Below are 57671 nucleotides of genomic sequence, written 5' to 3' on the forward strand. Positions count from 1 at the left end.
CCCGCGCCCGCGCCCGCGCCCACCACCCCCGCCCGCCCCCCCTCCACCCCAGCCCCGCCGGCCCCCCCCGCCCCCCCCCCCCCCCGCCCCCCCCACCACTCGTCACCAGATGCGGACACCGGCCACCCCCCCCCGGATGCGCGCGTCATACGGGTGACTCGCACGGCGAAGAAACGCCGCAATGCCTCGCACCACAGGGCGACACGCGCCATCAACGGAGGATGACCATGTCCAGAGCCAGAGAGCTTTGCGGCCTGCGGGCCGTTCCCACAGCTCTGCTCGCCCTGCTGGTCGGCGGCGGCCCGGCCACCGGCGGGGTGGCGTACGCCGGGCCGGCACAGCGCCAGGCGGGCATCGCCGACCTGTATGTGGCCCCGGACGCGGCACCTGGCGGGAACGGCACCGCCGAGCAGCCGTTCGCCGGCATCGACCAGGCGCGGCAGCCCGCGCACCGGCTGTCGGCCGATTCGGACGTCGTGGTCCACCTGGCCGGCGGAACCTACCGGTTGTCCGAGCCGCTGACCTTCGGCTCCGGCGACGGAGGCCAGAACGGCCACACCATCACCTACCAGGGCGCGTCCGGTCAGCAGCCGGTCGTGACCGGTGCCCAGCAGATAACGGGTTGGGAGGTGCATGATCAGGCGGAGAGCATCTGGTCGGTCCATGCCGGTACCGGCGTGAACACGCGCCAGCTCTACGTCGACGGCAAGGAGGCACCGCGGGCGGCGATCCAGGTGCCCCGGTCCGCCTTCGCCTTCACCCAGACCGGTCTGACCGTCACCGACTCCTCCCTCGACTACCTGGCCGGCCTCTCGGACCAGAGCCACATGGAAGTCGAGAGCGTCAACTCCTTCACCGACCGCTACGCGCCGGTCCAGTCGATCAGCGGCAGGACCATCACCATGCGGCAGCCCGCGTGGAACAACAACTCCTGGGGCTACGACACCATCAACGCGCCGTTCGCCGGCGGGACGATGTACCTGGAGAACAACTACGCGTTCCTCCAGCAGCCCGGCCAGTGGTATCTCGACTCGTCCGCCGGCGAGCTGTACTACCGGGCCCAGCCGGGACAGAACCCGAACAGCCTCGACGTCGAACTGCCCAGGCTGCAGAACCTGCTCGGCATCAGCGGCAGCTACGGCTCACCGGTGGCGGGTCTGGACTTCACCGGCATCCGGTTCACGGGAACCTCCTGGCTCGGCCCGAGCGGACCCGACGGCTACGCGGACCAGCAGAGCGGCGCGCACATCACCGGTGACTACGCGATGCCCGCGAACTGGCTGAGCACCTGCACGTCGGGCTGCAAGCAGTTCGAGGCCACCCGTAACCACTGGGCGCAGATGCCCGCGGCCGTCCAGGTCTCCGCCGCCACCGGCATGACCTTCTCCGGCGACACGTTCTCCGAACTCGGGCAGGCCGGGTTGGGCGTGGGCAACGACGGCGTCGCCACGGCCTCCGGCACCGGACTCGGCGCCAGTGACATCACCGTCACCGGCAACACCTTCACCGACATCGCCGGCAGCGGCATCCAGGTCGGCGGGATCCAGCCGGACGCGCACCACCCCGGCAACCCGCAGATGACCAACCAGAACATCACCATCAGCAACAACAAGGTCAGCGGGGTGGGTACCGACTACAAGGAGACCGCCGCCATCCTGTCCACCTACGTCACCGACGCGACGATCACCCACAACCAGTGCGACCACCTGCCCTACGACGGCATCGACATCGGCTGGGGCTGGGGCGTCAACGATCCCGGCGGCAGCCAGGACTACGTCGACCGGGGCACGTACACCTACCAGCCCGTCTACAGCACACCGACGACGCTGAAGAACAACACCGTCTCGCACAACCTGATCTACGACACCAAGAACGCGATGTTCGACGGCGGCAGCATCTACAACCTGTCCGCGAGCCCCGGGTCGGTGATCTCCGACAACTACATGTACGACAACAACCACACCACCGCCCTGTACCTCGACGAGGGCTCCCGCTACCTGACGGTGTCGGACAACGTGGTGCAGGACGCCGGCAACTGGGCGCTGACCAACGCCGACGCGAACAACCACACCGACGACAGCACCTTCGCGGGTAACTGGTACAACGGCGGCAACACCTACGTGGCCACAGGGCCTCCGCACAACAACGTCCTCACCGGCAACGTCCAGGTCGGCGGCACCAACTGGCCGCAGGGCGCCCGGCAGGTCATCCAGGAGGCAGGAGTCCAGTCCTCCGGCGGCCCAGACGGATTCCCCGCCGGCTACCACCAGTTGGTGATCGGCAGCGACAGCCTGTGCCTGGACGTGCACGGCAACTCCGGCAGCGCCGGCGCGGCGATCGACCAGTGGACCTGCAACGGGCAGAGCAACCAGCAGTTCCAGTTCGTGCCGGCCACCGGTGGTTACGGGCAGCTGCAGGCGCAGAACTCCGGGCTGGTGGTCGCGGTCTCCGGTGGTTCGACGGCCGCCGGTACGCCCGACATCGTGCAGCAGGCCCCGGGCGGAGCGGCCGGCGGTCTGTGGTTGCCGGTGCGGCAGTCCGACGGCTCGTACTCGTTCCAGAACCAGAACAGCGGCCTGTGCCTGGACGTCTACGGCGGCGGCAGCAGCCCCGGCCAGCAGTTGGACCAATGGCCCTGCAAGAACACAGTCGGCACCAACCAGGACTTCACCCCCCGCTGACCGATCGATTCGTGTGCTCGTTCACCCCACCCACTGTCCCGCACCAGTGAGGAACGCTCATGAAGAAGTACCCGGTATCCCTGGCCGCTGCGCTGACGGCCGCGCTCGCCATCGGCGCCGCACCACCCGCGGTGTCCGCCACCGCCACCGGGGCGCCGCCCGCCGCCGAAGGTGCCGCCGCCGCGCCCGCCCCCCTGCGGCTGATGCCGTTGGGCGACTCGATCACCTGGGGCGTTGGCAGCACGTCCGGGAACAGCTACCGCGGTTTCCTGTCGAACCAGCTGTCGGCCGAGGGGCATGCTCTGGACTTCGTCGGCTCGGGCCGCAACGGCACCATGTCCGACCCGGACAACGAAGGTCACTCCGGCTGGCGGATCGACCAGATCGCCGGCATCGCCGACTCCGTGCTGGCCCGTTACCGCCCGAACGTGGTCACCCTGGAGATCGGCACCAATGACCTGAACGGCAATTACCAGGTTCCGACCGCCCCCGACCGGCTCCGCGCGCTCATCGACCAGATCACCCGCGACGCCCCCGACGCGACCGTCCTCGTGGGCACCGTGATCGTCTCCACCAGCGGCACCGAGGAGGCCGCCCGTCCCGCGTTCAACGCCGAGCTCCCTGGGATCGTCCAGGTCGAGCAGGCCGCCGGTAAACACGTACGGCTGGTGGACATGAGCGCTCTGACAAGTGCGGATCTATCCGATGCCCTGCACCCCAACGACAACGGCTTCCGCAAGATGGCGGACGCCTTCAATGCCGGCGTCCAGGCCGCGGACTCGGCCGACTGGATCAAGCCGCCGGCATCGGCGGGCGGTGAGGTGCGCTCCGGAATCGCGGGGAAGTGCCTCGACGTCAACGGCGGCAGCACCGCCAACGGGACCGCCGCGGACATCGCGACGTGTAACGGCTCCGACGCACAGCAGTGGTCCGTGCTCTCCGACGGCACCCTGCGGGCGCTCGGCAGGTGCCTCGACGCGACGGGCCGCGGTACCGCCAACGGCACGAGGATCGAGATCTGGGACTGCAACGGCGGCAGCAACCAGCAATGGCAGGCATACAACGGCGGTTACCGCAATCCTGCCTCCGGCCGCTGCCTCGACGACCCCGGCTCGTCCACCGCCGACGGAACGCAACTGGCCCTGTGGGACTGCAACGGCGGCGCCAACCAGCAATGGACCGCGCTGCCGGTCACCTCGGCCCAGTGACCCCACCCGACCGGGGCACCGACTCCCGGCCGGTACCCCGTCCCCCCACACAAGGAGACTGATCCTTCATGTCCTGGCTCAACGAAGAGCCCCGTCTGCGCAACGTCCTGACATTGGCCGTCGGACTGACAGCCGGCACGGCACTGGCTCTTGCCGGCCCGGCCAACCCCGCCGCGCACGCCGCCTCCGGCACGCTGGGCGCGGCAGCGGCCGAAAGCGGCCGCTACTTCGGCACGGCCGTGGCCGCCGGGAAGCTCGGTGACGCGACCTACTCCACCATTCTCGACCGGGAGTTCAACATGATTACCCCGGAGAACGAGATGAAGTGGGACACCACCGAACCCTCCCGCGGCTCGTTCAACTTCGGCCCCGCCGACCAGATCGTCAACCACGCCACCGCCCACGGACAGCACATGCGCGGCCACACCCTCGTCTGGCACTCCCAGCTGCCCGGCTGGGTCGGCTCTATCACGGACGCGAACACCCTGCGCACTGTGATGGACAACCACATCACCACCGAGATGACCCACTTCAAGGGCAAGATCCACGCCTGGGACGTGGTCAACGAGGCGTTCGCGGACGGCAGCAGCCAGCACCGCAGCTCGGTGTTCCAGAACGTGCTGGGCAACGGCTTCATCGAAGAGGCCTTCCGCACCGCACGGGCCGCCGACCCCTCGGCCAAGCTCTGCTACAACGACTACAACATCGAGAACTGGTCGGACGCCAAGACCCAGGGCGTCTACGCCATGGTGCGCGACTTCAAGTCCCGTGGCGTGCCCATCGACTGCGTCGGCTTCCAGTCCCACTTCGGCACCGGCGGCCCGCCGTCGAGCTTCCAGACCACCCTGTCCAACTTCGCCGCGCTCGGCGTCGACGTACAGATCACCGAACTGGACATCGCCCAGGCACCGACCACGGCGTACGCGAACACCGTCAAAGCCTGCATGAACGTGGCCCGCTGCACCGGTATCACCGTCTGGGGCATCCGGGACAGCGACTCCTGGCGGAGCGCGGACAACCCCCTGCTGTTCGACGGCGGAGGCAACAAGAAGCCCGCCTACGACTCAGTCCTGAGCGCGCTGGGCGGCAGCGGGGGGAACTCGGGCGGCATCGTCTCGGGCACGGTGTACTCCTTGACCGACGTCGCCGCGGGCCGGGCGCTGGACGTGCCGGGCGGGCAGACGGCGAACGGCACATCCCTGCAGGTCTGGGACGCCAACGGCGGTGCGAACCAGCAGTGGCGGGCGAGCCAGAACAGCGATGGTTCGTACACGCTGACGAATGTCGGCAGTGGGCGGGTTCTGGACGAGCCGGGTGGTCAGACGGGCAACGGCACGCGGATGGAGATCTGGGACGCCAACGGCGGTGCGAACCAGCACTGGAGGGCGAGCCGGAACGGCGACGGTTCGTACACCCTGACCAACGTCGCCTCCGGCAGGGCGCTGGAGGTGCCCGCAGAGCAGACCGCCAACGGGAGCCCCGTCCAGGTCTGGGACTCCAACGGTGGCGCCCATCAGCACTGGAATTTCGGCTGAGGTGATCGGCGCGAGGTAGGGGCCTGAAAGCGAACACCCGCGCCCGGTACGGCGGCGGTCGCCGGGCGCGGGTTTCGGCATGCCCTCAGGCGGTCTCATCATTAGCTAGACATGGGATGTATCAAGCGGCAGGTCGCCGAGAGTCGCCTATTGACAGGGCGTTGAGCCTGTGGGATCACTATGCGACATGGGATGTATGAGTGTTCCCTGTGAGTGCTCTCGGGCACGCTGACAGGAGCGGTCGACACCCCTTGCGAGCTCTCTCGGACAGGCACGGCACTCTCCGTCCCCTTCCCCCGCCCATGCGAGGACACAGAATGCAGCCTTCATCCGCTCCGCCCTGTCGCCCCACCGCTCGTGCCTCGCGCTTACCGGCGGCCGCCGCCGTATGCGTGATGGGGCTGCTGGCCATGCTGCTGGCGACCGGGCCGACATGGTCTGCGCCGGCGGCGTCGGCACCCCTGGTGGGTTCGGCGTCGGGCCGGTGCCTGGACGTCAAGGGAAACGTCGACACGCCGGGCACGACGCTGGACATCTGGGACTGCAACGGCCAGGCCAACCAGGCGTTCGAAGTGACCTCGGCAGGTGAACTGAGGACGATGGACGGCACCCGCTGCGTGGACGCCTACGACAGCCGGACCGCCCCCGGAACCCCCGCGGTCATCCGCTCGTGCGACGGGCGGGCGACCCAGGTGTGGCGACAGAACTCCGACGGGTCCCTCATCGGTGCCGCGTCCGGTTTCTGCCTGGACGTCAGCGGGGCGGGCACGGCCAACGGCACCGCGGTCATCCTGTGGACCTGCAACGGCCAGGGCAACCAGAAGTGGACCACGTCGACAGCCCCACCCGCGCCCGATGGGTCCGGCCCGTGCGACATCTACGCCGCGGGCGGTACCCCGTGCGTCGCCGCGCACAGCACGGTGCGCGCCCTCTACCGCTCGTACAACGGCCCCCTGTACCAGGTCAGGCGCGCCTCGGACAGCGCGACCCGGGACATCGGCGTGCTGGCGCCCGGCGGCTTCGCCGACGCCGCCGCCCAGGATGCCTTCTGCGCGGACACCAGTTGCGTGATCACGGTCGTCCGCGACCAGTCGGGACGCGGCAACGACCTGTGGTACCAGGGCTCGGCCCAGGTCCCGGGATCGAGTCAGAGCAGCCCCGCGAAGGCGACCTCCGAGTCGCTGACCGCCGGGGGCACCAAGGCGTACTCGCTGTACATCAACCCCGGCAACAGCTACTGGCGGGACGGCCACCTGACGGGCGTGCCGACCGGTGCGGCACCCGAAGGGGCGTACATGGTGACCAGCGGCACCCACGTCAACGGCGGCTGCTGCTTCGACTACGGCAACAGCGAGACGACCAGGAAGGCCGACGCGGCCGGGGCGATGGACGCGATCAACTTCGGTACCGAGTGCTGGTTCGGCGGCTGTTCGGGAGGCGGTCCCTGGGTGCAGGCCGACCTCGAATGGGGGCTGTACCCCGGCGGCAGCCAGTCCTGGAACCCCGACCAGCGGGCGTTCGCCGGCAGGTTCGTCACGGCGATGCTGAAGAACAACGGCACGTCCAGGTTCGCCCTCAAGGGCGGCAACGCCCAGTCGGGCGGCCTGGCCACCCTGTGGGACGGCGCGCTGCCCGGCGGCTACAGCCCCATGAAGAAACAAGGGGCCATCGTCCTGGGCAGCGGCGGCGACTGCTGCAAGCCCGGCGGCGGCGCCAACCTGAGCGCCGGCACCTTCTACGAGGGGGCCATCGTCGCAGGCTATCCCTCCGACGCGACCGACAACGCGGTGCAGGCCAACGTCACCGCCGCCGGCTATCGCTGAACAGCTGTCAGTTTCCCCAACTCAACTCGGTCCAGGAGTCGATGACTTATGCTCACGACCACGGTGAGGGCCGGACGCCTTCAGCCGCTGTTCCTACTGCTGTCCCTGCGCAGAACCCTGGCGCTCACCTTCTCGGCCGTGCTGCTCGCGGTGGCCGCACCCCTGCTCGCTCCCGGTACGGCACAACCCGCCGCCGCCCTCGGCAACGGACTCGCCCTGAGTCCGCAGATGGGCTTCAACGACTGGAACGCGTACGGCTGCGACGTCTCCGAGTCGCTGATCAAGTCCACCGCCCAGGCGATGCACACCAACGGCATGCAGGCGGCGGGCTATTCGTACGTCAACATCGACGACTGCTGGATGACCCACAACCGTGACTCCGGCGGCCACCTGGTGCCGGACCCGGCGAAGTTCCCCGACGGAATCAAGGGCACCGCGGACTACGTGCACTCGTTGGGCCTGAAGCTGGGGATCTACGAGGACGCCGGCACCGCCACCTGTGCGGGATACCCGGGCAGCCTCGGCCACGAGAGCACGGACGCGCAGTCGTTCGCGTCGTGGGGCGTGGACTACCTCAAGTACGACAACTGCAACAACACCGGCGTGCCGGCACGGACCCGGTACACCGCGATGCGGGACGCTCTGGCGGCCACCGGCCGGCCGATCCTGTTCAGCCTGTGCAACTGGGGCCAGGAGAACGTGTGGACCTGGGGCGCGGACGTGGGCAACAGCTGGCGCACCACCGGGGACATCAGCCCGAACTTCTCCAGCATGCTGTCGATCTTCCACAGCAACGTCGGACTGGTCTCCTACGCCGGACCCGGCCACTGGAACGACCCGGACATGCTGGAGGTCGGCAACGGCTCGATGACGGCCACCGAGAACCGCAGCGAGTTCAGCCTCTGGGCGGAGATGGCCGCACCGCTCATCGCCGGCACCAACATCCCCCAGGCCGGCGCCGCCACCTTGTCCACACTGACCAACTCCCGGGTCATCGCGGTCGACCAGGACGCCCTCGGCAAGCAGGGCACCATGGTGTCGTCCAACGGCGGCCTGGACGTGCTGGCCAAGCCGCTCGCAGGCGGGGACGTGTCGGTCGCGCTGTTCAACGAGACGGGCTCCACGGCGACCATCACCACCACCGCGGCCGCGATCGGGAAGACCGGGGCGTCCACTTACACCCTCACCGACCTGTGGTCGGGCGGGTCCTCGACCACCTCCGGCACCATCAGCGCCTCGGTACCGGCCCACGGCACGGTCATGTACCGGGTCGCGGGCGGCACCAGCGGCGGCTCAGGCACCAGCGTGACAGGGGAACTGCACGCCGTCGGCGCGGGCAAGTGCCTGGACGTACCCGACTCCACCACGACCGCCGGCACCCAGGTGGAGATCTGGAGCTGCAACGGCGGCGCCAACCAGACCTGGACGCACACCCCATCCGACCAGCTCACCGTCTACTCCGGCACCGCCCAGACGTGCCTGGACGCCTACGACAACCAGACCACGCCGGGCACGAAGGTGGAGATCTGGCCGTGCAACGGTCAGCGGAACCAGCAGTGGACGCTGAACTCCGACGGCACGATCACCGGCGTCCAGTCCGGCCTGTGCCTGGACGTCACCGGCGGGGCCACGGCTGGCGGAACCCTCGCCGAGCTGTGGACCTGCAACGGGAGCAGCGGCCAGCAGTGGACGCTGGGCTGACTCCCCCCTGCCCCTCGGCACCGGCAGCTTCGGTGCCGCCGTGCGGCGGCACCGCCACACAGGAGGACTCCTTGCCCGGATCAACAGCCGATCGCCGGCGAAGGCGCTTCCCGGCCGCGTTCCCGATCGCCCCGTTCCTGATCGCCCTGGCGATGGCCCTGGCCGCGTTGGGCACCCCGGCCTTCGCCACGTCCCCGCCAACCAGCACCAGCATCGCCGTCCACAGGGCGGCCCCCGGCCCCGCGGCCGACGCGTCGCTGCCGTGCGACATCTATGCCGCCGGCGGAACGCCGTGCGTGACGGCCCACTCCACCACCAGGGCGCTCTTCGCGGCGTACGACGGCCCGCTGTACCAGATCCAGCGGGCCTCCGACCACGGCTACCGCGACATCGGGGTGCTCGGCGCGGGAGGGTACGCCGACGCCGCCTCCCAGGTCTCGTTCTGCGCGGGCACCTCGTGCACGATCACGAAGATCTACGACCAGACCACCCGCCACAACGACCTGCCGATCTCCTGGGGCGGCTACTGGAAAGGGCCCGGCCCCAACGGATCGGACGTGGGAGCCGACGCCATGGCCCTGCCGGTGACCGCGGCCGGCCACCAGGTCTTCGGCGTCAAGGTCACCCCCGGTGTCGGCTACCGCATCGACCACGCCAGCGGTGTCCCCACCGGCTCCCAGCCCGAAGGCATCTACATGGTGACCTCGTCGAACCTCACCAACCAGTGGTGCTGCTTCGACTACGGAAGCGGCGAGAACTCCCACACCGACACCGGCAACGCCACCATGAACGCCATCTACTGGGGCAACGCCTGCTGGTTCGGCGGCTGCACCGGCAGCGGCCCGTGGGTCGAGGCCGACCTGGAGAACGGCATGTTCCACACCAACACCGGCTCCAACAAGGACCCGAACAACCAGGGCGTGCACCACCCGTTCGTCAGCGCGTGGCTGAAGAACAACGGCACCAGCAACTTCACCCTCAAGTACGGCGACGGTGCGAGCGGTGGACTGACCACCACCTTCTCCGGCCCACTGCCCAACGGCTACTCACCGATGAAGGTCGACAGCTCCGTCCTGCTCGGCACCGGTGGCGACAACAGCCCCTCAGGACAGGGCGAGTTCTTCGAAGGCGCGACGACGGCGGGCTATCCCGCCGACGCCACCGAGAACGCCGTCCAGGCCAGTATCACCGCCGCCGGCTACGGGACGCCGGGCGGCGGGGGCGGCACCACGGGTGCGCTGCACGCGGTGGGCGCCGGCAAGTGCCTGGAGGTACCGGGCGGCTCCACGACGCCGGGCGCGCAGACGCAGGTCCGGGACTGCTCCGGCGCGGCGAACCAGACCTGGTCGCAGAGCGCCTCCGGTGAGCTGACCGTCTCCCTGGGAGGCAGCCGCCTGTGCCTGGACGCCTCCGGACAGGGCACCAGTCCCGGCACGAAGGCCATCACCTGGACCTGCAACGGCCAGAACAACCAGCAATGGACGCTCAACACCAACGGCACCGTCACCAGCGCCCAGTCCGGGCTGTGCCTGGACGTGTCCGGCGCCGCCACCGCCAACGGAACCCTCGTACAGCTGTGGACCTGCAACGGCCAGTCCAACCAGAAATGGACGCTGAGCTGACCCGTTGAGCCACCACGCCCGACTCCGGGGCGGGGGCATCCCGCCGCCGCCCCGACCCAGGAGGATCGGATGAGGATGACAGCGAGACCCGGCCTTCCGGCCCTGGTGACCGGCATCGTCCTGACACTCGTGCTGGCGCTGCTGACGACGGCCCCGAGCCAGGCCGCCTCGGGCACGTCGCTGAGCGTCGACCTGGCCTCGGCCCGGGGACCGTCGACTGGCGTGGGGGAGGGGTTCCTCTACGGCATCAGCCAGGACGGCACCCAGCCCGCCGACCAGTTCCTCCAACCGCTGGGGATCAACGCGTTCCGCGGCGGCGGATGGTTCTCCGGCGGCTGGATCAGGGACGGCTACCAGTACGGGTCGGCGACCCGGGCCGATCTCGACTCGATCACCGCGCAGGCCCGGCGGCTCACCCGGCCGCCCTACCACGCGCAGTACCAGGTGCTGGTCAGCGACATCTACGGCGTCAACGGCGGCCAGCCCTCGAACACCAGGTATCCGTGTGACAACGGCGACTGCTCGAACTGGATCAGCTTCATCGACTCCACGGTGGGGGCCCTGCAGGCGTCGGGGCTCGGGTTCTCCTACGACATCTGGAACGAGCCGGACATCTCCGTGTTCTGGACCCGGGGTGTCAACAGCGCCCAGTACTTCCAGATGTGGGACACCGCCTACCGGGAGATTCGGCGCATCGCCCCCGGGGCGCAGATCGTTGGGCCGTCCCTCGCCTTCACCCCGCAGCGCATCCCGGGGGAGTGGCAGACCTGGCTCGCGCACGTGAAAGCGGCCGGGACCGTGCCGGACATGATCACCAACCACAACGAGGGCGACGTGGACGACCCCGTCACCGTCGCCCAGGCCCTGCGCAGCTCCCTCAGCGCGGCGGGCATCGGCCCGCTGCCGCTGTCCTCGAACGAGTACCAGCCCGCCGACCGGCAAACCGCGGGAGTGACTGCCTGGTACCTGGCCCGGTTCGCACAGTCCGGGTACACCAACGCCATGCGCGGCAACTGGGTGTGCTGCACCACCCCGAACCTGACGGGAGTGCTCACCCAGAGCGGAGGCACCTGGCAGCCGACCGGCAACTGGTGGGCGCTTCGGGACTACGCCGACATGACGGGCACCCTCGTCGGCACCTCCGGGCAGGTCGGCTCCGCGGCCATCGCCGCCTCCGAGGACTCCGCCGCCAGACGCGCGGTGGCGCTCATCGGCGACTCCAACGGGTACACCGGCGCCGCGTCCGTGACCTTCGACGGGCTGTCCTCCGTGCCCTGGCTGACGAACGCCGGCAGCGTCCACGTCACCGTGCACCGCATCCCCGACCAGACGCCGCTGGGCGCGCCGCAGACCGTGTACGACCAGAACGTGAGCGCCTCCGGCGGCTCGCTCACCGTGCCGCTCACCTTCCAGGCCACGCACGACGCGTTCGCCGTCTACCTGACCCCGGCCTCCTCCGGCGGCACGGACTTCCCGGACGGCTACCACCAACTCGTCGTCGCCAATGACAACCTGTGCCTGGACGTGTACGGCGACTCCACCGCCGCGGATGCCGTGGTCGACCAGTGGACCTGCAACGGCCAGGGCAACCAGCAGTTCCAGTTCCTGCCGGCCTCAGGCGGCTACGGCGAACTGCGCGCCCAGCACTCCGGCCAGGACGTCGCGGTCGCCGGCGCCTCCACGACGGCGGGCACCCCGGACATCGTCCAGCAAGCTCCCGGCACAGCCGCCAACGCCCTCTGGCTGCCCCTGCGCCAGTCCGACGGCTCCTACGCCTTCCAGAACCGCAACAGCGGCCTGTGCCTGGACGTCTACGGCGCCGGCAGCACCGCGGGACAGCAACTGGACCAGTGGCAGTGCAAGAACGCGCCGGGCACCAACCAGGACTTCGTCGTCCGCTGATACCGCACCCCACGCGGACCCCACCGACCTGCGAAAGGAACCCACCGTGTCAGCAATCGGACGGCTGCTGCGGCGCCTGCGCGCCTCGACCGCCGTGCTCACGGGCCTCCTCCTGGCCGCCGGCGGCCTCGTCGGCACCGTCGCCGCCCCGGCCCACGCCGCCACCTCGATCACCATCAACGGGGCGTCCGCAGGACGCGCCTTCGACGGCGTCGGCGCGATCAGCGGGGGCGGCGGCAACAGCAGACTCCTGATCGACTACCCCGAGCCCCAGCGCGGCCAGATCCTCGACTACCTCTTCAAGCCCGGCTACGGGGCCTCCCTGCAGATCCTCAAGGCCGAGATCGGCGGGGACACCAACTCCACCTCCGGCGCCGAGCCGAGCCACCAGCACACCCGCTCCGACCTGAACTGCGACCGGGGCTACGAATGGTGGCTCATGGAGCAGGGCAAGGCCCGCAACCCGGACATCAAGCTCTACGGGCTCGCCTGGGGCGCGCCGGGCTGGATCGGCGGCGGGAACTTCTGGTCCACCGACATGGTCAACTACCTGGTCTCATGGCTGGGCTGCGCCAAACAGCACGGCCTCGCCATCGACTACCTCGGCGGATGGAACGAGCGAGGCTACAACGTCTCCTGGTACGAGCAACTGCGCAGCGCGCTCAACTCCAACGGCTACGGCAGCGTCAAGATCGTCGCGGCCGACTCGGACTGGTCCGTGGCCAACGACGCCGACTCCAACCCGGCGTTCGCCGCCGCGGTGAGCGTCATCGGCACGCACTACCCCTGCGGTTACCGCTCCTCCCAGTCCGACTGCTCGGTGCCGTCGGCCGCCACGTCGTCCGTCAAGCCCCTGTGGGCCAGCGAGAACGGCTCGGACGACTACAACGGGGGAGCACCCGCCATGGCCCGCGGCATCAACCGCGGATACATCGACGGCCGGATGACCGCGTATCTCAACTGGCCGGTGGTCGCGGCGATCACACCGAACCTGCCGTACCCCACCATGGGCCTCGCCCTGGCCGCACAGCCGTGGTCCGGCCACTACGCGATCGGCAAGAACACCTGGGTCATGGCGCACACCAGCCAGTTCACCGCCCCGGGCTGGAAGTACCTCGACTCCTCCAGCGGCTACATCGGAGGCAGCCGGAACAACGGCAGCTACGTCTCGCTGAAGTCCCCCGACAACTCCGACTACTCCACCGTCATCGAGACGATGGACGCCGGCAGCGCCCAGACCCTGAACCTCACCGTCGCCGGAGGCCTGTCCAGCGGAACCGTCCACATCTGGTCTACCGACGTCAACTCCTCGAATCCCGCCGACTACTTCGTGCACACCGCCGACGTCACCCCCTCCGGCGGAGGCTTCAGCCTGACCGTGCAGCCCCATCGCGTCTACACCCTGACCACCACGACCGGGCAGGGCAAGGGCACCGCCACCGGCCCCGCCCAGGGCGCCATGAGCCTGCCGTACAGCGACACCTTCGACGGCTACGCCACCACCGGCACCGAGGCGAAGTACCTCATGGACTGGCAGGGCGCCTTCGAGGTGACGGCCTGCGGCGGCGGCCGCGGCGGCAAGTGCGTGCGTCAGATGAGCCCCCAGAAACCCATCACCTGGGACGCGCTGTCCGATCCGCACGCCCTGCTCGGCGACGTGGGCTGGAGCAACTACACCCTCTCCTCCGACGTGCTGCTCGAACAGCCCGGATACGCCGAGCTGATCGGCCGCGCGAACGGCCAGGACTACAGCAGCACCGGCGGGCTCAACGCCTACCACCTGCGGGTGAACGACACCGGTGCCTGGTCGATCCTGAACTCCAACACCAACGGCACCGTAACCACCCTCGCCCACGGCACGACCACGGCACTGGGCACCAACCGGTGGCACACCCTCGCGCTCACCTTCTCCGGGACCACCATCAGCGCCGTCATCGACGGTTCCACGGTCGGCTCCGCCAACGACCGCACCTGGGCCGGCGGACAGGTCGGCTACGCGACCGGCCAGGGCGAGACGGCACAGTTCGACAACCTGTCCCTCACCCCCGGCAGCGGCGGCGGAGGAGGCGGCACGACCGGCCCGCTCGTCGGGGCCGCCTCAGGCCGGTGCGTGGACGTGCCCAACCAGTCGCAGACCTCCGGAACCCAGGTGGAGCTGTGGGACTGCAACGGCGGCAGCAACCAGCAGTTGACCAGCACACCGGCCGGTGAACTGCGCGTCTACGGCAACGCCTGCCTGGACGCGGCGGGCAGCGGCACCAGCCCCGGAACCAAGGTCGACATCTCCGGCTGCACCGGCGGCGGCAACCAGAAGTGGACGCTCAACGCCGACGGCACGATCACCGGAGCCCAGTCCGGCCTGTGTCTGGACGCCACCGGCGCGGCAACGGCCAACGGCACCCTCCTGGAGCTGTGGACGTGCACCGGCGCCGGCAATCAGACGTGGGCGCGCGAGTGACCGGTGCCGGCCGAGACCGCCCACCCCCTCAACGCACCCTGAAGGAACCCCACATGACATCTTCCCACCGCCCGCTCAGCCGGCGCCGCCTGCTCGCGGCGACCGGCGCGGCCACGGCCTTCGGCCTGCTGCGGTTCGCCCCCCGGGCCGCCGCGAACGACGGCCCCGCGAGCTACACCGCGAGCTGGACCTCCGTGGACCAGCACCCCCCGTCCCCGGCCTGGTTCAAGGACGCCAAGTTCGGCATCTACTACCACTGGGGCGCCTTCAGCGTCCCCGCGTACGGCAACGAGTGGTATCCGCGCAACATGTACATCGGCGGCTCGAACGAGAACCAGCACCACATCGCCACCTACGGCGACCCCTCGGTGTGGCCGTACCACAAATTCATCGACGGCGCCCGCGACAAGGCGGGCAACGTCGTCCAGTTCGCCCCCAAACTGGTATCGCAGGGCGGCAGTTGGGACCCCGACGCGTGGGCCAGGCTGTTCAAGTCCGCCGGCGCCCGATTCGCCGGCCCCGTCGCCGAGCACCACGACGGCTTCTCCATGTGGAACAGCCGCGCCAACCCGTGGAACTCCGTCCAGCACGGGCCCGGACTCGACCTCGTCGGACTGCACGCCCAGGCCATCCGCGCCCAGGGCCTGAAGTTCATGGCCTCCCTCCACCACGCCTACCACTTCAACGGCTACTACGACCACGTGCCGTCCCAGTCCGACCCGGCCCTGCGCATCCTCTACGGACAACAGGGCTCAGCGGCGGAGAACAAGCTCTGGTACGACAAGCTCGTCGAGGTCATCGACGGTTACCAGCCCGACCTGCTCTGGCAGGACTTCGACCTGAACCTGGTGCAGGATTCCTACCGGCTGCAGTTCCTCGCGCACTACTACAACCAGGCGGTCGCCTGGAACAAGGACGTGGTCGCGACCTACAAGGACGGGCTCGACAACAAGGGCGAGGTCTTCGACTTCGAGCGCGGCGGCCCGGCAGGACTGCTCACCCCCTACTGGCTGACCGACGACAGCATCTCCTCCTCCAGCTGGTGCTACACGGTGGGGATCGGCTACTACACGACACAGGCGCTGCTGCACTCGCTGATCGACCGGGTCAGCAAGGGCGGCACCATGCTCCTGAACATCGCCCCGACGGCCGACGGCACCATCCCCTCCGCACAGCAGTCGATCCTGCTCGGGCTGGGGGACTGGCTCGGCCGCTTCGGAGAGGCGGTCTACGGCACCCGCTCCTGGTCCAGTTACGGCGAGGGTCCCACCAAGATGGGCGGAGGCTCCTTCAGCGGACCGGTGGCAGGCAAACCGCAGGACGTCCGCTTCACCCGCAGTCAGGACAACAAGGTCCTCTACGCCACCACGCTGGGCTGGCAGGGCGCGACCACGACCATCACCACGCTGAACTCCAACCAGATCAACCTCAGCAGCATGACCGGCGCCCAACTGCTGAACAACGCCGCCGGCACCTACGTCAACCTGCCCGCACCGACCCAGGACGCCTCCGGCCTGCACCTGACCATGCCCTCGACGAACCCGCCGTTCACCGCCCTGGCGTACACGGTCAAGCTCACCTTCTCCGGTGACATCCCCGTCCTCGGCGCACCGGGCGGCTCCACCACCTGGGTGAAGATTGCCAACGTGACCAGCGGACTGGTGCTCGACAGCGGGGGCAACGTCGCCTCCGGCGCCAACCTCAAGCAGTGGAACTACGACGGAAGCGCCAACCTGCAATGGCAGCTCGTCGACCTCGGCAACGGCTACTGCCGCCTCATGAACCGCGCCAACGGCATGGCCGCCGACAGCTGGGGCAACGCCGCCAACGGCGCTCCCGCCCGCCAGGAGGCGTGGAACGGCGGCAACAACCAGCAGTGGTCGCTGAACAGCCTCGGCGACAACCGCTACCAGATCATCAACCGCGGCACCGGCACCGCCCTCGACGGCAGCGGCAGCACCACGGTGGGCTCGACCACGGTGATGTGGACACCGAACTCCAGCACCAACAACGAATGGACCATCAGCGGCGTATGAACCTCCCGCGCGACCGAAGCCCCTCCCTCGACCACGGAAGAAGGAGCGCGCATGAAACGCACACCACTCTTACTGTCCATCACGGCTGCGATACTCCTCGTCCTGTCAGCTGCCGGAACCTCGTTCGGCAACAGCCTCGGCGCCCCCAGGTCGGCCACAGCCGCCGCCGCTGCCACTGCCGGCTGCGGCAAGGTCCCCACGCTGACGAGCGGTACCCACACGATCCAGAGCGACGGCCAGACCCGCAGCTACATCCTGAGGGTCCCCGCCAGCTACGACAACAACCACCCCTACCGGCTGATCTTCGGCTTCCACTGGCGCGGCGGCACGGCGGGCGACGTCGACTCGGGCGGAACGGACGGATACAACTGGTCCTACTACGGCCTGCGGCGCCTCGCGGACAGCGCGAACAACGGCACGATCTTCGTCGCCCCGCAGGGCATCGGCAACGGCTGGGCCAACTCCGGCGGTGAGGACGTGGCCTTCGTCGACGCCATGGTCGGCCAGATCGAAGCAGGCCTGTGCGTCGACACCACCCAGTTGTTCTCCGCAGGCTTCAGCTACGGCGGTGCCATGTCGTACGCCCTCGCCTGCTCCCGGGCGACCGTCTTCCGCGCCGTCGCGGTCTACTCCGGCGCGAACCTCAGCGGCTGCAACGGCGGCAACCAGCCCATCGCCTACATGGGACTGCACGGCCTCAGGGACAACGTGCTGCCCATCCAGTCGGGACGGGACCTGCGCGACACCTTCGTCCGGACCAACGGCTGCACCCCGCAGAACCCGTCCGAACCGGCCTACGGAAGCCTGACGCACATCATCACCACCTACTCCGGATGCAGGTCCGGATACCCCGTCGTCTGGGCGGCGTTCGACGGAGCGGGCCATGACCCCGGTCCCATAGACGGTTCCACCGGTGACGGCTGGCGCACCTGGACGTCTGCCGCGGTGTGGCAGTTCTTCACCCAGTTCGGCTCGAACCAGCCCCCGCCTCCGCCGCCCGCCGGCGACCAGGAGATCATCGGCCAGCAGTCGGGACGCTGCCTCGACATCAACAACTCCACGACCGCCAACGGCGCGCAGGCACAACTGTGGGACTGCAACGGCGGCTCCAACCAGCGGTGGACCTACTCCGGCGGAAAGCAACTGGTCGTCTACGGCAACAAGTGCCTGGGCGTCGGCCAGTCCGCCGGCAGCGGCACCCCGGCGACGATCTGGGACTGCAGCGGGCAGGCGGACCAGCAATGGAACGTCAATCCCGACGGCACGATCACAGCAGGGCAGTCGGGACTGTGCCTGGACGCCAACGGTCAGGCAACCGGCAACGGGACGAAAGTCCAGCTGTGGACCTGCACGGGCGGCGCCAACCAGCACTGGCGCCTGCAGAACTGACGGGCGCGGCCAGGCACGGCACCGAGCCGGCCTGGGCCGTCCTGACAAGCGTGGGCCTGCCCGTCTGCGTCGTCCACGGGCGCCGGTGGAGTGCGACGGCGAGCCGGTTCACGGCCCCGTAGCGTCCGACGGCGTGGGCGCGGGGGAGTCGAACGGCGTGCGGTACGTGGGAGCGTGGGTGCGCAGCCGCAGGCGCAGGGTGAGCCGGATGCGGGTGGAGGCGGGCAGGCGGACCGTCAGGAAGGTGGTGTGGCAGGTCTGCTCCGTTTCGGTGACGGTGGGCTCGGTGTGGCCGTAGTCGTACATGTCGCCGATCCAGCTGTCGTCCTCGCAGGTCGTGTGGCGGACGGCGGTGATGGTGTGCTCTGCGAAAGCGCCCGCTTGCAGGATGACCGTGCGGTCCGTGTCTGCGGACAGGTTGACCAGTTCGACGGTGGTCGCCTCGGGGTCGATGGAGGTGACCAGGGCGGCCACGTCCGGCGGGAGGCCGGCGCGGCGGGCGTCCGCGTCGTGGTAGCGCAGCCTGGCCTGCTGCAGGCCGCCGTTGTACAGGACCTGGGGTCCGCCCCAGGTCAGCTGGACGAGGGCTTCGGTGACCACGGGGTTGCACTGCTGCCAGACGTGGATGTCGGCCTCGGGCACGTCCAGGTCGTGGTAGCGGTCGATGCGGCGCAGCCGGTGGCGGACCTGGGCCTGGGCGGCGGCGAGGATCCGCTCGGGGTAGCCGGGGTCGTCTCCCGCGAGGAAGGCGAACCAGGCCTTCTCGTGCCCCGACTCCTCCTTGGACCGGAACGGCCGGACGGTGCGCCAGTCGATGCCGTCGCCGTCGCGCAGCCGTTCCAGCCGGGTGCGGTCGGCGGCGGAGGCGGTGTGGTGCCAGAGCGCCACGGGTACCGGTGCGGTGACCGGGTTGTGGTCGAACCATCCCGAGTCGTTGTGCCGGAACGGCACGTGAAGCGTCGGTGTGCGGATGTCGGGACCGAGTTCGACCACCCATTTGGAGGCGAGGCTGGAGTCCGCCTCGGTGTGGGGCATCACCTTTCCGTGGCTGATGAGGGTGTCGAGTGCGGTCGTGACCATGCGGAGGTGGTCGTCGTCTGCGGTCACCGTCGCCGCCGCGAGTGCCGCGACACAGGCCGCGTGGCCCACGCTGTGCCAGCCGTGCGGCCAGGACCAGCCGTAGTGGCCGCCGTACCAGCGGCCTTCCAGCAGGCCGCCGACGACCCCGTCGGGTCCGACGTTGTCGGGGATGAGGCCGTCGTGTGCCTGCGCGCGCTCCTGCCAAGCGCCGACGTACTCGATGATCCAGTCGCGGTAGCGGTCCTCACCGGACAGGATCCAGGCGTTGAGCGCCAGTCCGGTGGCTGCGAGGTTGACGGCGGTGTCGCCGACGCCCATCCGGTCGCGCATCGGGGTCCCGAGACGTGGGTCGGCCCAAAGCGGGCCGGGTGTGCCGTCGGCCTCGGAGATCCAGTCGAGCGGGAAGCCGTAGGTCTGTGCCTCCTTCTCCAGCCAGGGATAGACGTCGCCCTCGAACAGGCCCGTGCGGTCGGGGTCACTGCCGTTGTGCGGTCGGGTGATGAGGCGGTGTTCGGGGTCGTAGTTGCCCTTGGCCGGGTCGACGTACAACTCGGCGAAACGCAGGGCCCGTTGGGACCAGCGTGCGGGGGAGGCCATGCACAGGAAGTAGAGCAGGAGCAGGCTCTCGCCCTGGTGGAACCAGTCGTAGCCGCGCTCGAACTCGTCGCGCAGCATGTTCAGTTCGGTGAGCTGCCGCGTCACGCCCTCCCAGTGCTTCTCGCCGGCGGGCAGCAGATCGTCCGCGCCGCCGAGGAGGTAGAGCTGGGGCCAGTTGAAGAACACCTCGTAGAAGTCGTCCACACCGTCGCGGGTGGTGAGTTCGCCGGTGTAGTTCAGCCGTCCGTCGGGGCCGGTGAAGTCGCGGGCGAAACGCCGCCAGGCGTGGTCGAGCAGGTCGAACAGCGCCCGCTGGGCCACCGCCCAGCCGGGTGGTTCGAGCAGCGGCACCGTCGCGCGGATCTCGGGTGGCGGGAGCGGGTGGCCGGAGGGCTCGGCCTCCTCGGCCGAGGAGGCGTCGGTGGAACTGAAGGGCATGGGGAGGATCTCCGTTCGGGTCACGGCGGGGCGGGCGCAGCGGTGCCGTCGGCATGGCCGGCGCGGGCGCAGCCGGTGCTCGGAGCCCTTGGCGCGTCATTCCTTGGTGGCGCCCGCGAGCATTCCGCTGACGAGGAAGCGCTGGGCGAAGAGGAAGACGATCAGCACCGGGGTGATGGCCAGCAGGGTCGCCAGGGCCAGCTGGGGGCGCTCGACGGCGAGGGCGCCCACGGCCGGGTTGAAGGACGGGACGTTGCTGAGCAGGGTTCCGATCCCCACCTGGACAGGCATCTGGCTGCTCTCGGGGAGCATCACGTATGGCAGGAAGTAGTTGGTCCAGTTCGCGACGAAGCTGAAGAAGCCCACGAGCACGACGACCGGGGTCGCCAGCGGCAGCGCGACGTGCCGGAAGACGCCGAATTCCGAGCATCCGTCGATCCGGGCGGCCGCCAGCAGATCCCTCGGGACGGCGGTCGTGAAGTAGATGTACGTCAGGTACACGCCGAACGGGTAGAACGAGTACGGCAGGATGACCGACCACATCGTGCCGATCAGCTGGACCGCGTTGATCTCCAGGAACAGCGGCACCACCAGTGTGGCGTTCGGCATGAGCATCACGACCAGGGTCAGCACCAGCAGGGTGTGCCGGCCGCGGAACTCCGTCATGGCCAGGGCGTATCCCGCAGGGACGGCGACGCAGAGCGTGATGATCAGTGAGATGATCGCGTAGAGCGCGGAGTTGCCCAGCCACTGCATGACCGCGTCGTCCTGGAACGCCGTCAGCGCGTCCCAGTTGGCCCTCAGGGCGTGCCAGGAGCCGAAGGACAGCGGGTTGCCGTGGACGAGTTGCCGGTCGGTCTTGGTCGCGGCCAGGGCGAGCCACAGCACTGGGAGCACGAAGAACACCATGAACGCGGCGAGCACGGCGCCGGTCAGCAGCCGGGAGGTCAAGCGGCGTGCGGGGCGGGCGTACGACCGCGGTGCCCGGGTCGGAGCCGGGCTCGCGGCGCCTGATCCCCGTCCACTGCGTGAGGCGGTGGCCGGAGCGGCGGTGGCGTCAGTCGGCATCGAAGAACCCCGACCGTGCGACGAAGACCGCGGCGGCGGACACGCTGACGACGAGCAGCTCCACCGAGACCGCGGCGGCGCCGTTGATGTTGTTCATCTGGAAGGCAAAGTCGTATGTCAGCTGGTTCAGCGAGTAGTCGCGCCCGGCGACTCCGACGCTGGCCAGGGAGAGCAACTGCGGTTCGACGAAGAGCTGTGCGCCGCCCGCGAAGGCCAGGATCAACATGTAGACGATCCATTTGCGGAGCAGGGGAATCTGTATGTGCCAGGCGGTCTGCCAGGCACCGGCGCCGTCGATCCGGGCGGCTTCCACGAGGTCCTGGGGAATGTTGTTGAGCGCGCCGTACATGACGACGATCCAGCCGCCCGCGCCGGTCCAGAACGCGATGATCGTGAACAGCAGGGGCAGGTTGCCGGGAGCGATGACCTCGCCGAAGGTGTGGAACCCCAGGAGGTCCAGGAGTGAACTGACCGGGCTCACCGTCGGATCGAGCATGAACAGCCACACCAGCACGCCGGCCGCCCCGGCCAGCGCTCCGGGGATGTAGTAGAGGAAGCGCAGTGCCCTGCTGACCGGCCGGGAGGACAGCCGGTGCAGCAGGAGCGCCAGGCCGACGACGAACACCACCAGTGAGAGAAGCCAGAACACTAGGTAGACGGCGACATGGCTGACGGCGTCCATGAAGCGGAAGTCGTGTGCTGTGGTGACGAAGTTGGAGAAGCCGGTGACCGAGCCTCCGGCGTCGGTGAAGGCGAAGTAGATCGCGTATCCGGTCGGCAGGACGCCGAAGGCGATCAGCAGAAGCACATAGCAGGCGACGAAGGCCAGGCCGGCCCGGCTCTGCCGGGAGGCGGCGCGCGGGCGCCGGTGGGCGGAGCCGGCCGGGGAGGAGGTCAGAGTCACCGGGCGACCTTGTATCCGTCGGACTGGGCGTACTTGACGATGGAGTCGTGCCAGGCGGGCAGCATCGCCTCGATGCTCCTGCCCTGGGTGATGCCGGGCTTGACGGTGGCCGCCCAGATCGCTTCCTGGCTGAACTGGCCCGAGCCCCATCCGGACCAGACCTGTGAGGAAGCGTTCTTGAGGGCGCTCAGGTCGGTGGCGAAGTAGCCGGAGGCGTCCTGTCCCTTGAGCCAGGCCTCGGTGACCGGCGCGTAGGCGGGGAAGCCGGGTGCTCTCTTGCCCTGGTATGCGTTGTCGGTGGTCACCCACGTGAGGAAGTCGGTGGCAGCCTTGACGTGGGCCGAGTGCTGGGACAGCAGCCAGGTGCCGCCGCCGACGTTGCCGGTGGAGGGTGAGGTCTCGCCCTGCCACTGGGGGATGGGGGCCGCGCCGATCTGCTTGGCCTGGACCTTCAGGGTGTCCCGGAACACCGCTCCGCCGTACCATGCGGGGCCGGGCATGAGGAGGACCTTGTCGGCCTCGTTCTTGCCGAAGTCGGTGCTGAAGACGCCGCTGATGGACATGGACCTGTTCTTGACCAGCGCGTCCAGGAGCCGGGCCATCCTGGTGCAGGCGCCGCTCGTGGTGTTCACCGAGACGGACTTCGGGCCGGTGATGTGGTTGGCGCCGCACTTGCTCGCCCACAGGTAGATCTCGGGGGTGAAGGAGTCGCCGGCGTCGCCCACGAGGTAGCCGGGGTGTTCCTTCGCCACCTTCTCGCCGAGCTGCTGGAACTGCTCCCAGGTCGTGGGGACCTGGTAGCCGAACCTCTTCATCAGCGGCGCGTTGTACCAGAGCACCGCCTGGGAGAGGTCGTTGCGCAGACAGTAGACGCTGCCGTTGACGGTGCAGACGTCGTTCGCTCCCGTTGCGAACCGGCTGAGGGTAGACGCGGGGACGAGACCCTTGTCGAGCGGGGCGGCGAAGCCCGCGTCGACTGCCCACGTCACCTCGTTGTTCTGGGAGCTGAAGACGACGTCCGGCCAGCCCTTGCGGGTGCGGTTGAAGAGCTGGACCTTGGTCTGCAGGTAGTTCGAGCCGTTGGCGTCGCCGTCGTAGGTGACGATGTTCAGCTTCACGCCCGGATGCAGTTTCTCGTACAGCTTCGCGGCGTCGAGCCGGGTCGCGTCCACCCACACGGTCAACGCGCCTTTTGTCTGCGGGACTTGGGGGAAGCCGTCCTTGGCGGTGGTGCCGGTGCCGCCTCCACCGCCGCAGCCGGCCACGGTCAGAGTCGCCGCGGCGGCGCAGCCGGCCAGTAACCGTGTGCGGCTCTTGCCGAGCATCCTTCTCCGGCCGGACGCAGGCCTGTTGACGCTCATGTGCGACTCCACAGGGTTGGCGGATGCGGGCGGCTGTGCCGTTGCCGTCGCGGAAGAAATTAGCCGCCTTATCCGGAGTGGAGTCAAGGGGGATTGCAGGCGATTCGTTGACGATTCACGTGCGATAGCGAGAAATGAGGGCCGATTAATTGCCTTATGCGGCAATTGATATGGTTCGCCATCTTACCCTTTGAGGTTGATCACCTCCCGAATAAGTACTACTCATTTGGCTCGGGGGTAAGATGTGAGCGGATTCTGCGGCGATCAGGAGGCACGAGAAGATGAACGACACGCCCGCAGCCGGTGCGGCCTGGCCCGCGCAGGCGGGGGAGCGGCGTGACTACCGCCCCGGCTATGAAGTGGTCGCGGAGCGGATCCTCCATTTCATCGCCGAGTCCCGGCTGGTCGCAGGTGATCGGCTGCCCACGGAGAACGATCTGGCTCAGCGGCTCAACACCAGCAGGGCGGTCGTACGGGAGGCGGTGAAGATCCTTTCGGCGCTGGGCCGGGTCCGCGCGCACAAGGGGCGCGGACTGTTCGTCGCGGACGACGAGGGCATGCTTGTCACCGGCCGCTGGGGCGGTTTCTTCCGCCCCGTCGACATCGACCACGTGCTGATGCTCTTCGAGTTCCGCAGAGTCCAGGAGATGGCCGCCAGCAGTCTGGCCGCCACCCGAGCCACGCCCGCCGAACTGCGGACGATCGAAGTCGCCACGCAGCAGTGCCGGCAAGGCTACGTCGATGACCAGGTCGACCTGTTCAACCAGGCGGACGAGGACTTCCACCTGGGGGTGGCCGTCGCCTCGCACAACACCTTCCTCGTCAGCGCCGTGCGAGATGCACGACGGTTGCAGCGACAGTCGAGTGCGATCGGCATCCACGACAAGCTGGGCGAGGGCACCGAGTCGGCCGTCGAGGAGCACGAGGCGATCTACCGGGCCATCCGAGACGGCCTCCCGGACGAAGCGGCCCGGGCGACGGCGGCGCATCTCGACAGGACACTCGAGGACTACCGGCGGCAGATCCAGCGCCGTCTGTTCGGCTGAGCCGACGTGGCCTTCGCCTCTTCCGGACCACAGGAAGACCGTCCCCACCGGCGACCGCGGGCAGCCCGGCGACCCGGCCCGGTGTGACCGGCAGGGTCAACGGCGATGCGTCAGGCCAGGACGAACCGCCCGGCGAACACCTGCTGTCGGTGAACCTCCAGCCTGCGCAGGGCGGTGAGCACGGCCGAGGTCTTCGTGGGCGGGCCGCAGACGCACGCATGGCGTTCTGTCATGCCGGGAACCAGAGCACGCAGACCGTCCGGCGCCCATACCGGCGACTCGTGTCGCTTCACCGGGGCGGCCGGGAACCGGCCCCGTTCGCTACGCCTGTGCGGTGTTTGATCGCAGGTGCTCGCGCAGCCAGTGCTCGGTGTTGCTGACGTGCAGCAGGGCCGCGGCCTGGCTCACTGCGGCGTCGCGGGTGCGGAGGGCGTTGTAGATCGCCTCGTGTTCGGCGAGGGTCCGTCCGGCGGACTGGTCGTCCAACTGGCCCCGCCAGATCCGGGCACGCAGGGTACGGCCCGAGATGCCTTCGAGCAGGGTGAGCAGGCTCTCGTTGCCAGTGGCCGCCACGACCGAGCGGTGGAAGGCCGCGTCGTGGACGTTGAGCCGCTCCACGTCCTCGCTCGCCTCCCGCATCGCGTCCAAGTGGCCCTTGACCTCCGCCAGTTGGTCGTCGGTGATCCTTGCGGCGGCCAGCCCGGTGGCGAGCGGTTCGAGCAGCCGCCGGACCTCCATGAGATCCAGCAGGGCGCCGGTGTCGCTCTGGAGGAGCTCCACCGCGCCGCCGAGTCCCTCCAGCAGCAGGCTGGGCTGGAGGCTGGTCACGTACGTGCCGTCGCCTCGCCGTACCTCGAGCACCCGGGCGACGGCCAGTGCCTTGACCGCCTCGCGGGCGAGGTTGCGGGAGAGGCCCAGCTGCGCGGCGAGCTCCGGCTCCGGGGGCAGTTTCGCGCCCGGCGGCAGTGCGCCGGAGCGGATGAGCTCACGGATCTGCCCGATGGCCCTGTCTGTCAGGGACAACGTGAGCTCCTTCCGTGAGCGCGCCGTGCGGTCCGGTGCGCGAGTGACCGGGGCGGCGCGTCAAGTGTGGCGCCGATGATACCGGGGAGGCCGTGGAGGGTCCGCCGTCGGTGTGTGCCTCCGCCACATGGGGCGTGGCGGGCCGTCGATGAAGCAGCTTCCGACCCCGAAACATTCTATGTTTGCCGGTGGATAAATGGCAGCGGAGTACGTATATCGGTACAAAATTGCAGATGAGAGGCTGTTTTCATCCCTGCACGCCCGTTGACATGGTGAGGACACATGGCGGACCTTCTTCCGTAACGGCCGGCGCAACGGATGGTGGCCGTCGCGCCGGTCCCACCTCTCCCGTCTGCCTCCGTCCGTCACAGGGATGGCCCATGCCAAGTTCGATCAACCGACGTCAGTTCCTGGCCGGTGCCACCTGCGTGGCCGCCGCAGCCGTCGCGGGGGGAGTGTTCGGCGCCGGCACCGCGCAGGCCGCCCCCAGCACCTACACACCCGCATGGAGTTCGGTGAACCAGCACCCGCCCGCCCCCGAGTGGTTCCAGGACGCCAAGTTCGGCATCTACTTCCACTGGGGCGTCTTCAGCGTCCCCGCCTACGACAGCGAGTGGTACCCCCGCAACATGTACATCGGCGGGAGCAACGCCAACACGCACCACATCGCGACCTACGGCGACCCCTCCGTGTGGCCGTACCACAACTTCATCAACGGAGCGAACGACAAGGCGGGCAACTTCAACCAGTTCGCGCCCAGACTCAAGTCCGCCGGAGGGAACTTCGACCCCGACGAGTGGGCCCAGCTGTTCGTCGACGCCGGAGCGAAGTTCGCGGGACCGGTCGCGGAGCACCACGACGGATACTCCATGTGGGACTCCCAGGTCAACGAGTGGAACTCGGTCGCCAAGGGCCCCAAGCTCGACCTGCTGAACCTGTTCACCACGGCGATCCGCGCCAAGAACCTGAAGCTGCTGGTGGCGATGCACCACGCCTACCACTTCAACGGCTTCTACGACCACGTGCCCGCCCAGACCGACCCCAGCCTGAAGAAGCTCTACGGGCAACTGGGCGCCACCGCGGAGAACCAGCTCTGGTACGACAAGCTCAAGGAGGTCGTCGACCGCGCCCGGCCCGACATCCTCTGGCAGGACTTCAAGCTGGACGCCGTCGACGAGACGCAGCGCCTGAACTTCCTGTCGTACTACTACAACCAGGCCAACTCCTGGGGCAAAGAGGTCGTCGCCACCTACAAGGACGGGTTCAACGGCCACGGCGAGGTCTTCGACTACGAGCGCGGCGGCCCGGCGGACCTGACCGCGCCGTACTGGCTCACCGACGACAGCATCTCCAGCTCCAGTTGGTGCTATACCCAGGGCATCGGTTACTACAGCACCCAGCAGATGCTGCACTCCCTGATCGACCGGGTCAGCAAGAACGGCAACATGCTGCTGAACATCGCGCCGATGGCCGACGGCACGATCCCTCAGGCGCAGAAGGACGTTCTGCTCGGCATCGGCGACTACCTCAAGCGCTTCGGAGAGTCGCTCTACGCGACCCGGGCGTGGACGGAGTACGGCGAGGGCCCGACCCGGATGGGCGGCGGCGCGTTCACCGCCCCGCTCGTCGGCACCGCGCAGGACATCCGCTTCACCCGCGACAAGGCGGGCACCGTGCTGTACGCCACCGTCCTGGGCTGGCCCGGCAGTTCACTGAAGATCAAGACCCTGAGCTCGGACCGCATCAGCCTGTCCTCGCTCACCTCGGTGAAGCTGCTCGACTCGACGGCCGGCACCTACATCAGCCTGGCCGCACCGACGCAGGACTCCTCCGGGCTGACGGTGACGCTGCCCTCCTCGGCGCCGTTCACCGTGGGCGCCTACGTCCTCAAGCTCAGCTTCTCCGGCCCGATCCCCCCGCTGCGGCCGGCGGCCGGTGCCGTCGTCTACCAGGACGTCAACTACTCCGCGAACCACGCGGTGCTCGACCGGGGCACCTACACGGCGGACCAGCTGGCGCTGGCCGGGCTGGACGCCCGGAGCATCTCCTCCCTGAGGCTGGCGCCCGGGAACCAGATCGTCGCCTACAGCGGCGACAACTTCACCGGCACCTCCTGGACCTTCACCGCCGACAACCCCGACCTCAGGGGCACCGGCCAGAACGACCAGATCACCTCCCTGAAGGTGCAGTTCGATCCGTCCGCCTACTTCCGCATCGCCAACGTCACCGACGGTCTGGCCCTGGACAGCGGCGGGAACGTCGCCTCGGGGTCCAACCTGAAGCAGTACACGTGGGACGGCAGCCCCAACCTCCAGTGGCAGCTCGTGGAGGTCGGCGGCGGCTACTACAAGCTGGTCAACCGGACCAACGGCATGGTCGCCGACGGCTGGGGTGCCACGTCCGACGGCTCCGCGGCCCGGCAGGCGGCGTGGAACGGCAACAACAACCAGCAGTGGACGGTCACCCACCGCGGCGAAGGCATGTGCACCATCGCCAACCGGGCCACCGGACTGGTCCTGGACGGCGGTGGCAGCGTGGCCTCCGGCTCCGTCACCAAGCAGTGGACCTACGGCAGCAGCACCAACCTCCTGTGGACCTTCACCGCCCAGTGACAGGGCCGAGAGACCGGTGAACCGAGGGGATGCCCGGGCGGAGAACCGCCCGGGCATCCCCTCGCTCGCTGTGCCGGCGCTGCGGGCACTCCCGTCTCCCACCCCGGATCACGGCACCGGCAGGAACGCCGTGGACTCCAGGTACTCCCGCAGCCACTGCTCGGTATTGCTGACGTGCACCAGTGCCACGGCGTGGCTCAGAACGGCGTCACGCGCGGCCAGGGCCGCATAGATCGCCTCGTGCTCCGCGAGAGTACGGGCCGCCGCGCGGGTGTCCACCAGACCACGCCAGATCCTGGCGCGCAGAGTGCGGCCAGAGATGCCCTCCAGCAGGGTGATCAGCGTTTCGTTGCCGGTGACGTCCACGATGGCGCGGTGGAACGCCACATCGTGTGCGTTGAGCCGCTCCACGTCGTCGCGCGCCGCGCGCATGGCGTCCAGATGCCGCTTCACCTCGGCCAGTCCGTCGTCCGACAGCCGGGCGACGGCCAGGGCGGTGGCGGCGGGCTCGAGCAGCTGCCGCACCTCCATGAGGTCCAGCACGGCACCGGGATCGCCCTGGAGCAGTTCCACCGCGCCACCGACGCCCTCGAGGAGCAGGCTCGGCTGCAGGCTCGTGACATACGTGCCGTCGCCGCGCCGGATCTCCAGCACGCGCGCCACGGCCAGCGCCTTGACCGCCTCACGCGCGAGGTTGCGGGAGAGCCCGAGCTGGGCTGCCAGCTCGGGCTCCGGGGGCAGCTTCGTGCCCGGAGGCAGCGCCCCGGACGCGATGAGGTCGCGGATCTGGCTGATCGCCTTGGCGGTCAGGGACACGGTCAGCTCCTCTCGCCGGGCGCCGGAACGCCCGCCGGAGTGCCGGGCGCCGGAACGGGCGCGCCGTCCGCGAAGGGTGTGTCGGGGCGGAGGAGTCCTCGGTCGCGCAGGTCGTGCCAGAGGTCCTGGGGGATCCGCTGCTGGTGCAGTCGCGCGTTGCGCCGGACCTGTTCGGGGTCGCGCATGCCGAGGGTGACGTTGATGACGCCGGGGTGGGTGAGGGGGAAGGCGATGGCGGCGGCGGGCAGGGTGGTGCCGTGGGTCTCGCAGACGTCGGCGATGGCACGGGCACGGTCGACGAGTTCGGGCGGGGCGGCCCGGTAGTCGTACTTCATGCCCTCGGTGGGCCGGTCTCGCGAGAGCAGGCCGGAGTTGAAGACGCCGACGGCGACGACGGCCTTGCCGTGTTCCCGAGCGGCGGGCAGGACGTCGTCCAGCGCCGACTGGTCGAGCAGGGTGTAGCGGCCGGCCAGCATCACCACGTCGGCGGCGGTCTCGCTCAGGAAGCGGGCGAGCATGGCGGACTGGTTCATGCCTGCGCCGATCGCGCCGATGACGCCTTGGTCGCGCAGCTCGGCGAGGGTGGGCATGGCTTCGTCCGCTGCCTGTCGCCAGTGGTCGTCGGGGTCGTGGAGGTAGACGATGTCGAGGCGGTCCAGGCCGGTGCGGGCGAGGGTGTCGTCGAGGGAGCGCAGGATGCCGTCGCGGCTGAAGTCCCACTGGCGGCGCAGGTCGTCGCGGACGACGAAGCCTTCGGTGTCGACCCCGCGGGGGTTCTCGTTGGGGACCAGGAGGCGGCCGGCTTTGGAGGAGACGACGTACTGGTCACGGGCGCGGGTGCGCAGGACGGCGCCCAGGCGGCGTTCGGACAGGCCCAGGCCGTAGTGCGGGGCGGTGTCGAAGTAGCGGATGCCCGCGTCCCAGGCCGTGTCGAGGGCGGCGGCCGCGTCCTCGGCGGTGGTGGTGCGGTAGAGGTTGCCGATGACGGAGGCGCCGAAGCCGAGCTCGGTGACCTCGACGGCGGTGGTGGGGATCGTACGGCGGCGCAAGGGGTGCTCCTGGGAGGGTCGTTCAGCGTCGGACGTGTGCCGTGGCGCCCTCGAGGAGCGCCTCGACCTCGTCGAGGGTGGCCATGGAGACGTCACCGGGCGTGGTCATGGTGAGGGCACCGTGCGCGGTGCCGTAGGCGAGGGCGCGTTCCAGGCCCGCACCGGTGAGCAGGCCGTAGACGAGGCCCGCGGCGAAGCCGTCGCCGGAGCCGATGCGGTCCAGGACGTGCAGACCGGGCATGCGGGGGCCGCTGACCAGCCCGGTCTCGGGTGACCAGGCCAGCGAGGTCCAGTCGTTGACCCCGGCCGAGGGCACCGTGCGCAGGGTCGTCGCCAGCACCGTCGCCTGCGGCAGCTGGGACGCGACCGCGGTGAGCGCGTCGGTTACCTCGTCGTCGGTCAGCCGCACGGCGCCCGGGCGCGCGCCCGCGAGTCCGAGCGCACCCACGACGACGTCGGCGTGCCGGGCCAGGCGCCAGTCGGTCTCGCGGGCCCGGTCGGCCCCGCCCCGGCCGTCCCAGAGGCTGGGCCGGTAGTTGGGGTCGTAGGAGACGGTGACGCCGTGGCGGAGGGCGGCCGCCATGGCCTCGTCGGCGACGTCGGCGGTGGTGTCGGACAGTCCGGCGAAGATGCCGCCGGTGTGGAACCAGCGCACTCCGGCCGAGAACACCGCGTCCCAGTCGACGTCCCCCTTGCGCAGCTGGGAGACGGCCGTGTTCCCGCGGTCGCTCACGCCCAGCGCGCCGCGGATGCCGAAGCCGCGCTCCACGAAGTTCAGGCCGTTGCGGGCCGTGCGCCCCATGCCGTCCGCCGCGACCCAGCGGATGTGCGAGGTGTCGACGCCGCCCTGGAGGATCAGGTCCTCCACGAGCCGGCCGACCGCGTTGTCGGCGAGGGCGGTGACGACGGCGGTGCGCAGGCCGAAGCAGCGGCGCAGTCCGCGTACGACGTTGTACTCGCCGCCGCCCTCCCAGACCTGGAAGGTGCGGGCGGTGCGGATCCTGCCCTCGCCGGGGTCGAAGCGCAGCATGACCTCGCCCAGGGCGATCACGTCGGTCACGGTGCCGTCCTGTCCACTGCCTCGGCGGTCAGCCGGCGGATCTCGTCGTACGCGCCGCGTTCGAGGTGGCCTGGGGTGGCGATCCAGCTTCCGCCCACGGCGAGGACCGACGGATGGGCGAGATAGGTGGGCAGCTGGTCAGGGCCGATGCCGCCGGTCGGAACGAAGCGCGCCTGCGGGAAGGGCGCCGCGAGCGCGCGGAGCATGCCGGTGCCGCCGAGCGGTTCGGCGGGGAACAGCTTGACCGTGTCGAGGCCCGCCTTCAACGCGCGCATCAACTCGGTCGCCGTCGCCACGCCCGGCGCGATCGGAACCCCCAACTCACGTGCTTTGTCGATGACGTCGTCGTCGAAGCCGGGCGAGACGAGGAAGCGGGCCCCTGCCGCGACGGCCCGTTCCGCCTGCTCGGCCGTGAGCACGGTGCCGACGCCGACGGTCAGAGCGCCGTGCGCCGTCATCGCCTTCACGACCCGCTCGGCGTCCGGCGTGCGGAAGGTGACCTCCGCGCAGCGGGCGCCGCCCGCCGCGAGCGCGTCGGCCAGCGGGCCGGCACTCGCGACGGACGGCACGGTGAGTACGGGCAGGAGACGCGTCCCCGCCAGTACGGAGGCCAGGTCGGCGGTCATCGGCCCAGCCATCCGCCGTCGACGGGCAGGGTGGTGCCGTGGATGTAGTCGGAGGCGGGGGAGGCGAGGAAGACGGTGGCGCCGGCGAGGTCGTCGGCGGTACCCCAGCGTCCGGCGGGGATGCGCTCCAGGATGGCCTTGCTGCGGGCCGGGTCGTCCCGGAGGGCCTGGGTGTTGTCGGTGGCGATGTAGCCGGGGGCGATGGCGTTGACGTTGACGCCGTGCGGCGCCCACTCGTTGGCCAGCGCCTTGGTCAGTCCGGCGATGCCGTGCTTGGCGGCGGTGTAGCCGGGGACGGTGATGCCGCCCTGGTAGCTGAGCAGGGAGGCGGTGAAGACGACCTTGCCGTGTCCACGGGCCACCATGGTGGCGCCCACGGCCCGGGTGAGCGCGAACTGCGCGGTGAGGTTGACCTGCAGCACCAACTCCCAGTCGGCGTCGCTGTGCTGGGCGGCAGGCGTGCGGCGGATGGTGCCCGCGTTGTTGATGAGGATGTCCACCGGGCGCTCGCGCCCGGCGAGGTCGTCGCCCAGGGCGCGTACGGCGGCGGGGTCGGCGAAGTCGGTGCGGATCGCCTCGAACGAGCGCCCGGCAGCCAGGACGTCCTTCTCCACCTGGCTGCCGGACTCCTCCAGGTGGGCGCTGACGCCGATCACGTCGGCGCCGGCCTGGGCGAGCGCGCGGGCCATCGCCTGGCCGATGCCGCGGCGGGCGCCGGTGACGACGGCGAGCTTCCCGGTGAGGTCGAAGGGGCTCATACGGCGGCTCCCCGGGTGCCGTCGGTGCAGTCCACGAGGATCTTCATCACGTCTCCGCCGCTCTCCAGCGCCTCGAAGGCGGCCGGCGCCTCGGTCAGCGGCACGATCTTGGTGATCAGACGCTGGGCGGGGATCGTGCCGTCGGCGACCAGGGCGACGGCTCGCTCGAAGTCGCCGCGGTCGTACAACCGGGCCCCGACGAGGGTGAGTTCACGCCAGAAGAAGCGGTGCAGGTTGATCTCCCGGGGTCGTGGGTGGATGGCGACCAGGCACAACCGGCCGCGTACGCCGAGGACGTCGACGGCGGTGTCCACGCCGCCCGCCGCACCGGAGACCTCGAAGGCGACGTCCGCTCCCGCCTCGCCCGTCCACCGCTGGATGAGTCCGGTGACGTCGGCGGCGGCCGGGTCCCAGGTGCTCAGGCCCAACTCCTCGGCGAGCAGCCTGCGGTGGGCGTTGGGTTCGACCACGCGCACCTCGGCGCCGGCGGCACGCGCGACCAGGGCGATGAGGATGCCGACGGGTCCGCCGCCGACCACGACGACCTTCTCGCCGTCCTTCACCGCCGCCCGGCCCACGTCGTGCACCGCGACCGCGGTCGGCTCGACGAGTGCGGCCTGGTCCAGGGGCAGGGTGGCGGGCAGCCGGATGAGGGTGGAGGCGGGCACGGTCCAGCGCTGCTGCATGGCGCCGGGGGAGTCGATGCCGATGAAGTCGAGGTGCTGGCAGATGTGCTGGTGACCGGCGCGGCAGGCGGGGCAGGTGCCGTCCCAGCGCAGCGGCATCACGGTCACCGCGTCGCCGGGCCGCCAGCCCTCGACGCCGGGCCCGACGCGGACGATCCGGCCCGCCATCTCGTGTCCCAGCACGGCGGGCGCGGCGACCCGGGCGTCCATGTCGCCGTGGAAGATGTGCAGGTCGGTGCCGCAGATGCCGACGTAGGCGGGGGCGAGTTCCACCTCGCCGGGGCCGGGCTCGGAGCCGGTGGCGGGCGCGGTGTCCAGGGTGCGGGCCGAGGTGTATCGGACGGCGAGAGTCATCGTGGGGTCAGGGTCCCTTCCGCGCGGACGCCGATGGTCAGCAGCAGGTTGGCGTAGGTACGGGTGTCGCCGGTGACGACGGCGAGGGCCAGGTCGGGGGAGCGGGCGGCGTCGTAGAACGCGAAGCGGTCGAGCGTATCGACGGGCACCGGCGCCAGTCGGGAGCGGTACTCGGCGATGGCCGCCGGCTCCGGCTCGCCCTCGGGCGGCACCATCACCTGCGCCGACTCCACGGGCAGGGCGCGCAGCAGCACGTCGAGGACGGTGGTGACGTCGAGGGTGCCGGGTGCCAGGTTGAGGTGGACGGTTCTGGCCCGTTCGCCGACGGCGGTGCTGGCGGGGTAGTGGCCGTCGGCGAGCAGGACTCGGGCGCCGTGCCCGGCTCCGGCGAGTGCTTCGAGGATGCCGGGGTGCAGCAGTTCGGTCAGCAGCACGCAGTCCTCTCCTTACGTGTTCTTCTCGTGGTCGGACAGCCGGTAGAAGGCGGTCGCCGTGTCGCAGAGCACCGCCTGCCGCTCGTGCGGTGAGCAGTCGTTCAGCAGTTGTTCGACGGTGGCGGCCCAGCGGGCCCAGCCTCCGGCGAGGACGCAGACGGGCCAGTCGGAGCCGAACATCAGCCGCTCGGGGCCGAAGGCGGCCAGGAGGGTGTCCCAGACCGGGCGGATGTCGTCGAGGGTCCACGTGTCGTGGTCGGCCTCGGTGATCAGTCCGGAGACCTTGCACCGCACCTGGGGGTGGCCCGCGAGCACGCGCACCTTGCGCACCCAGTCGGGGAACGTGGGCTGTCCGATGGGTGGTTTGCCCGCGTGGTCCAGCACGAGCGGGAGGTCCGGGAAGCGCTGGGCGAGGCGGATCGCCTGGTCGAACTGGTGGCTGCGGATGAGCACGTCGTAGCCGAGTCCGCGGTCCTGTACGGCGCGCAGGCCCCGCTCGACGGACGGCTGCTGCAGCCACTTGGGGTCGGGCTCGTCCTGCACCAGGTGGCGCAGGGCCCGCAGATACCCGCCCCCGTGCTGGGAGCGCAGTTCGTCGAGTACGTCGCCGATCCCGGGGGAGGTCAGGTCCGCCCAGCCGACCACCGCGCCGACCAGGGGGTCCTGGCCGGCGAGGTCGAGCAGTTCCGCCGTCTCCGCCACGGAGGCGACGCACTGCACGACCACCGTGCTCGTCAGCCGGCGTCCCGCCAGGAACCGGTCGGCGGCCCGTCGCAGGTCCTCGATGCCGTGGCTGCGGCGGATCGGCTCGTGGCCGGGTTCGTCGAGCCAGGCCTGGGGCATGCGGTCCAGGTCCCACACGTGGTGGTGGGCGTCGACCAGGGGCAGCGGTTCAGACACGGGCGGACCAGACCGGGCCGTCGGGGTAGCTGTACTCCTTGAGGGAGGCGGGGTGCATCTGCGCGCTCAGTCCGGGCAGCGTCGGGGCGAGGTAGTGGCCGTCGACGATGCGGACCGGGTCGACGAAGTGCTCGTGCAGGTGGTCGACGTACTCGATGACCCGGTCCTCGGTGGTGCCGGAGACGGCGACGTAGTCGAACATCGACAGGTGCTGCACCATCTCGCACAGGCCGACGCCGCCGGCGTGCGGGCAGACGGGCACGCCGAACTTCGCGGCCAGCAGCAGGATCGCGATGTTCTCGTTGACGCCGCCGACGCGGGCTGCGTCGATCTGCACGATGTCGACCGCGCCGGCCTGCAGCAACTGCTTGAACACGACGCGGTTGGCGATGTGTTCGCCGGTGGCGACCTTGATGGGACTGAGTGCCTTGCGGACGGCGGCGTGGCCGAGGATGTCGTCGGGGGAGGTGGGCTCCTCGATCCAGTACGGGTCGTAGGGGGCCAGGGCCCGCATCCAGTCGATGGCGGGCTGCACGTCCCATCTCTGGTTGGCGTCGACGGCGATCCGGATGTCCGGGCCGACGGTCTCGCGGGCGGTGCGCAGGCGCCGTATGTCGTCCTGCAGGTCGGCGCCCACCTTCAGCTTGATCTGCGTGAAGCCGTCCGCTACGGCCTCGCGGGACAGCCGGGCCAGCTTGTCGTCGGAGTAGCCGAGCCAGCCGGGGGTGGTGGTGTAGGCGGGGTAGCCCTGGTCGAGGAGGCGGGCGATGCGGTGCTCACGGCCGGGCTCGGCCCGGCGCAGGAGCTCGAGCGCCTCCTCGGGCGTGAGGGCGTCGGACAGCCAGCGGAAGTCGACCTGGGCGACCAGCTCCTCCGGCGGCATCTCGCCCAGGAGGCGCCACACCGGCTTGCCCGCCCGCTTGGCGGCGAGATCCCAGGCGGCGTTGACGACCGCTCCGGTAGCCATGTGGATGGCGCCCTTCTCCGGGCCCAGCCAGCGCAGTTGGGGGTCGTGGACCAGGGAGCGGGAGAAGGCGCCGAGGTCGGAGCAGACCTGGTCCACGGACAGGCCGACGACGTGCGGGGCGAGGGTGGCGATGGCGGCGGCCTGGGCGTCGTTGCCGCGTCCGGTGGTGAACGCCAGGGCGTGGCCCTCCAGCCCGTCGCCCGCGTCGGTGCGCAGGACCACGTAGGCGGCGGAGTAGTCGGGCTCGGGGTTCATGGCGTCCGAGCCGTCGAGGTGTTCGGAGGTCGGGAACCGCACGTCCAGGACGTCCAGGGCGATGATGCGGGCTGACCGGGGCACGGGGGAGGACATGGCGGCAACTCCTGTGAGGGGCAGGGGAGATGGGTCCCCCTGCGACGAGACGTGAACGCGGCGGAGGCAGGGCGGCCGGTGGGCCGTCCGGGTCACTCCTGGACCTTGCCGCCGGTGATGCGGGAGATGGCGAGGGCGACCAGGATGATCAGGCCGTTGAGGGCGCCGATCCACTGGGCGGGGACACCGGCCAGCGTGAGCACGTTCTGGATCATGAAGAGCAGCAGGATGCCGCAGAACGCGCCGAACATGGTGCCCTTGCCGCCGTTGAGGCTGATGCCTCCGATGACGGCGGCGGCGAAGACGGTGAAGATGTAGCCGTTGCCCTGCGCGGAGGCGACCGAGGCCAGGCGTCCGGAGAGCATGAGCCCGGCGAGGGCGGCGAGTACGCTTCCGGTGACGATGACGATCCACAGCACCCGGTCGGTCCGGATGCCGGCCGCTTTCGCGGCGTCGACGTTGCCGCCGATGGCGTACAGGGAGCGGCCGAAGCTGGTCCAGCCGAGCACCGCGATCGCGACGGCGAACAGGGCCAGGCAGATCCAGATGGAGGCGGGCATGCCGAACCATTCGGCGGTGCCGGTGTAGAGCATCGACTGCGGCAGCTGGAAGAAGGTCTGGCCGCCGGAGATGCCGGTGAGGATGCCGCGCAGCACGATCAGCATGCCGAGCGTGACGATGAAGCCGTTGAGGCCGAAGCGGATGATCAGTAGCGAGTTGATCACGCCGACGAGCGCGCCCACGGCGAGGGTGATGGGGATGGACCAGGCGCCGGGGAGCAGGCCGAGTCCGTGCCCGGCGCCGGCCGGGACGACCAGCCAGGCCGCGACGCCCGGGGCCAGGCCCATGGTGGACTCCAGGGACAGGTCCATTTTCTTGACGATCAGGATCATCGTCTGGGCGAGGACCAGCAGGGCCATCTCGGACATGGTCTGCAGGACGTTGATGAGGTTGTCGGCCTGCAGGAAGACCGGGTTGACGATCTGGCCGACGATCGCGATGACGACGATCGCCGGGACGAGCGCCAGGTCGCGCAGCCGCGCGAGGGGAATTCGGCCGCCGAGCAGCGCGGTGCGCCTCTGCTTGGGTTCCACGGCCTGGGCGGCGGCGTCCGCGAGGACGGTTTCAGGCATTGAGGTCCACTCCTTCCATCGCGGCCACGAGGTCGTGGTCGTGCCAGCCGCGTGGTATCTCCGTCGTGACCCGGCCCTGGAACATCACCAGGATCCGGTCGCACATGCGCAGGTCATCGAGTTCGTCGGAGGCGATGAGCACTCCGGTGCCGGACTCGGCGGTCTCCTCGACCTTGCCGAGGAGGAACTCCTTGGAGCGCACGTCCACGCCGGCGGTCGGGTTGATCAGGACCAGCAGGCGGGGGTCGTCGGCCAGTGCGCGCGCCATGACGACCTTCTGCTGGTTGCCGCCGGACAGGGCGGAGACGGGCAGTTGCGGTCCGGGGGTCTTGATGGCCAGGTTCTCGATCATGCCCTCGGCCAGCCGGTCGCGCCGCCCGCGGCTGAGGAAGCCGCTCTTGCCGAGCCGTTTTGGTACGGACAGGGTCGCGTTGTCGGCGATCGACATGTCGGGCACGAAACCCTGGAGGTGCCGGTCCTGCGGGACGAACCCGGCGCCGGCCGCGAGCGCGTCGGGCACGCTGCCCGGCCGGGGCCGGCGCCCGGCGATCTCCAGGTCCCCGGTCGCGGCGGCGCGCAGTCCTACGACGGTCTCGGCGACCTCCGTACGTCCGCTGGCGGCGGCGCCCGCGAGGCCGACGATCTCCCCGGCGCCCACCTGGAAGGTGACGTCGGTGTAGGTGTCGTCGCTGCCCAGGCCGTGCACCGACAGCGCGGGCACGGTGCTCTCGTCCAGGCTGCCGACGCGCTCCTGGCGCCGGTCTGCCGCGGCCTCACCGGTCATGGCGGCGACCAGCTCCGTGCGGGGCAGTTCCGCGACCGGCGCGGTCACGATGTGCGCCGCGTCGCGGAACACCGTCACCATGTCGCAGATCTCGTAGACCTCCTGAAGGTGGTGACTGATGAACAGGAAGGTCACGCCCTGGCGTTGCAGGTCGCGGATGCGGTCGAAGAGCCGGTTGATCGCCGCCGCGTCGAGCTGCGCGGTGGGTTCGTCGAGGATGATGAACCGGGCCCCGAAGGACAGCGCCCGGGCGATCTCGACGAACTGCCGCTGCTCGACGCTGAGGTCGCCGGCCGGGGACTGCGGGTCGACGTCCACCGACCAGGCCGACAGCAGCTCCTGGGCCCGGCGGCGTACGCCGGTCCAGCTGATGAGCAGGTGGGGGCCGTGGTGGTGCCGGTTCAGGAAGAGGTTCTCGGCGACGGTCAGCGTGGGGATGATCGTCGACTTCTGGTAGACGCACGCAACGCGCCGGCGCCAGGCGTCGCGGTCGCTGAGCCGTGGTGCGGGGTGGCCGCCGAAGGTGACCGTCCCCTCGTCGGGGGCGTGCAGCCCCGTCAGGACGGACACGAGGGTCGACTTGCCGGCCCCGTTGCGGCCGACGAGTGCGTGGGTCTCGCCGGACCTGATGGTGATCCGGGCGCCGTTCAGGGCCACCGTCGGACCGAATCGTTTGACTATGCCCGTCGCCTCGACGACGGGCGGGGCCGCGGGGGCCCGCCCGTCGTCCGCCGGGGCGGGCGCGGGGGTGACAGTACGCTCCCCGTCGCTCATCTCAACCGCCTTGTTCTGGGTAGCCGTTGGGTCCCTGACCGGGCAGGTCAGCCGAGGTGGTTGCCCCACAGCGACGTGTCGTCGCTCTTGACGCTGGGGACGCCGCCGTAGGTGCCGCCGTCGACGGTGACCAGGGGAGCGGAGAGCTGGTCCTCCAGCAGACCGTCACGGACCTGGATGATCGTGCTGTCGTGGTCGGTCTTGCCCGGCTTGAACGTCTTCCCGTCGATCGCGGCCTTGAGGTAGTACAGGGCGTACTTGGCATACAGGTCGGCGGGCTGGGAGACGGTGGCGTCGATCTTGCCGGCGGCGATGTCCTTGAGCTCCTCGGGGATGCCGTCGTTGGACACGACGAAGACGTGTTTCTTGTCCTTCGGATCCACCAGCAGGCCCTTCTGCTTGAGCACCTGCAGCGTGCCGGACAGGGCGAAACTGGACTCCATGTAGACACCCTTGACGTCCGGGTTGGCGGTCAGGTCCGTCTGCAGCTTCTGCGCGGCGACCGCGCCGTCCCAGTTCGTGGCCTCGCCGAGCACCTTGATGCCGGGGTAGCTCTTCTTCATGCAGTCGTTGAACGCCTCGGTGCGGTCACGGCCGTTGATCGAGTCGAGGCCGCCCTCCAGCATGACGACCTTGCCCTGGCCGCCGAGCTTCGTGCCGAGGAACTGGCAGGCCTTCTCGCCGTAGGCGCGGTTGTCGGCCCGCACCACCATGAACACCTTGCCGCTGTCCGGGCGGGTGTCGACGGTGACGACGGGGATCTTCTTCGCCTCCAGCTGGGCCAGGGTCGGCGCGATGGCGGCGGTGTCCTGCGGCGCCATCGCGATGCCCTTGACGCCCTGGCTGATGAACGTCTGCGCGTTGGCGGTGAGCTTGGCGACGTCGTTCTGGGAGTTGGTGGTCTTCAGGGACAGGCCGAGCTGCTTCGCGAAGTCGGGCGTGTACTTGATGTACGAGTTCCAGAAGTCGGTGTCGGACCGCGGGTAGTCGACGCCCACGAGCGGCATGTCGCCCGACGAGGCGGAGGTGCCGGAGCCGCTGCTGCACGCGCTGAGCAGCGTCAGTGCGCAGACGACGGACGCGGTGGAGCTGAGTGCGGTTCTGATTCTCATGGGTACTTCCTCGCGCTGGTCCCGGAGCGGGGTTGTTACGCCGGTGCGACGATTGGGTGTCGCTGACAGATAGATGGGATGTTTATAGAGTGGGCTCGACGGGGTTGTCTAGAGGTAGGGAGGACAGGCGGGAGAATTCCGCCAGAACGCTCGACTGGAGGTCCTTGTCATGGGATGTCGATGACAGATCCATCCCATCAATGTTGTGAACCTGTGATGGGATGTCTCTTGCACCTGGATCGCGCGGCGGCCGTGGCGGTGCGCGCCCGCGGTGCGTGGCTGCGCCCCCGTCAGAGCGCGTCCGTGTGCCCCGGGGTGACCAGTGGATGCCCGTCCGGGACGTCACATGTCCGAGCGGGCCGCCTCAAGGCTGATGACGTCGGCGTCGAGGTCGTCGATGGCCTGGACGAGGTCGCCTAACTTGGACCTGGCCCGTGCCGTCCGCGCCGGGCGGGCCGCTGGACGGACTGCTGCTCGACATCACCGGCTGGAGGCCGGAGGAGATCGGCGACGGTGTCTCCCTCCTCACGGAGCTCGGGCAGTTCGGCCCCGGGGGCCGGGCGCTGTACGACCCGCGCCCCGGCGACCCGGCCCGCTGGGACTGGGGCGGGGACAGCTCCTGAACACCCGCACCCGGTCGGGTGAGGACCCACTCCGGCGGCACTCTCCTCGACCGCCGTGGCGCCCGTGAAAATCCCTGCGGCGCGTCGCGACGGGCATGCGGCTTCGTCACTGCGGCAGGCCGGCCTCGGCTGCCCGGCGGAAGACATCCCCGCACGTGGGTGCCCGTATCGGCGCGTGTTCGGCGAGGACGAGCAGTGCGTGGCGGAGTTCAGTGCCTAGCTGGGTGAGCCGGTGGCCGTACTGCCCGCCCGTGTAGATGTGCAGGCGGAAGAGGTTGACGGCGTGTCCGTCACGGTCGTCGGCGAAGGTGTCCGGGAGTCCGGCGAGCAGTTCGTAGTCGCGCTTGCCGGTCGCCGCGTCGGCCACGGCTTTGAGGGACAGGGCATCTAATTCTGTGGCGGATAGTGAAGTGTCAACCGCTACGGCATGGGCCGCGAGGGCCGCGAAGGTCTCGATCAGCCGCTCGCCTGCGCCGTCGATCAGATGTGAGACGGAGATGTGAAGGTCGAGCTCGTCCGCGTGGGCCCGAGAAGAGGCTGTCCAGAGGATGGCTCCGGCCGCGGGGGTCATGCGGGCCGCTTCGGGCCTGAGGGCATGGACGCTGTAAGAGAGTGCGGCAGGCACGGGCCCTCACGGCCGCCGGTGCCCGCCGCGTCACCCGCGTCTCCGGCGGTTACCCCTCCGACAGCGGGGTGACCGCGATCTGGTCGATCACCGGAGCGTACGGGGACCGCTGGTCGTACTGGTTGTAGGTGTCACCGTCGAAGTCGGGCAGCTCCTCAGCCGTGAAGGTGAGACGGTTGGTCCCCTGCTTCAGCGTCACCGGGACGGTCAACTCACGGAAGGCGTTGAAGTGAAAGGTGGTCGGGAACAGCACCCGCCACGCCGGTCCGCCGTTGACCGAGAGGTCGGCGTGGCGGGTGATCGGATCGGGGTTGTAGTGCGTGACGGGCGCCTGTTCGGCGTTGGAGTAGCGGATGGTCACCGCGTGCCGTCCGTACCGCTTGGCGAAGACGTCGACGGTGAGGGCGTTGGCTTTGCCGTCTCCGATGCCGGTGACCGCCTTGCCGCCGCTGGCGAACGTGTACGCGTCGGTGACCTTGGCGGCCCCGCTCGGCGTGCCGTCCTCAGCCTGGTACACCTTCGTCACCAGCGTGCCGCTGGAGGGTGCGACCCGCAGTCGGTCCAGCACGAGTCCGTGGGAGGAACCGGTCACGGTAATCTTGTTGATACCTCCGGACAGGAACGCCCGCACCACGTCCGTGCCCTTGTTCCCGGCGCCCGCCCGGGCAACGTCGAGCCTCTCGCCGTTGAGGGAGACCGCCGCCCGGCCGTCGCCGAGGCGGTCGAGGGAGAGGGCCGCCTCACCGTCGGTGGGGGAGTGGACCCAGAAGGTCGCGGACGCGCCCTTGGGCAGCGGTACCGCGCCCGGTCCCGAAGCACCCCGGTACGTGTAGTGCGGCCGGGTCCCGGCGAGGGTGGCGTACTCGGCCTCGTAGATCGCAGGACCGGCCGCGTTCTCGTCGCGCAGCGACAGGTCGATCTTGTCGATGATCGCGTCGCCCTTGGTGACGCCCAGGTCCGCGTCCTGTGCCGCCAGCGTGATCCGGTGCCGGCCGGCGGTCAGCTTCACGGTGGTGTCGGTGTGTCCCCAGACCACCCACTTGTAGCCGAGCGGCAGGAGCAGCTCCTGCGGGTGCGTGCCGTCGACGCGGAGGAAGACGTTGGTGGGACCCTGCTCCTTCACCAGGTCGTACAGGTTGTAGGAGTTGGCGAAGACGCTGAGGTCGTACGTGCCGTCCTGCGGAACGTCGACGTCGAAGGCGAGCACGCCGTCGGATCCGGTGCGCAGACCGCCGACGTTGTAGGCGCCGCTGGTCGCGAACTTGCCGACGTCCGAGGGCGTGCCCTCGGGCCCGTTCCTGGAGTAACCCTTGCCGGTGTACGTGGCGTTCTCCGCCTCGTACGTTCCCCGCCAGCCGACCGAGGGGTGGGTCTGCGTCCCGCCATGGCCGCCGGGGGAGAGGATGACCTGGTACGCGGACATCTCGTTCATGCCGGTCATCGGCAGCGTCACCGTGCCGTCCTCGCCGACCGCGACCTCCTGGTCCGCGAGCCGCAGCGGCTGGGCCGAGTCGCCGACCTGCCCGGTCCACGGGATCTCCTGCACGGTGGCGTGCACCGTCGAGCCGAACAGCCTGGGGTCGATGTTCTCGAAGACGACATCCGCGTCGCCGCTCTTGCCGCCGAAGAGGGCCCGGGACTGTTTCTTCTTCTCGTCGAGCGTGGCTATGCCCTGGAGGGTGTACTGCTGGTTGGGGTGCGGGGTGGTCACCTGCACGGTGTGCCCGGACATCTGGCCGTAGGCGTTGAACAGCCACCACTGGCCGTTGGCCCGGTTGGCGTCGACGGCGGAGTCGTTGAGGTTGCCGTCGATGTTCCAGTACGCCAGGTCGGCGTCGATCTTGGACTCCTCGATGGCGGAGACCCACTGGACGACCTGGCCGGGCACGGAGAGGTGGTAGTTATGGCCGTACTCGTTGACGTTGATCGGCAGCGGACCGATCCCCGCCTCCTGCTCCCACTGCCGGTACCTGGCCACGCTCGTGCGGACCGCGGCGGGGCTGGACAGCTCGTGCCAGGTCATCACGTCCGGGACGACGTCGTTGGCCTTGGTGTACTGCAGAAAGCCTTTGACCTGGTCGAAGAGGAGAGAGGTGTTCGGGCCCGCGATCCGGGCGTCCGGGTCCTCGTCCTTGATGAGGTGGTAGACCTCTTTCCACGCCGCGAAGAAGTACTGCGGGTCGTTAAGCCAGGACACGTTGTTGTAGCTCCATGTGCCCGAGCCGAACATGTTCCCCTCCGGCTCGTTGAAGGGAACGTAGACGACGTGGTCCTTGTAGCCGCCCATCGTCTTGACCTGCGCGACCTGCTTCTTGATCTTCTCCTTGAAGTCCGCGAGCCGCTCGGGGCCGCTGTCGCCCGGCCACTGGTACGGGAACCCGCGGTAGATGTCGGTCATGTAGATGTAGACGTCCTTGCCGCCCGAGTCCACGAACCGCGGCAGGACTTCCAGCGCGTCCGCCCCCGGGTGCTGGGGGCCGTCCTGCGCCTTGGTGGACACGGTGCGCAGGTGCATGCCCTCGATGAGGTTGCGGCTCGGTGCCCCGTCACCGTAGATCCCGTACAGCGAGCCGGCTGCGCCGCCGTGGAAGGCGCCGGTGTCGGTGGCCAGATCGATGACGAGCCGTTCCGTATCCGCGGCGTGAGCGGTGCCGGCGGAAGGGGCGGCGAGCAGGGTGGCCAGGACCGCTGTCATCGCGGCACCGGCGCCCGTCGTTCTCTTTCGTCGCACTGAGATCTCCGTGGTTTCCCTGGGGGTTCGGGCGCTGGACTGACGGATCGAACCGGTTCGATACGGCCGAGGTGCAGGACCCAGGTCATGTTGCGCGGGAGTCTGGGCCGGGTCGAACCGGTTCGAGGGAAGCTAGCACCGCAAAATTCCACCAGCAATACCTCCGACACGGGCAGTTACTGAAGCTCCCCATGGATTTCGTACCCATTACGAGAAGTGCGGCGAGAGGTGTTGACAGTCGCTGGGGTTGTTCCTACGTTCACTTCACGCGAACCGGTTCGATAGCTGGTTCGCTACATCGAACCGGTTCGATCCTTCCAAGGAGTGCTCGTGAACATCGGTGAGATCGCCCGGCGGGCCGGTGTCTCGCGGAGCACTGTGTCCTACGCGCTGAGCGGCAAGCGCGCGGTGTCGGAGGACACCCGCCGAAAGATCCAGCACGTCATCGACGAGCTGGGCTACCGGCCCAACGCCAGTGCGCGTGCCCTGGCCAACGGCCGGACCAACACGATCGGCCTGGTCTTTCCGCCGGCCGGCAACCACTACACCGGTATGCAACTCGACTTCATCGGCAGTGTGGTGGAGGCGGCTGCGGCTCAGGACTACGACGTGCTGCTGTCTCCCAGTGGCGTCGACAGCGACCGCTCGTTCCAGCGGCTGCTGGGGGAGCGGCGGGTCGACGGCGCGATCCTGATGGAGATCAGACTGGAGGACGACCGGGTCGATCACCTGGCCGCCCTCGGTTTCCCCTCCGTCGCCATCGGCCGGACGGCGCATCCCGAAGGCACCTGGTGGGTCGGCCTGGACCACACCGCGCTGGCAGGGGCGTGCGTCCATCACCTCGCGGACCTCGGCCACCGCAGGGTCGCCTTCGTCAACCGTCCCGAGCAGTTGCTGCGGGCCGGATACGAGTCAGCGCACCGCGGGCTTGACGGCTTCACCAAGGCCGCGGCCGAGCGCGGGCTCACCGTTCGGACGTACTGCTGCGGGGACGACGCCGCGTCCGGCCAAGCGTGCCTGGAACAGATCCTGCACGACGACCCGGCCGCCACGGCCCTGGTCACCCTCAACGAGGCCGCGCTCGGCGGCCTGTACCGCGGACTGGCTCAGGCCGGCCGTCATGTACCGCGCGACTTCTCCGTCACCGGAGTCGTGGCAGGCCGGTGGGCGGAGACGGTGACCCCGCAGCTCACCGCGGCGGACGTACCGGCGGAGGAGATGGGCCGACACGCCGTCGACCTTCTCGTCGAGCGGCTCGACCACCCCGACGCGCCGCCCCGACACCACCTGCTCGCGCCGCCCATCTCGCTACGTGCCAGCACGGGGCCCGGCCCCGGCACACGGTCCATCGACGCCCCCTGACGTCGGCCATCAGCACCACTTTCTGACCACGGAGCGCGGGCCGCGTCCGACCCCCTCACCGTATGCACCGCTCGCCGTGGCTGTTCGGCATGCCCGCTTCCCCCCTCGTCACCCTCCCTCGGCACACCCGTGCCAGAAAACGAAGGAACGCGCAATGCACAGCTCCGTCAGACGGCTCCGCCTCACCGCCGCGACCGTGACCGTCCTCGCCGTCGCAGGCACCGCCACCGCTTGTTCCTCCGGTGCGAGCAGCACCGGCACCAAGGCCGCAGACAGCGGCACGTACACCATCTGGGACCCGTACCCGCAGTTCGACAAGAGCTCCGCGTGGGCGAAGCTGCTCGACACCTGCGGCACGAAGGCCGGGGTGAAGATCAAGCGGACCGCGTTCGACACCAGTGACCTGGCGAACAAGGCACTGCTGGCCGCCCAGCAGGACAACTCCGCGGACGTCCTCATCGTCGACAATCCGGTGGTGTCGACCCTGGCCGAGGCCGGAGTTCTCACCACGACCGAGGACAACAAGCTGGACACCTCGAAGGTGAACACCAACCTCCTCGCCGCCGGACAGGCGGTCGGCAAGACGTACGGCATGCCGATCGGCGCCAACACCCTCGCTCTCTACTACAACAAGGCGGTGCTGAAGCAGGCCGGGGTAGACATAGCCTCGGTCAAGGACTGGAAGTCGCTGACCGCAGCACTCGCGAAGGTCAAGAAGGCGGACAAGAAGGGCATCACGTTCTCCGCGATCGGCACGGAGGAGGGCACCTTCCAGTTCCTGCCCTGGTACTGGGGATCGGGTGCCCAGCTGGCCGCGCTCGACTCCGACCAGGCCGTCTCCGCGCTGACGCTGTGGAAGGACTGGCTGAAGAACGGCTATGCCCCGAACTCGGTCCTCAACAACACACAGACGACCAGCTGGCAGGAGTTCGCGACCGGCGACTACGCGTTCAGCGAGAACGGCACCTGGCAGCTCGCCAACGCCAAGAAAGCCGGCTTCGAGTACGGAGTCATCCCCGTTCCCGCCGCCGACGGCGGCAACGCGGCCGCCCCGACCGGCGGCGAGTTCGTCACCATCCCGGTCCAGGGCAAGACCGACCGCTACCCGACGTCACAGAAGATCGTGACCTGCCTGACCAGCGCCGACAACCTCCTCAACACCGACACCACGCTGTCCTACGTGGCACCCACCACCGAGGTCCAGGACAAGCAGGTCGCGGCGAACGCCGAGCTGAAGCCCTGGGTCGACGCGGTCCAGGCGGCCAAGGGACGCACCAGCGACGACCTGGGCACCAAGTACCCGAAGATCTCTGAGCAGTTGTGGAAGGCGGTCCAGTCCGCGCTCAGCGGCTCGAAGTCGCCGAAGGACGCGCTGTTCGCGGCCCAGTCGGCCGTCAAGTAACCAGAGGCCAGGGCCAGTTGATGAGTCACATGACCCAAGTGCCGCACCGACGGACCGAGCGCCACCACAGCGGTGCGGCCCCCACCGCCCCGCCCCGGGCACGGCGTCGCCCCACCTCCCAGCAGTGGGCCGCCTGGGGATTCCTCGCCCCGGTGACCCTGTACCTCGTCCTCTTCTACGCCTATCCCCTCTACCGCAACATCGACCTGAGCCTGCGCAACTACACGGTCCGGTCCTTCGTCCAAGGGGATGCGCCCTTCACGGGCCTGGCGAACTACCGCACCGTCCTCGACGACCCGACCTTCGCCCCGGCCCTGCTCCACACCGTGGTCTTCACCACCGTGTGTCTGTTCTTCCAGTACGCCATCGGCCTGGCCCTCGCGGTCTTCTTCAACCAGCGTTTCCGACTCTCCGCGACCCTGCGCGCCCTCTTCCTGGTGCCCTGGCTGCTCCCGCTGATCGTCTCGGCGTCCACCTGGTCGTGGATGCTCAACAGTGACTCCGGTGTCGTCAACGCCGTCCTGCACGCCGTCGGCATCGGACCGGTGAACTGGCTGACCGAACCGGGCTGGTCGCTGGCTTCGGTGATCATCGCGAACATCTGGATCGGCGTCCCGTTCAACCTCGTTGTCCTCCACAGCGGCCTTCAGTCCATCCCCGCGAGCCTCTACGAGGCCGCCGCTCTCGACGGGGCGAACGCCTGGCAGCGGTTCTGGCGGATCACCTTCCCGCTGCTGCGACCGGTGTCCGCGATCACCCTGCTGCTGGGCCTGGTCTACACGCTCAAGGTCTTCGACATCATCTGGATCATGACCAAGGGCGGCCCGGCAGACTCGTCCACCACCTTCGCCACCTGGTCCTACCAGCTCGGCTTCGGCAACCTGCTGCCGGCCTTCGGGCCTGGAGCGGCCGTAGGAAACCTGCTTGTGGTCGCCGCCCTGGTGTTCGGCCTGGTCTACGTCAGGGTCCAGCGGAAGCAGGCACTGTCATGAACGGCACTGTCATGAACCGAAGCACCAGCCGTACGTGGTGGCAGACGGCCATCGGCGTGCTGTTCACCGCGGTGATGCTCTTCCCGGTCTACTGGATGCTCAACGTGTCCTTCACCCGCGCCCAGGACATGCGCAAGAGCCCACCGGACCTGATCCCCCTGCACGGCACACTGGAGGGCTACCGCGCCGTCCTGGACCAGCAGTTGCCCTATCTCGGCACCAGCCTCGTCATCGGCCTGGGCACCGTCGTCCTCACCGTGGCACTTGCCGCGCCCGCAGGCTACGCACTCGCCAAACTCCGCCCACGTGGCGGCGGCGTGCTCAGCTTCCTCTTCCTGGTCGCCCAGATGATCCCCGGCATCATCATGGCGATGGGCTTCTACGCCATCTACCTCAGCCTCGGCCTGCTCCAGTCGGTACTCGGCCTGATCGTCGCGGACTCCACGCTGGCCGTGCCGTTCGCCGTGCTGATCTTCACCGCGTTCATGTCCGGCATCCCCGGCGAACTCCTCCAGGCCGCGAAGACGGACGGCGCCGGGCCCGTGCGCACCTTCTCGTCGATCGTGCTGCCCATGAGCCGCAACGCCATCGTCACGGTGTCGCTGTTCGCGTTCCTGTGGTCCTGGTCCGACTTCGTCTTCGCCAGCACCCTCGCCAACGGCGGTGCGCACGAGCCGATCACCCTGGGCATCTACCACTACATCGGCAACAACAACCAGGAGTGGAACGCGATCATGGCGACCGCCGTCGTGGCCTCCCTGCCCGCCGCGGTGATCCTCGTCCTCGCCCAGCGTTACGTCGCCGCCGGCGTGTCCGCCGGCGCCGTCAAGGACTGAAATCTCCCCAGCTCGTCAGCCCCGTCCGAGGGCCGATCACCCCTGCTCCAGAAACGAGTCACGCTGTATGACCGTCGTCTGCTCCGGCCCGGCCTTCTCCGTCCACGACATCCCGTTCAGCACCCGCGGATCATGGTTCGGTATCTCGCCCGTGGTGGCGGAGAAGACCATCGCCGACGACCTCCACCTCGTCTCGCACCAGAACGGCATGCATGCCGTGCTGCGTCTCGTCCCGCTCGACACGACCACCGGGGATCGCGCCGCCACCGGGCCGCACGCGACGCCGAGCCAGCTCAGCTGGATCGGCGCCGAAGGCCGCATCGACCTGTCCTACGAGTCGCCGGACACCGTACGCCTGCGCGGTGACGGGCTGGGCCTGCACATCGGCGCGGCGGCGACCGTACTGACCCCGTTCAGCGGCACCTACTTCTACCCCGAACCCGGAACAGGTGCCTATGTGTTCACCTCGTACGAGACCGGGCGGCGCTACCGCGTCACCGTGCTGTGCGGGACCGTGACCGAGGCGTCCGGCACCCAGACGCTTGGCAGCGCCGCGCGAGGTATCACGATCGGCGCCGAGGCCGGCGCGGTTTGGGAGGTCGCGGTCGAGGAGTACGAGACCGCGCGCCGCCCGTACGCGTCCTCGGCGTCCTTCGCTCAGGTCGTGGACGCCGCGCACGGCGCCTTCTCCTCCTTCGTCGACACCGTCGCGCCCTGGCGCTCGTCCAGGACACCCGCCGCGGAACTCGCCGCCTACGTGCTGTGGTCCGCGACCGTCCGGCCACGGGGCTTCGTCACCCGGCCCGCGGTGCTGATGTCGAAGCACTGGATGGACAAGGTGTGGAGCTGGGACCACTGCTTCAACGCCCTTGCCCTGGCCCCCGGAAGCTCCGGACTCGCCTTGGACCAGTTCGCGCTGCCCTTCGACCATCAGGACGAGACCGGCGCGTTGCCCGACTCGGTGGCCCACTCGGAGATCCTCTACAACTTCGTCAAGCCCCCCATCCACGGCTGGGCACTACGCCAACTGCGCCGACGGCTGCACGAGCCGCTCGGCGAGGCGGAGTTGGCGGAGGTCTACGACCGGCTGGCCCGCTGGACGGACTTCTGGCTCACCATGCGGCGCGCGCCCGGGGCCACCCTCCCGCACTACGAGCACGGCAACGACAGCGGCTGGGACAACGCCACCACCTTCGACCCCGAGCGTGTGATCGTCAGCGCCGACCTGTCCGCCTTCCTCGTCCTGCAACTGCGCGAACTTGCCGAACTGGCAGAGGAGTTGGGGTTGCCGGACGACACGCGCAGGTGGACCCGAACGGCCGACGCGACGCAGGCGGCGCTGCTAGACGAGCTGTGGACCGGCGACCGGTTCGTCGCCCGCTCGGCACACAGCGGGGCCACCTGGACCAGCTCCAGCCTCCTCGACCTGATGCCCGTCGTGCTCGGCGAGCACCTGCCCGAAAACATCGGCGATGCGCTGGCCGACCGCATCGAGGCCCACCTGACCGCGTATGGCCTCGCCACCGAACTGCCCACCTCGCCGCAGTACTTGGACGACGGCTACTGGCGTGGTCCGATCTGGGCCCCGTCCACCGTCCTGATCGAGGACGGCCTGCGCCGCGCCGGCCACGATCCTCTCGCTGACGAGATCAGCGCCCGCTTCCGCGCCCTGTGCGAGACCTCGGGTTTCGCGGAGAACTTCGATGCCGTCACCGGCGCGGGCCTGCGCGACCGCGCCTACACCTGGACCGCCAGCAGCTACCTGCTCCTCGCCGAGGCCCACGAGCTGAGGCGCGCCGAGACCGTGGAGGCCGCCGGCGGCTGACAGACCCCTGGGCGACCCTCGCCCAGGCAGTACCCCTTCGGGAGACCCGCACATGCGCATACCTCGCTTCCGTTCCCCAGCCGGACGCCCCGGCAGACCAGCCGTCCCGAGAGGCCGCAGAACCGCCGTGATCGCTGCGCTCCTGGCCTCGTTCGCCGCCGTCACACTCCCTGTGACCACGGCCCACGCCGCCGACACCTCCGTCACCGTCGACTTCTCCACCGCCGGGGGCGCCCCCACCTACCACGCCTCGGGGATGATCTACGGGATGACCCCGGACGGTTCGCTGCCCCAGGACCACTTCTTCAAAGACGTCAAGTGGCACTTCATGCGGGCCGGAGGCGCCCAGCTCAACAGCGGCGGCTACGCCACCAGCCTCGCCGACTACCAGACGCGCTGGGCCTCCACCCTGGCCCAGTACAAGCGCACCGCCGCCCTCGGCGGCACCTTCGTCCTCCTGCCGCACGACCTGTGGGGCGCCGATGGCACCACCAGTCAGGGCTGGCCCGGCGACAACGGTGACTGGACGCAGTTCGACGCCTTCGTCACCCAGCTCATCAGTGACGTCAAGGCCAACAACATGACCGTCCAGTGGGACCTGTGGAACGAGCCCGACGGCAGCGGCTTCTGGGGCGCGTCACAGACGCAGTACCTGCAGATGTGGTCGCGCTTCTACGCCAAGGTGCGCGCCGCCTTCCCCGCCCAGCTCATCGTCGGCCCCAGCATCGCCGGCCAGCCGAACACCTCCAACAGCTGGTGGACGACGTATCTGACCTATGTCAAGGCGAACAACGTCGCCCCCGACATCTACAGCTGGCACGACGAACCCGGCGACCCCGCCACCGACGTCGGCCGCGCCAACTCCACCCTCGCCGCCGCCGGGTTGACCAAGACCCGCGCCTACCAGATCAACGAGTACGCCACCCTGTCCATGCAGTCCCCGGGCGGCGGCGCCTGGTTCATCGGCCGCCTTGAGCGGGCCGGTGCCGACGGGCTGCGCGGCAACTGGGCTTCCGGCACCGCGTTGCACGACAACGAGGCCAACCTCCTCACCAAGAACAGCGCCGGCCAGTACCTGCCGCTCGGCGAGTGGTTCACGTATCGCTACTACGGCTCCCAGACCGGCAACATCGTCAAGCTCACCCCCGGCACCGGCACCGACGGCCTGGCCACCAAGGACAACTCGGCTGGCAACGCCAAGGTGTTGCTCGGCAGCAGCGGCAACACCGGCACCGTCACCGTCAACCTGACGGGGCTCAACACCACCTCCGTGGTGGAGAACAGCCAGGTCCACGCCGTCGTCCAGCGCATCCCCTACAACAGCGGGGCCGCCGTTACCGGCCCGGAGACCATCGCCGACACCACCCTCACGGTCAGCGGCAACGCCGCTTCGGTGAGCCTGCCGTGGACGAACGCCAAGGACGGCTACACCGTCACCCTGCTGCCCCCGTCCAACACCACCGTCTCCACGGTCGCCGTCAGCCAGAACAGCGGTCAGTGCCTGGACGACACCAACCTCTCCACCGCCAACGGCACGCAGTACCAGCAGTACTACTGCGAGGGCGGCTACCAGCAGATGCTCGACCTCAAGCCGGTCAGCGGCAAGACCAACACGTACAGCGTGGTCGACGAACTGAGCGGCAAGTGCCTGGACGTCTCGGGAGCGTCGACCACCGACGGCGCCGCCGTCATCCAGTACACCTGCAACGGCGCCACCAACCAGCAGTTCACCCTCAATCCCGTCAGCGCGCTCGGCAACAGCCACGACTACCAGCTGGTCGCTGTCCACAGCGGCAAGTGCGTCGACGTCAGCAACGTCTCTACCGCGGCCGGTGCGCTGATCCACCAGTGGACCTGCGACGCGGCGAGCGTACTGAGCACCAAGAAAAACCAGATCTGGCGGTTGCTCGGCAAGAGCTGACTGCCGGCACGCTGACGCTGTGGAGGGGTAGCCCACATGTCCCTCCACAGCGTTCAACCCGGACTGTTCTGAGGCCGGCGTCGCGAGCGCGTCTGTGGCGGTGCGCGCGGGATCGTCAGGGGTGGAAGCCGACTTCAGGGTTCGCCGCGGAGGGTACGTCGAGGACCGGCTCTGGGATGCCGCGTAGGTGCAGGTCGAAGAAGGCTCCGACGTAGGTGCGGGTGAGCTGCACCTAACGCTGGGCGGAGAGCGTGGTACCGGGAGGCTCGGGAATGCCCAGTGCCTCGGAGAGAACCGGTACATCGGTGAAGCTGGCGTGGTTGGAACCGGAGACGGTCAGCCAGCGTTTCCAGCCACAGGGAGTGGGTCTCCACGCCCGCGTCGAGTAGCAGCAGCTCGCCCGGGCGGACTTCACCGTCGTTGCGAACCCAGTGCATGATCGTGGCGTGCTCGCCCGCGGCGCAGATGGAGCCGTAGCCGACGTCGTTGCCCTCCAGGCGGGCGCGGCGGAAGAAGGTGGCCGCGATCCAGCGCTCGGACGTGGCGATCGCGGAGGCCAACTCCCGTACGACGTCCGTGAAACCGCGCACCGTGGAGTCCACGGCCCGGCGCATTTCCCCGATCTCCCACTCGTCCTTGACCGGGCGCAGTTCGGACAGAACGGACTTCAGCTCGGTGTCGCGTTCCTCGTCGCTGTGTACGGCGGCCTCCAGGCCCGCGTCGTAGCCGCGTACGATCCGGGTCGGGACGCGGGGCGCGTTGCGTAACTCCTCGGGCGGCCTCGCGTATGTCGTGGCAGGGAACTTCGAGGCGCTGTTCGCCCTCGGCGAGGGAGAAGCGGCGGCCGGTCCACAGCTCGCCGCTGCCCTGCCAGAACTCACCATTCTCGCGGTCGGAGCGGGGCAGAAGGTAGACGTGGGCGTCGTGGCCGCCGTCTTCGCGCGGCTCCAGGACGAGTGCGCCGTCCTGGGTCTGGTCGCCGGTGAGGTGTACGTACTCGCTGGCGGGGCGGAATGGGTAGTGCGTGTCGTTGGAGCGCACCTTGGGGTTTCCGGCCGGGACGACCAGGCGCTCGCCGGGGAAGCGGGCGGACAGGGCCGCGCGGCGCTTGGCGGCGTAGGGAGGCTGTTCCACGGGACGCAGGTGGCGAAGTTCCGTGTCGGCCCACCCCGTTCGCATCAGCTCGGCCAGTTCGGGGGAGACGGACGGGTACAGGCCGTTCTTGCGGACCGCGGTCTCCTTGGGATCCCTGGACACCTTCAAGCACCTTCTTCGGCGCGTGGCAGTCGTGATTGCCGTCTTGGGATGGCGAGGCGCAGCCTAGTTCTAGAGGGCCTTGGCCAAAATAGAAACATGTGACATTGTACTGGCGTGAGCAACCGACTGACCTGCGACGTCGTGGTCGTCGGGGCCGGCATGGTGGGTGCTGCCTGCGCCCTCTACACGGCCCGGGCGGGCCTGACCACCCTCCTCGTGGACCGAGGCCCCGTGGGCGGCGGCACCACCGGAGCGGGCGAGGGCAACCTGCTGGTCTCCGACAAGGAGCCGGGCCCCGAGCTGGATCTCGCGCTGCTGTCCGGGCGGCTGTGGGGCGAACTCGCCGCCGAGCCGGGCATGGGCAGGGCCGTGGAGTTCGAGGCGAAGGGCGGTGTGGTCGTCGCCTCCCGACCCGAGGGCATGGCGGCGCTGGAGACCTTTGCCGCCGGGCAGCGCGCGGCGGGCGTGGCTGCCCGGACGGTCGCCCCCGATGAACTTCCCGACCTTGAGCCGCACTTGGCGCCCGACCTCGCGGGCGGAGTCCTCTATCCGCAGGACTGCCAGGTGATGCCGTCACTGGCCGCCGCGCACGTCGTCCGCGCGGCGCGGCGGTCCGGAGCGGAACTGCGCACCGGCACGGCCGTCACGGGCATCCTGCGCGCGAAGGACGGATCGGTGCTCGGTGTGCGGACCGGGCACGGTGACATCCATGCCCCGGTGGTCGTGAACGCGGCCGGCACCTGGGGCGGAGAACTGGCCGCGCTGGCGGGGGTGCGTCTGCCGGTACTCCCGCGGCGCGGCTTCGTCCTGGTCACCGAGCCGCTGCCGCGCCGGGTCGTCCGGCACAAGGTGTACGCCGCCGACTACGTCGCCGACGTCGCCAGCGGGGACGCGGGACTGCAGTCCTCCGCTGTCGTCGAGGGCACCGACGCGGGTCCCGTCCTGATCGGCGCGAGCCGTGAACGGGTCGGCTTCGACCGGCGCTTCTCCCTTCCGGTGGTACGGCGCCTGGCGGCGCAGGCCACCGCACTCTTCCCGGTACTCGGCACGGTCCACGCCATGCGCGCCTACCTGGGCTTCCGCCCCTACCTGCCGGACCATCTCCCGGCGATCGGCCCCGACCCCCGGGTGCCCGGGCTCCATCACGCGTGCGGCCACGAGGGCGCGGGCATCGGGCTCGCGGTCGGCACCGGGCATCTGATCGCGCAGGCGCTGACCGACGGGACACCTGACCTGGACCTCACTCCTTTCCGGCCCGACCGCTTCCCCGAGGAGGCCGCGTGAACCCCCTGGAACTCGCCGGGGCCCGGCCCGGCCCCGCATTCACCGTCACCCTCGACGGCCGCGCTATCGACGCGCTGCCCGGCCAGACCGTCGCGGCCGTGCTCTGGTCGGCGGGCATCACCTCGTGGCGCTCCACCCGAGGCGGCGGATCGCCGCGCGGTGTCTTCTGCGGCATCGGCGTCTGCTTCGACTGCCTGATCACCGTCAACGACCGCCCCAATCAGCGGGCTTGCCTGGTCCCGGCCCGGTCCGGCGACGTGATCCTGACCCAGGAGGGAACCGGTCATGACGACCTCGGATAAGACGCTCGCGGTCATCGGTGCCGGTCCCGCCGGGCTCGCCGCCGCGCTGACCGCCGCCGACCAGGGGGTACGGGTCACGCTGCTCGACTCCGCCGCCCAGGCGGGCGGCCAGTTCTACCGCCTGCCGGCCGTCGGACTCGCTGCACGCAAGCCGCACGCCCTCCATCAGGCCTGGGGCACCTGGGAGAAGATGCGGGACCGGCTCGCCGCACACCTCACGGCGGGCCGGATCACGCATCTGCCGGACCGCCATGTGTGGTTCGTGGAGCGGCACTTGGACGACGGGGAGGCTCGGGGTGAAGAAGGCTTCACCGTGCATGCCCTTCGCGGTCCCGAGCTGGTGGAGCCGGAGGTGGTCACGGCCGATGCCGTGCTCCTGGCGACCGGCGGGTACGAGAAGGTGCTGCCGTTCCCCGGCTGGACCCTCCCCGGAGTGGTTACCGCGGGCGGCGCCCAGGCCATGCTCAAGGGCGGGCTCGTCCTGCCGGGCCGCACGGTCGTCGTCGCCGGGACCGGTCCGCTGCTGATGCCGGTCGCGATGGGGCTCGCCGCGGCGGGCGCCAGGATCGCCGCGTATGTGGAGTCCGCGCGTCCCGCGAGCGTCGTACGGCTTGCCCCGACGCTCGCCGCCAACCCGGCGAAGGTCGCCGAGGCGGTCCAGTATGCGGCCCGACTGCTGCGCCACAGGATACGGGTGACGGTGCGTCACACCGTCGTTGAGGCGCACGGTACCGACCGTGTCGAAGCCGTCTCCGTTGCCGCGCTGGACACGGACGGCCGGGTCAGGCCGGGCAGCGCGCGGCGGATCGCCTGCGACACCCTGGCCGTCGGACACGGCATGCTCGCGCACACCGATCTCGCCGAGTCTCTGGGCTGCGCCATCGACGCCACCGGCGACCCATTCGTCGTCACCGACGCCGAGCAGCGCACCGACGTCGACGGCGTCTGGGCGGCGGGCGAGGCCACCGGCATCGGCGGAGCGGTGCCGGCACTGGCCGAAGGCGAGATCGCCGGATGCTCGATCGCCGCGCGCCTCAAGGGAGTTGAGCCGAGGCCCGCCGACTGGGCGGTTCCCGCCAGGACCCGTGCCCGGCTGCGGAAGTTCTTCGCGGCCGTCGACACCGCCTACGTCCCGCCCGCCCACTGGACGGAACAGGTCACCGACGACACCGTCGTCTGCCGTTGCGAGGAGGTCCCGGCCGCGGCGGTCCGCGAGGCCGTCGAGAAGCTCGGCGCCACCGATCTGCGGACCGTCAAGCTCCTCACCCGGGCCGGGATGGGCTGGTGCCAGGGGCGGATCTGCGCTCCCGGGGTCGCCGGCGTCGCGGGGTGTGCGGCAGGCCCCGCCAAGCGGTCCTTCGCCCGGCCGGTACCCCTCGCGGCGCTGGCCAAGGAGCCCGACGGTCCTTAGTGACCACTCCGGCAACATCCACCATCGGTATAGGCAACAGTGAAATGTCACACTCCACAAGAAGGTCGAGATGCTGATGAGCACCACCGAGAACCCCGTCTGGCGCGGTGTCCTGGTCGCCACCGCTCTGCCTCTCCACGACGACCTGAGCGTCGACTTCGAGACCTTCGCGGACCACTGCCGGTGGCTCGTCGCGAACGGCTGCGACGGCGTCGTCCCCAACGGCTCCCTCGGTGAATACCAGGTCCTCACTCACGAGGAACGCGCCCAGGTCGTCGAGGTCGCGGTCGCGGCGATCGGCGGGGACAAGGTCATGCCGGGAGTCGCCGCGTACGGCTCCGCCGAGGCCACCCGCTGGGCTCGGCAGGCCAAGGACACCGGCTGCGCCGCCGTCATGCTGCTGCCCCCGAACGCCTACAAGGCCGACGAGCGCTCGGTGCTCGCCCACTACGCCGCCGTCGCCGAGGTCGGCATCGACATCGTCGCGTACAACAACCCGCACGACACCAAGGTCGACCTGACCCCCGAACTGCTCGCCAAGCTGCATGCGGCGGGGCTCATCAAGGGCGTGAAGGAGTTCTCCGGCGATACCCGTCGCATCTACCAGATCGCCGAACTCGCCCCCGAGCTCGACGTGTTGATCGGCGCGGACGACGTCCTGCTCGAACTGGCCGTCGCCGGGGCCAAGGGCTGGGTCTCGGGCTATCCCAACGCCCTGCCGAAGTCGACGGTCGAGCTGTACCACGCAGCGACCAAGGGCGACCTGGCCACCGCCGTACCGCTCTACAGGCAGTTGCACGCGCTGCACCGCT

42 protein-coding genes and 2 pseudogenes (1 of these 44 only partly in view) are annotated in these 57671 nt (G+C 69.6%); 23 read left to right on the plus strand and 21 right to left on the minus strand.

The window, feature by feature from the left end:
• The first annotated feature begins 227 nt into the window (after nucleotides 1-227).
• The 10 genes and pseudogenes from ACWGJB_RS45030 to ACWGJB_RS45075 all read left to right on the plus strand — a co-directional run bounded on the left by ACWGJB_RS45030 (nucleotide 228) and on the right by ACWGJB_RS45075 (nucleotide 18355).
• Entirely contained in the window at nucleotides 228-2681 is a 2454-nt protein-coding gene (locus ACWGJB_RS45030) for an RICIN domain-containing protein (protein ID WP_453385833.1), read from the plus strand.
• A gap of 59 nt (nucleotides 2682-2740) precedes the next feature.
• Complete coding sequence (locus ACWGJB_RS45035) at nucleotides 2741-3889, plus strand: ricin-type beta-trefoil lectin domain protein (RefSeq protein ID WP_453385834.1); 1149 nt, start codon at nucleotides 2741-2743, stop codon at nucleotides 3887-3889.
• A 68-nt stretch (nucleotides 3890-3957) separates the two neighbouring features.
• Nucleotides 3958-5418, plus strand: a pseudogene (locus tag ACWGJB_RS45040) (endo-1,4-beta-xylanase); the annotation flags it as partial.
• A 401-nt stretch (nucleotides 5419-5819) separates the two neighbouring features.
• Nucleotides 5820-7247, plus strand: a complete 1428-nt coding sequence (locus ACWGJB_RS45045; protein WP_453385835.1) for an arabinofuranosidase catalytic domain-containing protein — start codon at nucleotides 5820-5822, stop codon at nucleotides 7245-7247.
• Between the two features lie 48 nt (nucleotides 7248-7295).
• Nucleotides 7296-8948: a glycoside hydrolase family 27 protein gene (locus tag ACWGJB_RS45050; protein WP_453385836.1), complete on the plus strand. Its 1653-nt coding sequence runs from the start codon at nucleotides 7296-7298 to the stop codon at nucleotides 8946-8948.
• Between the two features lie 71 nt (nucleotides 8949-9019).
• Nucleotides 9020-10570: an arabinofuranosidase catalytic domain-containing protein gene (locus tag ACWGJB_RS45055; protein ID WP_453385837.1), complete on the plus strand. Its 1551-nt coding sequence runs from the start codon at nucleotides 9020-9022 to the stop codon at nucleotides 10568-10570.
• Nucleotides 10571-10639: 69 nt separating this feature from the next.
• Entirely contained in the window at nucleotides 10640-12472 is a 1833-nt protein-coding gene (locus ACWGJB_RS45060) for an RICIN domain-containing protein (protein ID WP_453385838.1), read from the plus strand.
• A gap of 46 nt (nucleotides 12473-12518) precedes the next feature.
• Nucleotides 12519-14930 (plus strand): ricin-type beta-trefoil lectin domain protein, encoded by a 2412-nt coding sequence (locus ACWGJB_RS45065; RefSeq protein ID WP_453385839.1) that lies wholly within the window; start codon nucleotides 12519-12521, stop codon nucleotides 14928-14930.
• Nucleotides 14931-14983: 53 nt separating this feature from the next.
• Entirely contained in the window at nucleotides 14984-16966 is a 1983-nt protein-coding gene (locus ACWGJB_RS45070; protein ID WP_453385840.1) for an alpha-L-fucosidase, read from the plus strand.
• A 51-nt stretch (nucleotides 16967-17017) separates the two neighbouring features.
• Nucleotides 17018-18355: a ricin-type beta-trefoil lectin domain protein gene (locus tag ACWGJB_RS45075; RefSeq protein ID WP_453385841.1), complete on the plus strand. Its 1338-nt coding sequence runs from the start codon at nucleotides 17018-17020 to the stop codon at nucleotides 18353-18355.
• Between the two features lie 108 nt (nucleotides 18356-18463).
• Here ACWGJB_RS45075 and ACWGJB_RS45080 read toward each other — a convergent pair whose 3' ends face one another.
• The 4 genes from ACWGJB_RS45080 to ACWGJB_RS45095 form a co-directional block, all read right to left on the minus strand.
• Nucleotides 18464-20470 carry a hypothetical protein gene (locus ACWGJB_RS45080; protein ID WP_453385842.1) on the minus strand — a complete coding sequence of 669 codons (2007 nt, stop codon included), beginning with the start codon at nucleotides 20468-20470 and terminating at the stop codon, nucleotides 18464-18466.
• 96 nt (nucleotides 20471-20566) lie between these two features.
• On the minus strand, nucleotides 20567-21421 hold the full coding sequence (locus ACWGJB_RS45085; protein ID WP_453385843.1) for a carbohydrate ABC transporter permease: 855 nt from the start codon (nucleotides 21419-21421) through the stop codon (nucleotides 20567-20569).
• A 106-nt stretch (nucleotides 21422-21527) separates the two neighbouring features.
• Entirely contained in the window at nucleotides 21528-22442 is a 915-nt protein-coding gene (locus ACWGJB_RS45090; RefSeq protein WP_453385844.1) for a carbohydrate ABC transporter permease, read from the minus strand.
• Nucleotides 22439-23803 carry an ABC transporter substrate-binding protein gene (locus tag ACWGJB_RS45095; protein ID WP_453385845.1) on the minus strand — a complete coding sequence of 455 codons (1365 nt, stop codon included), beginning with the start codon at nucleotides 23801-23803 and terminating at the stop codon, nucleotides 22439-22441. The genes ACWGJB_RS45090 and ACWGJB_RS45095 overlap by 4 nt, the downstream gene beginning before the upstream one ends.
• Nucleotides 23804-24084: 281 nt before the next feature.
• Between ACWGJB_RS45095 and ACWGJB_RS45100 the strand changes: the two genes are divergently transcribed.
• On the plus strand, nucleotides 24085-24849 hold the full coding sequence (locus ACWGJB_RS45100; protein WP_453385846.1) for a FadR/GntR family transcriptional regulator: 765 nt from the start codon (nucleotides 24085-24087) through the stop codon (nucleotides 24847-24849).
• Between the two features lie 110 nt (nucleotides 24850-24959).
• Here the strand turns inward: ACWGJB_RS45100 and ACWGJB_RS45105 are convergent, their stop codons facing one another.
• Together ACWGJB_RS45105 and ACWGJB_RS45110 are read right to left on the minus strand one after the other, a co-directional pair.
• On the minus strand, nucleotides 24960-25082 hold the full coding sequence (locus tag ACWGJB_RS45105) for a hypothetical protein (protein ID WP_453385847.1): 123 nt from the start codon (nucleotides 25080-25082) through the stop codon (nucleotides 24960-24962).
• A gap of 88 nt (nucleotides 25083-25170) precedes the next feature.
• Nucleotides 25171-25872, minus strand: a complete 702-nt coding sequence (locus ACWGJB_RS45110) for a FadR/GntR family transcriptional regulator (RefSeq protein ID WP_453385848.1) — start codon at nucleotides 25870-25872, stop codon at nucleotides 25171-25173.
• Nucleotides 25873-26252: 380 nt separating this feature from the next.
• On the opposite strand from ACWGJB_RS45110, the gene ACWGJB_RS45115 reads away from it, so the two are divergent.
• Nucleotides 26253-28484 carry an alpha-L-fucosidase gene (locus ACWGJB_RS45115; protein WP_453385849.1) on the plus strand — a complete coding sequence of 744 codons (2232 nt, stop codon included), beginning with the start codon at nucleotides 26253-26255 and terminating at the stop codon, nucleotides 28482-28484.
• Nucleotides 28485-28592: 108 nt separating this feature from the next.
• On the opposite strand, the gene ACWGJB_RS45120 is transcribed toward ACWGJB_RS45115, so the two are convergent.
• The 12 genes from ACWGJB_RS45120 to ACWGJB_RS45175 all read right to left on the minus strand — a co-directional run bounded on the left by ACWGJB_RS45120 (nucleotide 28593) and on the right by ACWGJB_RS45175 (nucleotide 40288).
• The gene (locus tag ACWGJB_RS45120) at nucleotides 28593-29300 is read right to left on the minus strand and encodes a FadR/GntR family transcriptional regulator (RefSeq protein WP_453385850.1); all 708 of its coding nucleotides are present in this window, start codon (nucleotides 29298-29300) and stop codon (nucleotides 28593-28595) included.
• Between the two features lie 2 nt (nucleotides 29301-29302).
• The gene (locus tag ACWGJB_RS45125) at nucleotides 29303-30349 is read right to left on the minus strand and encodes an aldo/keto reductase (RefSeq protein WP_453385851.1); all 1047 of its coding nucleotides are present in this window, start codon (nucleotides 30347-30349) and stop codon (nucleotides 29303-29305) included.
• Between the two features lie 22 nt (nucleotides 30350-30371).
• The gene (locus tag ACWGJB_RS45130) at nucleotides 30372-31409 is read right to left on the minus strand and encodes a PfkB family carbohydrate kinase (protein ID WP_453385852.1); all 1038 of its coding nucleotides are present in this window, start codon (nucleotides 31407-31409) and stop codon (nucleotides 30372-30374) included.
• A complete protein-coding gene (locus ACWGJB_RS45135) occupies nucleotides 31406-32035 on the minus strand; it encodes a bifunctional 4-hydroxy-2-oxoglutarate aldolase/2-dehydro-3-deoxy-phosphogluconate aldolase (protein ID WP_453385853.1) in 630 nt (209 codons plus the stop codon). The genes ACWGJB_RS45130 and ACWGJB_RS45135 overlap by 4 nt, the downstream gene beginning before the upstream one ends.
• Nucleotides 32032-32793 carry a 2-dehydro-3-deoxy-D-gluconate 5-dehydrogenase KduD gene (gene kduD / locus ACWGJB_RS45140; protein WP_453385854.1) on the minus strand — a complete coding sequence of 254 codons (762 nt, stop codon included), beginning with the start codon at nucleotides 32791-32793 and terminating at the stop codon, nucleotides 32032-32034. The genes ACWGJB_RS45135 and kduD overlap by 4 nt, the downstream gene beginning before the upstream one ends.
• Nucleotides 32790-33833 (minus strand): zinc-dependent alcohol dehydrogenase, encoded by a 1044-nt coding sequence (locus tag ACWGJB_RS45145; protein WP_453385855.1) that lies wholly within the window; start codon nucleotides 33831-33833, stop codon nucleotides 32790-32792. Before ACWGJB_RS45145 ends, kduD begins: the two co-directional genes overlap by 4 nt.
• Nucleotides 33830-34267: an RbsD/FucU family protein gene (locus tag ACWGJB_RS45150; protein WP_453385856.1), complete on the minus strand. Its 438-nt coding sequence runs from the start codon at nucleotides 34265-34267 to the stop codon at nucleotides 33830-33832. Before ACWGJB_RS45150 ends, ACWGJB_RS45145 begins: the two co-directional genes overlap by 4 nt.
• Before the next feature lie 12 nt (nucleotides 34268-34279).
• A complete protein-coding gene (locus ACWGJB_RS45155) occupies nucleotides 34280-35167 on the minus strand; it encodes an amidohydrolase family protein (RefSeq protein ID WP_453385857.1) in 888 nt (295 codons plus the stop codon).
• Nucleotides 35160-36485, minus strand: coding sequence for an L-fuconate dehydratase (locus ACWGJB_RS45160; protein ID WP_453385858.1), 1326 nt, complete (start codon nucleotides 36483-36485; stop codon nucleotides 35160-35162). The genes ACWGJB_RS45155 and ACWGJB_RS45160 overlap by 8 nt, the downstream gene beginning before the upstream one ends.
• Nucleotides 36486-36577: 92 nt before the next feature.
• Nucleotides 36578-37618 (minus strand): ABC transporter permease, encoded by a 1041-nt coding sequence (locus tag ACWGJB_RS45165; protein WP_453385859.1) that lies wholly within the window; start codon nucleotides 37616-37618, stop codon nucleotides 36578-36580.
• Nucleotides 37611-39176, minus strand: a complete 1566-nt coding sequence (locus tag ACWGJB_RS45170) for a sugar ABC transporter ATP-binding protein (protein ID WP_453385860.1) — start codon at nucleotides 39174-39176, stop codon at nucleotides 37611-37613. Before ACWGJB_RS45170 ends, ACWGJB_RS45165 begins: the two co-directional genes overlap by 8 nt.
• A gap of 47 nt (nucleotides 39177-39223) precedes the next feature.
• Complete coding sequence (locus tag ACWGJB_RS45175; protein ID WP_453385861.1) at nucleotides 39224-40288, minus strand: sugar ABC transporter substrate-binding protein; 1065 nt, start codon at nucleotides 40286-40288, stop codon at nucleotides 39224-39226.
• A 434-nt stretch (nucleotides 40289-40722) separates the two neighbouring features.
• On the opposite strand from ACWGJB_RS45175, the gene ACWGJB_RS45180 reads away from it, so the two are divergent.
• Nucleotides 40723-40911 (plus strand): hypothetical protein, encoded by a 189-nt coding sequence (locus tag ACWGJB_RS45180; protein ID WP_453385887.1) that lies wholly within the window; start codon nucleotides 40723-40725, stop codon nucleotides 40909-40911.
• Between the two features lie 106 nt (nucleotides 40912-41017).
• On the opposite strand, the gene ACWGJB_RS45185 is transcribed toward ACWGJB_RS45180, so the two are convergent.
• Both ACWGJB_RS45185 and ACWGJB_RS45190 read right to left on the minus strand, forming a co-directional pair.
• Nucleotides 41018-41482 (minus strand): hypothetical protein, encoded by a 465-nt coding sequence (locus ACWGJB_RS45185; protein ID WP_453385862.1) that lies wholly within the window; start codon nucleotides 41480-41482, stop codon nucleotides 41018-41020.
• A 103-nt stretch (nucleotides 41483-41585) separates the two neighbouring features.
• Complete coding sequence (locus ACWGJB_RS45190; RefSeq protein ID WP_453385885.1) at nucleotides 41586-44231, minus strand: cellulosome protein; 2646 nt, start codon at nucleotides 44229-44231, stop codon at nucleotides 41586-41588.
• Between the two features lie 366 nt (nucleotides 44232-44597).
• On the opposite strand from ACWGJB_RS45190, the gene ACWGJB_RS45195 reads away from it, so the two are divergent.
• From ACWGJB_RS45195 to ACWGJB_RS45220, 6 genes are all read left to right on the plus strand, one after another.
• Complete coding sequence (locus ACWGJB_RS45195) at nucleotides 44598-45629, plus strand: LacI family DNA-binding transcriptional regulator (protein ID WP_453385863.1); 1032 nt, start codon at nucleotides 44598-44600, stop codon at nucleotides 45627-45629.
• A 154-nt stretch (nucleotides 45630-45783) separates the two neighbouring features.
• Nucleotides 45784-47031: a sugar ABC transporter substrate-binding protein gene (locus ACWGJB_RS45200; protein WP_453385864.1), complete on the plus strand. Its 1248-nt coding sequence runs from the start codon at nucleotides 45784-45786 to the stop codon at nucleotides 47029-47031.
• 20 nt (nucleotides 47032-47051) lie between these two features.
• A complete protein-coding gene (locus ACWGJB_RS45205; protein ID WP_453385865.1) occupies nucleotides 47052-48023 on the plus strand; it encodes a carbohydrate ABC transporter permease in 972 nt (323 codons plus the stop codon).
• A gap of 11 nt (nucleotides 48024-48034) precedes the next feature.
• Nucleotides 48035-48859: a carbohydrate ABC transporter permease gene (locus tag ACWGJB_RS45210; protein WP_453385886.1), complete on the plus strand. Its 825-nt coding sequence runs from the start codon at nucleotides 48035-48037 to the stop codon at nucleotides 48857-48859.
• Between the two features lie 67 nt (nucleotides 48860-48926).
• Nucleotides 48927-50684, plus strand: a complete 1758-nt coding sequence (locus ACWGJB_RS45215; RefSeq protein ID WP_453385866.1) for an amylo-alpha-1,6-glucosidase — start codon at nucleotides 48927-48929, stop codon at nucleotides 50682-50684.
• 172 nt (nucleotides 50685-50856) lie between these two features.
• Nucleotides 50857-52605, plus strand: coding sequence for an RICIN domain-containing protein (locus ACWGJB_RS45220; RefSeq protein ID WP_453385867.1), 1749 nt, complete (start codon nucleotides 50857-50859; stop codon nucleotides 52603-52605).
• Nucleotides 52606-52958: 353 nt separating this feature from the next.
• On the opposite strand, the pseudogene ACWGJB_RS45225 reads toward ACWGJB_RS45220, so the two are convergent.
• Nucleotides 52959-53784: pseudogene (locus ACWGJB_RS45225) on the minus strand (aminopeptidase P N-terminal domain-containing protein); the annotation flags it as partial.
• A 192-nt stretch (nucleotides 53785-53976) separates the two neighbouring features.
• On the opposite strand from ACWGJB_RS45225, the gene ACWGJB_RS45230 reads away from it, so the two are divergent.
• The 4 genes from ACWGJB_RS45230 to ACWGJB_RS45245 all read left to right on the plus strand — a co-directional run.
• Nucleotides 53977-55146 carry an NAD(P)/FAD-dependent oxidoreductase gene (locus tag ACWGJB_RS45230; RefSeq protein WP_453385868.1) on the plus strand — a complete coding sequence of 390 codons (1170 nt, stop codon included), beginning with the start codon at nucleotides 53977-53979 and terminating at the stop codon, nucleotides 55144-55146.
• Nucleotides 55143-55448, plus strand: a complete 306-nt coding sequence (locus ACWGJB_RS45235; RefSeq protein ID WP_453385869.1) for a (2Fe-2S)-binding protein — start codon at nucleotides 55143-55145, stop codon at nucleotides 55446-55448. The genes ACWGJB_RS45230 and ACWGJB_RS45235 overlap by 4 nt, the downstream gene beginning before the upstream one ends.
• Nucleotides 55432-56859 (plus strand): FAD/NAD(P)-dependent oxidoreductase, encoded by a 1428-nt coding sequence (locus ACWGJB_RS45240; RefSeq protein ID WP_453385870.1) that lies wholly within the window; start codon nucleotides 55432-55434, stop codon nucleotides 56857-56859. The genes ACWGJB_RS45235 and ACWGJB_RS45240 overlap by 17 nt, the downstream gene beginning before the upstream one ends.
• A 76-nt stretch (nucleotides 56860-56935) precedes the next feature.
• Nucleotides 56936-57671 carry the 5' portion of a dihydrodipicolinate synthase family protein gene (locus ACWGJB_RS45245; protein WP_453385871.1) on the plus strand. Its footprint extends 161 nt past the window's final position, so 736 of the gene's 897 nt are visible here — the first part of the coding sequence; the start codon lies at nucleotides 56936-56938; the stop codon falls past the right edge of the window.

The sequence above is a fragment of the Streptomyces sp. NPDC054813 genome (genome assembly GCF_053611365.1).

What these genes read in the sequence shown, in the direction of transcription:
- ACWGJB_RS45030 (WP_453385833.1), top strand. Translation starts at nt 228, where the DNA reads ATGTCCAGAGCCAGAGAGCTTTGCGGCCTGCGGGCCGTTCCCACAGCT.
- ACWGJB_RS45035 (WP_453385834.1), top strand. Translation starts at nt 2,741, where the DNA reads ATGAAGAAGTACCCGGTATCCCTGGCCGCTGCGCTGACGGCCGCGCTC.
- ACWGJB_RS45045 (WP_453385835.1), top strand. Translation starts at nt 5,820, where the DNA reads ATGGGGCTGCTGGCCATGCTGCTGGCGACCGGGCCGACATGGTCTGCG.
- ACWGJB_RS45050 (WP_453385836.1), top strand. Translation starts at nt 7,296, where the DNA reads ATGCTCACGACCACGGTGAGGGCCGGACGCCTTCAGCCGCTGTTCCTA.
- ACWGJB_RS45060 (WP_453385838.1), top strand. Translation starts at nt 10,640, where the DNA reads ATGAGGATGACAGCGAGACCCGGCCTTCCGGCCCTGGTGACCGGCATC.
- ACWGJB_RS45070 (WP_453385840.1), top strand. Translation starts at nt 14,984, where the DNA reads ATGACATCTTCCCACCGCCCGCTCAGCCGGCGCCGCCTGCTCGCGGCG.
- ACWGJB_RS45075 (WP_453385841.1), top strand. Translation starts at nt 17,018, where the DNA reads ATGAAACGCACACCACTCTTACTGTCCATCACGGCTGCGATACTCCTC.
- ACWGJB_RS45080 (WP_453385842.1), bottom strand. Translation starts at nt 20,470, where the DNA reads ATGCCCTTCAGTTCCACCGACGCCTCCTCGGCCGAGGAGGCCGAGCCC.
- ACWGJB_RS45095 (WP_453385845.1), bottom strand. Translation starts at nt 23,803, where the DNA reads ATGAGCGTCAACAGGCCTGCGTCCGGCCGGAGAAGGATGCTCGGCAAG.
- ACWGJB_RS45100 (WP_453385846.1), top strand. Translation starts at nt 24,085, where the DNA reads ATGAACGACACGCCCGCAGCCGGTGCGGCCTGGCCCGCGCAGGCGGGG.
- ACWGJB_RS45105 (WP_453385847.1), bottom strand. Translation starts at nt 25,082, where the DNA reads ATGACAGAACGCCATGCGTGCGTCTGCGGCCCGCCCACGAAGACCTCG.
- ACWGJB_RS45115 (WP_453385849.1), top strand. Translation starts at nt 26,253, where the DNA reads ATGCCAAGTTCGATCAACCGACGTCAGTTCCTGGCCGGTGCCACCTGC.
- ACWGJB_RS45135 (WP_453385853.1), bottom strand. Translation starts at nt 32,035, where the DNA reads ATGACCGCCGACCTGGCCTCCGTACTGGCGGGGACGCGTCTCCTGCCC.
- kduD (WP_453385854.1), bottom strand. Translation starts at nt 32,793, where the DNA reads ATGAGCCCCTTCGACCTCACCGGGAAGCTCGCCGTCGTCACCGGCGCC.
- ACWGJB_RS45145 (WP_453385855.1), bottom strand. Translation starts at nt 33,833, where the DNA reads ATGACTCTCGCCGTCCGATACACCTCGGCCCGCACCCTGGACACCGCG.
- ACWGJB_RS45160 (WP_453385858.1), bottom strand. Translation starts at nt 36,485, where the DNA reads ATGTCCTCCCCCGTGCCCCGGTCAGCCCGCATCATCGCCCTGGACGTC.
- ACWGJB_RS45165 (WP_453385859.1), bottom strand. Translation starts at nt 37,618, where the DNA reads ATGCCTGAAACCGTCCTCGCGGACGCCGCCGCCCAGGCCGTGGAACCC.
- ACWGJB_RS45170 (WP_453385860.1), bottom strand. Translation starts at nt 39,176, where the DNA reads ATGAGCGACGGGGAGCGTACTGTCACCCCCGCGCCCGCCCCGGCGGAC.
- ACWGJB_RS45175 (WP_453385861.1), bottom strand. Translation starts at nt 40,288, where the DNA reads ATGAGAATCAGAACCGCACTCAGCTCCACCGCGTCCGTCGTCTGCGCA.
- ACWGJB_RS45185 (WP_453385862.1), bottom strand. Translation starts at nt 41,482, where the DNA reads ATGACCCCCGCGGCCGGAGCCATCCTCTGGACAGCCTCTTCTCGGGCC.
- ACWGJB_RS45190 (WP_453385885.1), bottom strand. Translation starts at nt 44,231, where the DNA reads ATGACAGCGGTCCTGGCCACCCTGCTCGCCGCCCCTTCCGCCGGCACC.
- ACWGJB_RS45200 (WP_453385864.1), top strand. Translation starts at nt 45,784, where the DNA reads ATGCACAGCTCCGTCAGACGGCTCCGCCTCACCGCCGCGACCGTGACC.
- ACWGJB_RS45205 (WP_453385865.1), top strand. Translation starts at nt 47,052, where the DNA reads ATGAGTCACATGACCCAAGTGCCGCACCGACGGACCGAGCGCCACCAC.
- ACWGJB_RS45210 (WP_453385886.1), top strand. Translation starts at nt 48,035, where the DNA reads ATGAACCGAAGCACCAGCCGTACGTGGTGGCAGACGGCCATCGGCGTG.
- ACWGJB_RS45215 (WP_453385866.1), top strand. Translation starts at nt 48,927, where the DNA reads ATGACCGTCGTCTGCTCCGGCCCGGCCTTCTCCGTCCACGACATCCCG.
- ACWGJB_RS45240 (WP_453385870.1), top strand. Translation starts at nt 55,432, where the DNA reads ATGACGACCTCGGATAAGACGCTCGCGGTCATCGGTGCCGGTCCCGCC.